The sequence below is a fragment of the Streptomyces sp. CS113 genome, from assembly GCF_002188365.1.
In the GTDB taxonomy this organism is placed as follows: Bacteria; Actinomycetota; Actinomycetes; order Streptomycetales; family Streptomycetaceae; genus Streptomyces; species Streptomyces tendae.
This window is the reverse complement of sequence record NZ_KZ195574.1, coordinates 4868743-4924954: the sequence shown is the minus strand read 5'-3', so window position 1 is coordinate 4924954 and position 56212 is coordinate 4868743. Positions and strand designations below refer to the sequence as shown.

51 protein-coding genes (2 of these 51 running past the window's edge) are annotated in these 56212 nt (G+C 74.1%); 19 read left to right on the top strand and 32 right to left on the bottom strand.

Going from position 1 to position 56212, the window contains the following annotated elements; translation table 11 throughout:
• Together B9W62_RS22025 and B9W62_RS39680 are read left to right on the top strand one after the other, a co-directional pair.
• On the top strand, window positions 1-943 hold the 3' portion of the coding sequence (locus B9W62_RS22025; RefSeq protein ID WP_087808782.1) for an SARP-family global regulator AfsR. It extends 2030 nt beyond the left edge of the window; the window shows 943 of its 2973 coding nt (coding positions 2031-2973); its start codon lies beyond the left edge, outside the window; its stop codon occupies window positions 941-943.
• Window positions 944-1147: 204 nt separating this feature from the next.
• On the top strand, window positions 1148-1372 hold the full coding sequence (locus B9W62_RS39680) for a sigma-like protein (RefSeq protein WP_107424206.1): 225 nt from the start codon (window positions 1148-1150) through the stop codon (window positions 1370-1372).
• 70 nt (window positions 1373-1442) lie between these two features.
• Here B9W62_RS39680 and B9W62_RS22015 read toward each other — a convergent pair whose 3' ends face one another.
• From B9W62_RS22015 to B9W62_RS22000, 4 genes are all read right to left on the bottom strand, one after another.
• Complete coding sequence (locus B9W62_RS22015) at window positions 1443-2324, bottom strand: aminoglycoside phosphotransferase family protein (RefSeq protein ID WP_087808781.1); 882 nt, start codon at window positions 2322-2324, stop codon at window positions 1443-1445.
• Window positions 2321-2860 (bottom strand): hypothetical protein, encoded by a 540-nt coding sequence (locus tag B9W62_RS22010; RefSeq protein ID WP_087812023.1) that lies wholly within the window; start codon window positions 2858-2860, stop codon window positions 2321-2323. Before B9W62_RS22010 ends, B9W62_RS22015 begins: the two co-directional genes overlap by 4 nt.
• A gap of 92 nt (window positions 2861-2952) precedes the next feature.
• On the bottom strand, window positions 2953-5349 hold the full coding sequence (locus B9W62_RS22005; RefSeq protein WP_087808780.1) for a protein serine/threonine kinase AfsK: 2397 nt from the start codon (window positions 5347-5349) through the stop codon (window positions 2953-2955).
• Between the two features lie 197 nt (window positions 5350-5546).
• Window positions 5547-6344, bottom strand: coding sequence for an AfsK-binding protein KbpA (locus tag B9W62_RS22000; RefSeq protein ID WP_087808779.1), 798 nt, complete (start codon window positions 6342-6344; stop codon window positions 5547-5549).
• A 122-nt stretch (window positions 6345-6466) separates the two neighbouring features.
• Here B9W62_RS22000 and B9W62_RS21995 point away from each other — a divergent pair, with 122 nt between their 5' ends.
• From B9W62_RS21995 to B9W62_RS21980, 3 genes are all read left to right on the top strand, one after another.
• Entirely contained in the window at window positions 6467-7114 is a 648-nt protein-coding gene (locus B9W62_RS21995) for a TetR family transcriptional regulator (RefSeq protein WP_179235604.1), read from the top strand.
• Window positions 7115-7414: 300 nt separating this feature from the next.
• Window positions 7415-7840, top strand: coding sequence for a pyridoxamine 5'-phosphate oxidase family protein (locus B9W62_RS21985; RefSeq protein WP_087808777.1), 426 nt, complete (start codon window positions 7415-7417; stop codon window positions 7838-7840).
• 12 nt (window positions 7841-7852) lie between these two features.
• Complete coding sequence (locus B9W62_RS21980) at window positions 7853-8521, top strand: pyridoxine/pyridoxamine 5'-phosphate oxidase (RefSeq protein WP_087808776.1); 669 nt, start codon at window positions 7853-7855, stop codon at window positions 8519-8521.
• Between the two features lie 7 nt (window positions 8522-8528).
• Here the strand turns inward: B9W62_RS21980 and B9W62_RS21975 are convergent, their stop codons facing one another.
• The gene (locus B9W62_RS21975; protein ID WP_087808775.1) at window positions 8529-9155 is read right to left on the bottom strand and encodes a GNAT family N-acetyltransferase; all 627 of its coding nucleotides are present in this window, start codon (window positions 9153-9155) and stop codon (window positions 8529-8531) included.
• A 99-nt stretch (window positions 9156-9254) separates the two neighbouring features.
• On the opposite strand from B9W62_RS21975, the gene B9W62_RS21970 reads away from it, so the two are divergent.
• Entirely contained in the window at window positions 9255-10460 is a 1206-nt protein-coding gene (locus B9W62_RS21970; RefSeq protein WP_087808774.1) for a flavin-containing monooxygenase, read from the top strand.
• Here B9W62_RS21970 and B9W62_RS21965 read toward each other — a convergent pair.
• A complete protein-coding gene (locus tag B9W62_RS21965; protein ID WP_087808773.1) occupies window positions 10457-11332 on the bottom strand; it encodes a hypothetical protein in 876 nt (291 codons plus the stop codon). The two genes, B9W62_RS21970 and B9W62_RS21965, sit on opposite strands and share 4 nt — an antisense overlap.
• Before the next feature lie 22 nt (window positions 11333-11354).
• Window positions 11355-12662, bottom strand: a complete 1308-nt coding sequence (locus B9W62_RS21960) for an MFS transporter (protein ID WP_087808772.1) — start codon at window positions 12660-12662, stop codon at window positions 11355-11357.
• A 71-nt stretch (window positions 12663-12733) separates the two neighbouring features.
• Here B9W62_RS21960 and B9W62_RS21955 point away from each other — a divergent pair, with 71 nt between their 5' ends.
• On the top strand, window positions 12734-13747 hold the full coding sequence (locus tag B9W62_RS21955) for a GlxA family transcriptional regulator (protein WP_087808771.1): 1014 nt from the start codon (window positions 12734-12736) through the stop codon (window positions 13745-13747).
• A gap of 306 nt (window positions 13748-14053) precedes the next feature.
• Here B9W62_RS21955 and B9W62_RS21950 read toward each other — a convergent pair whose 3' ends face one another.
• From B9W62_RS21950 to B9W62_RS21935, 3 genes are all read right to left on the bottom strand, one after another.
• Entirely contained in the window at window positions 14054-14530 is a 477-nt protein-coding gene (locus B9W62_RS21950) for an ATP-binding protein (RefSeq protein WP_179236074.1), read from the bottom strand.
• A 568-nt stretch (window positions 14531-15098) separates the two neighbouring features.
• The gene (calD, locus tag B9W62_RS21940) at window positions 15099-15611 is read right to left on the bottom strand and encodes a calcium binding protein CalD (protein ID WP_087808768.1); all 513 of its coding nucleotides are present in this window, start codon (window positions 15609-15611) and stop codon (window positions 15099-15101) included.
• Window positions 15612-15700: 89 nt separating this feature from the next.
• Window positions 15701-16081, bottom strand: a complete 381-nt coding sequence (locus tag B9W62_RS21935; protein ID WP_003974572.1) for an STAS domain-containing protein — start codon at window positions 16079-16081, stop codon at window positions 15701-15703.
• 328 nt (window positions 16082-16409) lie between these two features.
• Between B9W62_RS21935 and B9W62_RS21930 the strand changes: the two genes are divergently transcribed.
• Window positions 16410-17003, top strand: coding sequence for a sigma-70 family RNA polymerase sigma factor (locus B9W62_RS21930; RefSeq protein ID WP_087808767.1), 594 nt, complete (start codon window positions 16410-16412; stop codon window positions 17001-17003).
• Window positions 17000-18280, top strand: coding sequence for a zf-HC2 domain-containing protein (locus B9W62_RS21925; RefSeq protein WP_087808766.1), 1281 nt, complete (start codon window positions 17000-17002; stop codon window positions 18278-18280). Before B9W62_RS21930 ends, B9W62_RS21925 begins: the two co-directional genes overlap by 4 nt.
• Before the next feature lie 100 nt (window positions 18281-18380).
• Here the strand turns inward: B9W62_RS21925 and purU are convergent, their stop codons facing one another.
• Window positions 18381-19274: a formyltetrahydrofolate deformylase gene (gene purU / locus B9W62_RS21920; protein ID WP_076975586.1), complete on the bottom strand. Its 894-nt coding sequence runs from the start codon at window positions 19272-19274 to the stop codon at window positions 18381-18383.
• A 47-nt stretch (window positions 19275-19321) separates the two neighbouring features.
• Complete coding sequence (locus B9W62_RS21915; protein WP_087808765.1) at window positions 19322-19768, bottom strand: SCO4402 family protein; 447 nt, start codon at window positions 19766-19768, stop codon at window positions 19322-19324.
• Between the two features lie 170 nt (window positions 19769-19938).
• On the opposite strand from B9W62_RS21915, the gene B9W62_RS21910 reads away from it, so the two are divergent.
• Window positions 19939-21258, top strand: coding sequence for an ABC transporter substrate-binding protein (locus tag B9W62_RS21910; protein ID WP_087808764.1), 1320 nt, complete (start codon window positions 19939-19941; stop codon window positions 21256-21258).
• A gap of 70 nt (window positions 21259-21328) precedes the next feature.
• On the opposite strand, the gene B9W62_RS21905 is transcribed toward B9W62_RS21910, so the two are convergent.
• Window positions 21329-23062, bottom strand: a complete 1734-nt coding sequence (locus B9W62_RS21905; RefSeq protein ID WP_256976543.1) for a hypothetical protein — start codon at window positions 23060-23062, stop codon at window positions 21329-21331.
• 201 nt (window positions 23063-23263) lie between these two features.
• Window positions 23264-24649: an NsdA family TPR-like regulatory protein gene (locus tag B9W62_RS21900; protein WP_087808762.1), complete on the bottom strand. Its 1386-nt coding sequence runs from the start codon at window positions 24647-24649 to the stop codon at window positions 23264-23266.
• Window positions 24650-24966: 317 nt separating this feature from the next.
• Here B9W62_RS21900 and B9W62_RS21895 point away from each other — a divergent pair, with 317 nt between their 5' ends.
• From B9W62_RS21895 to B9W62_RS21885, 3 genes are all read left to right on the top strand, one after another.
• Complete coding sequence (locus B9W62_RS21895) at window positions 24967-25620, top strand: bifunctional DNA primase/polymerase (RefSeq protein ID WP_087808761.1); 654 nt, start codon at window positions 24967-24969, stop codon at window positions 25618-25620.
• A 127-nt stretch (window positions 25621-25747) separates the two neighbouring features.
• Window positions 25748-26524 (top strand): ABC transporter ATP-binding protein, encoded by a 777-nt coding sequence (locus B9W62_RS21890; RefSeq protein WP_087808760.1) that lies wholly within the window; start codon window positions 25748-25750, stop codon window positions 26522-26524.
• Window positions 26521-28173 carry a transporter gene (locus tag B9W62_RS21885; protein WP_087808759.1) on the top strand — a complete coding sequence of 551 codons (1653 nt, stop codon included), beginning with the start codon at window positions 26521-26523 and terminating at the stop codon, window positions 28171-28173. The genes B9W62_RS21890 and B9W62_RS21885 overlap by 4 nt, the downstream gene beginning before the upstream one ends.
• 487 nt (window positions 28174-28660) lie before the next feature.
• Here B9W62_RS21885 and B9W62_RS21880 read toward each other — a convergent pair whose 3' ends face one another.
• Together B9W62_RS21880 and B9W62_RS21875 are read right to left on the bottom strand one after the other, a co-directional pair.
• On the bottom strand, window positions 28661-29581 hold the full coding sequence (locus tag B9W62_RS21880) for an alpha/beta fold hydrolase (protein ID WP_087808758.1): 921 nt from the start codon (window positions 29579-29581) through the stop codon (window positions 28661-28663).
• 502 nt (window positions 29582-30083) lie between these two features.
• Window positions 30084-30776 (bottom strand): iron-dependent transcriptional repressor DtxR, encoded by a 693-nt coding sequence (locus B9W62_RS21875; RefSeq protein ID WP_087808757.1) that lies wholly within the window; start codon window positions 30774-30776, stop codon window positions 30084-30086.
• Between the two features lie 221 nt (window positions 30777-30997).
• Here B9W62_RS21875 and B9W62_RS21870 point away from each other — a divergent pair, with 221 nt between their 5' ends.
• Window positions 30998-31753, top strand: coding sequence for an SIS domain-containing protein (locus B9W62_RS21870; RefSeq protein ID WP_087808756.1), 756 nt, complete (start codon window positions 30998-31000; stop codon window positions 31751-31753).
• A 28-nt stretch (window positions 31754-31781) separates the two neighbouring features.
• Here B9W62_RS21870 and B9W62_RS21865 read toward each other — a convergent pair whose 3' ends face one another.
• From B9W62_RS21865 to B9W62_RS21855, 3 genes are all read right to left on the bottom strand, one after another.
• Window positions 31782-33245, bottom strand: coding sequence for a PAS domain-containing protein (locus tag B9W62_RS21865; protein WP_179235603.1), 1464 nt, complete (start codon window positions 33243-33245; stop codon window positions 31782-31784).
• 105 nt (window positions 33246-33350) lie between these two features.
• Window positions 33351-34223, bottom strand: coding sequence for a GNAT family N-acetyltransferase (locus B9W62_RS21860; protein WP_087808755.1), 873 nt, complete (start codon window positions 34221-34223; stop codon window positions 33351-33353).
• 332 nt (window positions 34224-34555) lie between these two features.
• Entirely contained in the window at window positions 34556-35656 is a 1101-nt protein-coding gene (locus B9W62_RS21855; protein WP_030399319.1) for a citrate synthase 2, read from the bottom strand.
• 241 nt (window positions 35657-35897) lie between these two features.
• On the opposite strand from B9W62_RS21855, the gene pdxH reads away from it, so the two are divergent.
• Window positions 35898-36602, top strand: coding sequence for a pyridoxamine 5'-phosphate oxidase (gene pdxH / locus B9W62_RS21850; RefSeq protein ID WP_087808754.1), 705 nt, complete (start codon window positions 35898-35900; stop codon window positions 36600-36602).
• Between the two features lie 18 nt (window positions 36603-36620).
• Here the strand turns inward: pdxH and B9W62_RS21845 are convergent, their stop codons facing one another.
• The 11 genes from B9W62_RS21845 to B9W62_RS21795 form a co-directional block, all read right to left on the bottom strand.
• Window positions 36621-37208: a hypothetical protein gene (locus B9W62_RS21845; protein ID WP_179235602.1), complete on the bottom strand. Its 588-nt coding sequence runs from the start codon at window positions 37206-37208 to the stop codon at window positions 36621-36623.
• A gap of 51 nt (window positions 37209-37259) precedes the next feature.
• On the bottom strand, window positions 37260-37889 hold the full coding sequence (locus B9W62_RS21840) for a TetR/AcrR family transcriptional regulator (RefSeq protein ID WP_179235601.1): 630 nt from the start codon (window positions 37887-37889) through the stop codon (window positions 37260-37262).
• On the bottom strand, window positions 37877-38620 hold the full coding sequence (locus B9W62_RS21835) for an enoyl-CoA hydratase family protein (protein ID WP_087808752.1): 744 nt from the start codon (window positions 38618-38620) through the stop codon (window positions 37877-37879). Before B9W62_RS21835 ends, B9W62_RS21840 begins: the two co-directional genes overlap by 13 nt.
• Complete coding sequence (locus tag B9W62_RS21830) at window positions 38617-40185, bottom strand: 4-coumarate--CoA ligase family protein (RefSeq protein ID WP_087808751.1); 1569 nt, start codon at window positions 40183-40185, stop codon at window positions 38617-38619. The genes B9W62_RS21835 and B9W62_RS21830 overlap by 4 nt, the downstream gene beginning before the upstream one ends.
• A 51-nt stretch (window positions 40186-40236) precedes the next feature.
• Window positions 40237-41385 (bottom strand): acyl-CoA dehydrogenase family protein, encoded by a 1149-nt coding sequence (locus B9W62_RS21825; protein WP_087808750.1) that lies wholly within the window; start codon window positions 41383-41385, stop codon window positions 40237-40239.
• Window positions 41386-41450: 65 nt separating this feature from the next.
• A complete protein-coding gene (locus B9W62_RS21820) occupies window positions 41451-43319 on the bottom strand; it encodes an ATP-binding protein (protein ID WP_087808749.1) in 1869 nt (622 codons plus the stop codon).
• Between the two features lie 8 nt (window positions 43320-43327).
• A complete protein-coding gene (locus B9W62_RS21815; RefSeq protein WP_087808748.1) occupies window positions 43328-44935 on the bottom strand; it encodes an acyl-CoA carboxylase subunit beta in 1608 nt (535 codons plus the stop codon).
• A 37-nt stretch (window positions 44936-44972) separates the two neighbouring features.
• Window positions 44973-46655: an acyclic terpene utilization AtuA family protein gene (locus tag B9W62_RS21810; protein ID WP_087808747.1), complete on the bottom strand. Its 1683-nt coding sequence runs from the start codon at window positions 46653-46655 to the stop codon at window positions 44973-44975.
• Window positions 46652-47500, bottom strand: coding sequence for a TIGR03084 family metal-binding protein (locus B9W62_RS21805; protein ID WP_087808746.1), 849 nt, complete (start codon window positions 47498-47500; stop codon window positions 46652-46654). Before B9W62_RS21805 ends, B9W62_RS21810 begins: the two co-directional genes overlap by 4 nt.
• Before the next feature lie 154 nt (window positions 47501-47654).
• Window positions 47655-49388, bottom strand: coding sequence for a serine/threonine-protein kinase (locus B9W62_RS21800; protein WP_087808745.1), 1734 nt, complete (start codon window positions 49386-49388; stop codon window positions 47655-47657).
• A 93-nt stretch (window positions 49389-49481) separates the two neighbouring features.
• The gene (locus B9W62_RS21795; protein ID WP_179235600.1) at window positions 49482-50471 is read right to left on the bottom strand and encodes an EamA family transporter; all 990 of its coding nucleotides are present in this window, start codon (window positions 50469-50471) and stop codon (window positions 49482-49484) included.
• Window positions 50472-50667: 196 nt separating this feature from the next.
• Between B9W62_RS21795 and B9W62_RS21790 the strand changes: the two genes are divergently transcribed.
• Entirely contained in the window at window positions 50668-51120 is a 453-nt protein-coding gene (locus B9W62_RS21790; RefSeq protein WP_087808744.1) for an NUDIX hydrolase, read from the top strand.
• A gap of 105 nt (window positions 51121-51225) precedes the next feature.
• The gene (locus B9W62_RS21785) at window positions 51226-51846 is read left to right on the top strand and encodes a dihydrofolate reductase family protein (RefSeq protein ID WP_087808743.1); all 621 of its coding nucleotides are present in this window, start codon (window positions 51226-51228) and stop codon (window positions 51844-51846) included.
• A gap of 4 nt (window positions 51847-51850) precedes the next feature.
• Here the strand turns inward: B9W62_RS21785 and B9W62_RS21780 are convergent, their stop codons facing one another.
• Complete coding sequence (locus tag B9W62_RS21780) at window positions 51851-52405, bottom strand: DinB family protein (protein WP_087808742.1); 555 nt, start codon at window positions 52403-52405, stop codon at window positions 51851-51853.
• Between the two features lie 75 nt (window positions 52406-52480).
• Between B9W62_RS21780 and B9W62_RS21775 the strand changes: the two genes are divergently transcribed.
• Window positions 52481-53125, top strand: coding sequence for a dihydrofolate reductase family protein (locus B9W62_RS21775; RefSeq protein WP_087808741.1), 645 nt, complete (start codon window positions 52481-52483; stop codon window positions 53123-53125).
• 91 nt (window positions 53126-53216) lie between these two features.
• Here the strand turns inward: B9W62_RS21775 and B9W62_RS21770 are convergent, their stop codons facing one another.
• Window positions 53217-54785 carry an FG-GAP and VCBS repeat-containing protein gene (locus tag B9W62_RS21770; RefSeq protein ID WP_256976542.1) on the bottom strand — a complete coding sequence of 523 codons (1569 nt, stop codon included), beginning with the start codon at window positions 54783-54785 and terminating at the stop codon, window positions 53217-53219.
• 214 nt (window positions 54786-54999) lie between these two features.
• Between B9W62_RS21770 and B9W62_RS21765 the strand changes: the two genes are divergently transcribed.
• Window positions 55000-56212, top strand: the 5' portion of a protein-coding gene (locus B9W62_RS21765) for a hypothetical protein (protein WP_256976541.1). It continues 209 nt past the right edge of the window; only the first 1213 of its 1422 coding nucleotides appear in the window; its start codon is at window positions 55000-55002; its stop codon lies off the right edge, out of view.

The window sequence follows — 56212 nt, the reverse complement described above, 5'->3', positions numbered from 1 at the left end:
CACCGAGGCGGCGCCGCTGCTGGCGTGCGTGCGGCAGGCGGCCGAGTCGTCGCGGCTGCGGCGCGCCGTCGACCTGCTGTGGGCCGCCAAGGACCTCACCGAGTCCGGTGCCAACTCCCACCAGTACGAGACCACGGCCAGGGGGATGTGCGAGGCCACGCGCGCGGCCGGCGACACCCTGGCCGAGGGCCGGGCCCGGACGGTGCTCACCGACGTCCTGCTGGTGAGCGGCCGCATCCCGCAGGCGGAGGAGGAGTCGCGGCTGGCCATGCGGCTCGCGGAGTCGGTCGACGACGCCGTCGCGGTGAGCTGGGTCGCCAACAGCCTCGGGCTCATCTGCCTGCACCAGGGGCGGCACACCGACAGCAAGCCGTTCTTCGAGCGGGCCATCGAGGGATACCGGGCCCTGGCCAACCGCCCTCCGGAGGCGACGGCCCTGTGCAACCTCTCGCGGGCCCACCTGGGGGCCGGGGACGTCGCGCAGGCCGTCGACTTCGCGAGGCGGGGACTGGACGCGCACGCCGAGTTCGGCAGGACCGTGCGCCTCGCCAACAGCCACTACGCGCTGGGCATCGCCCTCAACCGGGCCGACCGGCACACGGAGGCCCTCGGGCACTTCTCCGAGGCCCTGACGATCTTCACCGCGCACCGGCAGCGGCTGTGGGAGGGCACCACCAACTACCGCATCGCCGAGGTCCACCTCGCGGCGCAGCGTCCCGCACAGGCCGCCCAGCACGCCGAACAGGCCCTCGCGCTCGGCTGCATCGGCGGCGACCGCATGCAGGGCAACGTCCTGACCCTGTTGGGCCGTGCCCTGTCCGGCCTGGAGCAGACGGACCGGGCCAAGGCCTGCTGGAGCAAGGCCCTGCGGCTGTACGAGCAGGAGGGCGCCGAGGAGGCGAGCGAGGCGAGAGCCCTGCTCAGGCCCGCCTCGGCCGCCTGAACCGGCCGCGTACGACGGGCGTTCAGCATTCGTTTATCGCCCCCCGGCATCGTCGTACCCGTCACACCGTCGCGTCGGGGGGCAGACGGTCTGACGCGGAGCGCGACCAGTTATGGTGCGGCTCCGAACGCCCGTCCGGCGGCCCACGGGGGAGCCCCCGGGCGGGCGTTCGCCACATGTCGTTACAGCGGAGGGACCAAGCCCATGAGCGAGAACCAGAAGGACACGAAGGCCACGGCCACGGGCGAGGCGGCCACCGACGAGAACATCACGACTCTCGAGAACCCCATGCCCGCGCCGCCGAAGGACGGGGCCGTCACCACGCTGGAGAACCCCATGCCCAGCGGACCGGCCAAGCCCGACGTCCGGACGATGGAGAACCCCATGCCGGCCCCGCCCGCCCTGGACCTGGACGGCGACGGCAAGTAGACCTTCCTCCACACGGGGATCGGCCGCGGCGGCGCGGAGGGGAGCCGCCGCGGCCGCCGTGTGTCCGGCGTCAGCCGAGAAGGGCCTGGGTGATCTGCCGGGTGGTCTGCGCGGCGACCCGGGGACTGGCGGCGGCGTGGGCGACGTACGCGTTCAGGCCGGTGGCCAGGGCCCAGCCGCGCCCCCGGGTCCAGGTGGCGTCGTCCACGCCGAGCGCGTCGCGGAAGACGGCGCGGCTCGCGGGCGACATCAGGGTGAAGGCGATCATCAGGTCGCGGGCCGGGTCGCCCCTGCCGAGCCCCTCGAAGTCGATGACGGCGCTGAGCCGGCCGTCCACGGTCAGCAGGTTCCCGGTGTGGAAGTCGCCGTGGAACCAGACCGGCGGACGGTCCCAGCCGGGGGCGTGCGACGCCTCGTCCCACAGGGCCGTGAGGTCCGCCGCGTCGAACTCGCCCGCGGTGCGCGCGATCGCCTCCCGCGTCGCGCGGTCCCGCTCGGACAGCGGGCGGCCGGCGAGGTCGTCCCCCGCCTCGCCGCCGGGAGCCTCGAACCGCTGCAAGGCGGTCAGGAAGCCGGCCAGCCGGACGGCGGCCTCGGCGGAGTCGGCCAGCGCCTCCACGGTCGCCACCTCGCCGTCCAGCCAGCGGGACACCGCCCACGGCCACGGATACCCGAAGCCGGGCTCGCCCACCGCCACGGGTCGCGGAACGGCCAGGGGAAGGTGCGGGGCGAGCCTGGGGAGCCACCGGAACTCCTTCGCCGCCTGCCCGACGGCACCCGCGTGGCGGGGCAGCCGGACCGTCAGCGCGTCGCCGAGCCGGTGGATCACGTGGTCGGAACCGGCCGGCTCCAGCCGCGTCAGCGGAAGTCCCGACCACTGCGGGAACTGCGTGTCGACCAGCCGCCGGACCAGCGTCGCGTCGATGTGCGGGCCGCCGTTCGCCGGGGTCACAGCGGCGCCGTCACGGTGTGGTCCAGTTCGCAGTGGTCCGGGGCCGTGGCGCCGTCGAAGGGGACGCGGACCGCGGCCACACCGTCCGCGGGGACGGTGACCTCCTCGCTGCCTTCGGTGAGCGTCGTGCCGTCCGCGTCCTTGAAGAGGACCGTGACGGGGAACGTGTACTCGGCGGCGTTCGGGTTGGTGACCTCGACGGTGGCCCACGACTGGGACGCACTGGCGCAGGTCACCAGCATCAGGGTGGCGGCCTCGGCGCCGTCGGAGCCGCCGCCGCCCGTGTCGTCGCCGTAGGTGTCGTCGTCGTAGTCGTGGTGGCCGCTGCCGCCGCTGCCGTAGGTGTCGTCGTCCTTGTGCGCGTCGCCGCCGCCCGACGTGGACGACGAGCTGTCGTGGTCCTGGCCGGAGCTGCTGCAACCGCCGCCCGAGCCGTCGCCTCCGTGGCCGTGGCGGCCGGTCGAGAAGCCGGTCAGGCCGAGGACCACCAGTGCCGAGACCGCCGTGTATCTGAGTGCACGCCCCCGTGTCGTCATGAAGATCACGCTAGTGCGCGGATGTCACGGACACGTCACCACCCGGGCACGGCCCCTCACGCGCCGTACGGGGCCCGGCGCCACCCGGACCCTCACGTCGTGCGCGCCGTCCCCGTGCCCTTCTCCGCGTCCAGCGCGTACACGCAGCGGTCCTTGCTGCACGCGTACACGATGCCGTCGCGGACGACCGGCGAGCCGGTGATCTCGCCGCCGGTGGCGAGCTTCCAGCGCAGGCGGCCGTCGTCGGCCTTCAGCGTGTACAGCAGGTGGTCGGACGAGCCGAAGTGGATGCGGCCCTCGGCGACCGCGGGCGCGCCCACGATGTCGCCGCCCGCCTGGAAGCGCCACTTGGGGGTGCCGGTGACCGCGTCCAGCGTGTACAGGCCCTTGCCGCTGCCCACGTGGACGTGACCGGCGGCGACCAGGACCGGGTCGGTCGAGGAGCGGGCCTCGGTGGCGATGCGCCAGCGGTCGCGGCCGTCGGTGGCGTCGAGGGCGTAGACGGTGCCGAGGTAGTCGGCCAGGTAGACGCCGCCGCCGGTCACGGCCGGGCCCGGCACGAAGGTGGGCGGGGCGAGGAAGACCGCGGGGGCCTCGAAGTGCCAGCGGACGTGGCCGGAGGCGACCTCCAGGGCGAGCACCCGGGTGCCGGCCGCGACGTACACGTAGCCGTCGGGGGCCTGGCCGATGCGGACCGGGACGCCGCCGCAGGAGGCCGCGTCGCCGATCGGGTACGACCATCTCTCGTCGCCGCTGCGGGCGTCCAGGGCGCGCAGCCGGGCGTCCTGCCAGACGTACGCCGTGCCGTCGTGCAGCGCGGCGCCCGCCTCCGGGGACTCGAAGTCGGTCTGGGCGCCGGTGACCTCCCACAGCTTCTGGCCGGTCGACGCCTCCCAGGCCTGGACGCCGCCGCCGCGGGTGGCCGTGAGGACGGTGCCGCGGTCGGCCTGGAGCGAGTACACCCAGGCGTCCGTCTGGACGCGCCAGAGGTCGGCGCCCTCGCGGGCGTCCAGGGCGAAGAGGGTCGGTCCGTCGGAGGCGTGGATGCGGCCGTCGGCGACCGCCATCGACCAGGCGACGTCCCGGGTCTTGAAGCGGCGCCGTCCGGTGGCCACGTCCAGGGCGTGCACCTCGAAGGAGGTGACGTAGACCAGGTCCTCGGCGACCCGCGGCGTGCCCCAGACGTCGTTGGACATCCGGAACCGCCAGGGGCGCCACCCGGCCGGCGAGGCCTCCGGGGGCGCGGGCGACGACGGGGCCGGTACGGCGGGGTCGGCGCCGTTGACGCCGGTGCGCGGGCGGGACCAGGACGCGGCGAGGGCGGACTCCGGCGGCGGCGCGGCGACGGCGGCGGCGCGCATGTCGGCGACGCGCGGGCCGGGGCCGATGGGCACCGCGGCGCCGGGCAGCCGGACCGGCCCGCCGTCGGGGGCGCCGACGGGTGCGGGTACCGCCGGGACGTGCGCGGGCGGCGCCGGTACGACGGGGTCGTGCGCGGGCGGGGGCGGCAGCGGAGGCGCGTGGGCGGGCCCGCGGGCGCCGGAGTGGCCCGGTCCGCGGCCGCCGGCCGTGGTGGCCGGCTTGGCGGCGGGGCGGCCGTTGCGGCGCCCCTCGATCAGGCCCACGGCCCGCTCGGGCAGCCACGCCGACGCCGTACCGCTGTCGTCGGAGCCGGAGCCGAAGAGGTGCGGGGCGAGCTGGGACTGGAGGTCGGCCGGGTTGGGGCGGCCGGTGGCCTCCATCTGCATGCAGGACTCGATGAGCGGGCGCAGCTCGTCGGGCAGGCCTTCCAGGTCGGGGCCCTCGCGCAGCAGCATGAAGACCGTCTCGACCGGGTTGGCGCCGTGGAAGGGCGGGTGCCCGGTGGCGGCGAAGACCAGCATCGAGCCGAGCGAGAACACGTCGCTGGCGCCGGTGACGCTGCGGGAGTCCTTCGCCTGCTCCGGGGACATGTAGGCGGGGGTTCCGACGGCGACGTTCGTCATGGTCAGCCGGGTGTTCGAGACGCCGGACGCGATGCCGAAGTCGATCACGCGGGGGCCGTCCTCGACGACGAGGACGTTGGAGGGCTTCAGGTCGCGGTGGACCAGCCCCGCGCCGTGGATCGACTGGAGCGCCTCCGCGACGCCCGCGGCCAGCCAGCGCACCGCCTGGGCCGGCAGCGGCCCGCACTCGTTCACTATCTCCTCGAGGGAGGGGGCGGGGACGTAGGCGGTGGCCAGCCACGGCACCGCGGCGCGCGGGTCGGCGTCGACCACGGCCGCCGTGTAGAAGCCCGAGACCGCGCGGGCCGCCTCCACCTCGCGGGTGAAGCGGACGCGGAACAGCTGGTCCTCCGCCAGTTCCGTGCGCACCGTCTTGATCGCCACGCGCCGCCCGGACGCCGAGCGCGCGAGATAGACCAGCCCCATGCCGCCGGCGCCGAGCCGGCCCAGCACCTCGAACGGCCCGATCCGCCGCGGATCGTGCTGCGTCAGCTGATCCACCACTTGCCTGCCACCTCCCCGTACGGGCCGCGCCACCCACATATGTACGCGACCGAAGTGCAGCGTCTCACCACCGCACCTCCGTGGCGCCACGCACCCCGATTCTTCCTGTCCGAGGCGCTGGTGGCGAACCTGGCGACAATCGGGGTGTCTTGCCTGATTCCGGGCAAAGGGCCCTCGGGAGGCCCTTCCGGGTCCGTTCAGCGGCGCAGCAGCGCGAACGACGCTCCCTGACCGTCCGAGACCACGGCCACCCGCCCGTACGACGTCCCGAAGGGCGGCACCCGCACCCGGCCGCCGAGCCGGGCGACCGCGGCGAGGGCCTCGTCCACGTCCTCGACCAGGAAGTGGACGAGGAAGTGCGGCGGCATCTCGGCGGGGAAGACGTCCGAGACCCGGGCGCGGCCGAAGTCGGGGGCCGCGTCCGGCCCGAAGAGCGCCTCGGGGAACAGGTCGCCGTAGAAGGTGTTGGCGGCGTCCGTGTCCCGGGTGTACAGCTCGGCCCAGGCGAAGGTGCCCGGCTCGTGCCGGCGCCCGAAGCCGCCGCGGCGGCCCGGCTGCCAGAGCCCGAAGACCGCGCCGTCGGGGTCGGCGGCGAGCGCGGCGGTGCCCAGGTCGCCGACCGGGTGGGGCGGGGTGACGATCTGGCCGCCGCCCGCCCGGATCCGCGCGGCCAGGGCGGTGGCGTCGGGGGTGTGGAAGTACACGGACCACACGGTGGGCATCCGGCCGTCGGTCTTGCGGACCAGCGCGGCGACGGGCTCACCGTCCAGGCACGCCCGTACGGACTCCGCCGGCGCCCGGTAGAGGCTCCCCCCGGGCTCCTCCTCCGCCGCCTCCTCCTGGAAGGTCCAGCCGAACAGCTCGCCGTAGAAGCGCCTGCCCGCCTCCACGTCGGAGAGCTGTGCGTCCACCCAGCAGGGGATTCCCTCGCGGCGGGCGGACGGACGGGCCGGCGACTTCGACGGCCTCTTCTCGAATGCCCCGTTTTCGGCCATGCCCTCAAAAGTAGCCGCGTCACCCGCACCGCGCAGACCAGGCACACGGTCCTTCCGCGCTTCCGCACCCCATTTGCAGTCGGCCGAATCGCGCTCGGATCACCCGTCGGTAAGCTGACGGCATGACAGGACAAGTGCGTACCGTCGACGGCCGCGTGGCCGGTCGACGTGGGCAGGCGACCCGGCAGAAACTGCTCGACTGCCTCAGCGAAATGCTCAACTCCTCCCCCTATCGCGATGTCAAAGTCATCGATGTCGCCCGCAAGGCGGGCACGTCGCCCGCGACCTTCTACCAGTACTTCCCGGACGTCGAGGGCGCGGTGCTGGAGATCGCCGACCGTATGGCCGCCGAGAGTTCCTCGCTGGCCGAACTGGCGGCGGACCGCTCGTGGGTCGGCAAGGCCGGCTGGCAGACGGCACAGGAACTCGTCGACGGATTCCTGGAGTTCTGGCGCAAGAACGACGCGATTCTCCGTGTGATCGATCTCGGCGCGGCGGAGGGCGACAAGCGTTTCGCCAGAATCCGCATGAAGATCCTGAACTCGGTGAATTCCCCCCTGACGGATTCCGTCGCCGATCTCCAGGCAAAGGGCAAGGTCGACAAGGACGTGAACCCCGCGGCGATCGCCGGGTCACTGGTCGTCATGCTCGCGGCCGCCGCCTCGCACCAGAAAGGTTTCTCTTCCTGGGGTGTGAAACAGGCGGAACTCAAGCCGCACCTCGCCCTGTTGACGTATCTCGGCATCACCGGAAAGAAGCCCGCGAAGTAAGTACGCCGCGCGGCAGCCTGTCATCTCCGCGCCGCGGAGCCCCAGACCTCCAGCCCCTTCGCCGCCCCGTCGGCCGCCCGCTCGAACTCGGCGACCGTGCCCCGGCCCCCGGCCGTACCGGCACGATGTCCAGCGCCTCGAAGTTCAGCCCCGCGACGGCCCCGCACGGGGAACAACCGCCCTCCCGGCCGACGTTGTGCTCCGTACCGGCACCGGCACCTGTATCAGCACCCGCATCTGTACCTGTACCTGTGCCCGCACCGCATCCGCATCATCCGCATCCGCTGGAGGAGACCCCCCGTGGCCCTGACCCGCGAAGAGCGTGAGACGTTCCTGGCCGAGCCGCACATCGCCGCGCTCGCGGTCGACGCGGAGGCGGGCCGCGCCCCGCTGACCGTGCCGATCTGGTACCAGTACGAGCCCGGCGGCGAGGTGTGGATCATGACGGGCCTCGACAGCCGGAAGAACCGGCTGATCAGCAAGGCGGGCCGGTTCTCGCTGATGGTCGACCGGCTGGAGCCCACCATCCGCTACGTGTCGGTGGAGGGGCCGGTCGTCGAGACGGTCACCGCGACCGAGGAGGACCTGCGGGAGATCTCCGCGCGCTACCTCCCGGCCGACAAGGTCGACGGGTACGTCGCCTTCGCCTCGGCGAACCACGGCGAGCAGGTCATCGTCCGGATGCGCCCCGAACGCTGGGTCTCCTCCGACCTCGGCTCGGTCTGAGCCCGGGCAGGCATGGGAACCGATCTCCACGAGTTGCTGCGGACGCTGCGGGTGTGGGACCCCGCGGTCACCGAGCTGCCGCCCCTCGACCCGGCGGACGCGCCCGGCGACCCGCTGGAGCTGTTCACCCGGTGGTTCGCCGAGGCGGTCGCGGCCGGTGAGCGCGAGCCGCACACGGTGTCGCTGGCGACGGCGGACGCCGAGGGCCTGCCGGACGCGCGCATCGTGATGCTGCACGGCGCGGACGCGGACGGCTGGGCCTTCGCCACCCACGCCGACAGCCGCAAGGGCCGCCACCTCGCCGCCCGCCCGTACGCCGCCCTCGTCTTCTACTGGCCGGTGCTGGGCCGCCAGGTGCGGCTGCGCGGGCCGGTCGCCGTCGCCCCGGCCGAACAGGCACGGGCCGACCTGCACGCCCGGTCGAGGGGCGCACTGGCCGCCGCGCTCACCGGGCGGCAGAGCGCCGAGCTGGACTCGCCGGCGGAACTGGCCCGTGCCTCGCAGGCGGCCTGGGAGCGGGCCGAGCGGGAGCCGGACGCCCCGGTCGCGTCCTGGACGCTGTACCGGCTGCGCCCCGCCGAGGTGGAGTTCTTCCAGGGCGAGGCCCGCCGGCGCCATGTACGGCTGGCCTATCGGCGGGCGGCGGACGGCGGTTGGGACCGGCGGCTGCTGTGGCCGTGAACGGCGCTCACCGCACGCCGGGCGGGGCGGGCGGGGTGGGCTCCTCGTCCGTCGCCAGCCGCGCGTGCAGGTGTACGTCCCGGAACGCGTCGTGGCGGCCGGCCTCGAACATCGCCTCGCGCAGGGTCCCCTCGGCGCGGTAGCCGCTGCGCTCGGCGACCCGGCAGGAGGCGTCGTGGCCGACGGCGTGGCCCAGTTCCAGGCGGTGCAGGCCGAGTTCGGCGTAGGACCAGCGGGAGGCGAGGAGCAGGGCGCGGGTGGCGACGCCCCGGCCCCGGGCCTCGGGGAGCACCCAGTAGCCGACCCGGGCCACCTTCATCTGCCGGCTGATCTCGTTGAGCCCGATGTGCCCCAGCGTCGTACCGCTCTCCTCGTCCGTGATCCGGAACGACGCCGACCTGCCGTCCGCCGCGTCCCGCGCCCGCCCGCGCAGCGACTCGCGGGCTCCGGCGAGGTCGGTCCACAGCTTGAGCGGGGTGTTCCAGCGCTGGAACTCGGGGTCCGTGCAGCCCCGCAGCCACGTGTGGGCGTCGTCGTCCGAGCCCGCGTCCCAGGCGCGCAGGCGCAGACCGTGTCCGCGCGGTTCGGTGCGGGAGAGGGAGGGGTCGAGGGTGTACATGCGTGTGTGGGCCATCGGGCCATTCAAGCCGACCGGGACCAGTCGTGACCGATCCGCAACCGATTCCGGTCTTGACCGAGACCCATCAAGCGAGGGCGCGATTACGCTCGCCGCATGGCCGACTCCACAGCGTCCGCTGCACCGCAGCGGCCCGCCCACCCCGCGGGCCGACCCGTGTACGTCATAGGCGCCGGTCCCGGCGGTCTCGCCGTCGCCCACGCGCTGCGCGCCCGCGGACTGCGGGCCGTCGTCCTGGAACGGGCCGACCGCGTCGGCTCCTCCTGGCGGCGCCACTACGACCGGCTGCGGCTGCACACCACCCGCCGCCTGTCGGCGCTGCCCGGCCTGCCGATCCCGCGCCGCTTCGGACGGTGGGTGGCCCGGGACGACGTGGTGCGGTACCTGGAGAAGTACGCCGAGTACCACCAGCTGGAGATCGTCACCGGCGTCGAGGTCTTCCGCGTCGAGCGCGCGCCCGACGGCGCCGGGTGGCTGCTGCACGCCTCCGGCGGCCGGGAGCTGACCGGCGCCGCGGTGGTGGTCGCCACCGGCTACAACCACACCCCGCGCGTGCCGGACTGGCCCGGCCGGGACACCTACACCGGCGAGTTCCGGCACGCCGCCGAGTACCGCGCCCCGGCCCCGTACGCCGGCCGGGACGTCCTGGTGGTCGGGGTGGGCAACACCGGCGCCGAGATCGCCGTGGACCTGGCGGAGGGCGGGGCCGCCCGGGTCCGGCTCGCGGTGCGCACGGCGCCGCACATCGTCCGCCGCTCGACCGCCGGGTGGGCCGCCCAGTACACCGGCATCCTGTGCCGGCGGCTGCCGGTCGCGCTGGTGGACCGGCTGGCCCGGCCGCTCGCCCGGATCAGCGTGCCCGACCTGGCGGCGCAGGGGCTGCCGCGTCCCGGCACCGGGCTCTACAGCCGGGTGGCCGAGGGTGCCATCCCGGTGCAGGACGTGGGCCTGATCGACGCGGTGCGCTCCGGCCGGGTGGAGGTCGTCGCCGCGATGGACGGCTTCGAGGACGGCAAGGTCCTGCTGGCCGACGGCACCTGCATCGCCCCGGACGCGGTGATCGCGGCCACGGGGTACCGGCGCGGCCTGGAGGGGCTGGTCGGACACCTCGGCGTCCTCGACGGCACGGGGCGGCCGCTCGCGCACGGCGGCCGCACGCCGTCCGGCGCCGCCGGTCTGTACTTCACGGGGTTCACCAACCCGATCAGCGGCATGCTGCGGGAGCTGGCGATCGACGCGGAGCGAATCGCCCGGGCGGTGGCGAAGAGGCAGGCGGGCCGGGTGTCGCGCCTGCCGGGCTAATTTCGGGTGAGGATCAGCAGGTCACCGGCGTCCGGGTCGCCGAACAGCACGAACAGCTCGGGCACCCGACCGGTGCCGCCGATCGTCCAGTGCGTCTCCTCGCCGCACGCTCCGTCGAGGCGCACCAGGACGCCCTCGCGGTCGCCGTGCCGCTCGCGGGTCCAGGTGCCCGTGCCGTCGCACCTGGTGTAGTCCCGGTCCGCTTCGAAGTCGGGTTGGGCCGGGACCCGGGTCAGCTCGGCCCGGCCGCCCGGGGCCAGCCGCAGGACCGCCCCGTGGTCTCCGCGCCAGTCCCCGGCGAGCTGCCCGGCGGAGAGCGCGGGGGGCTCGTAGTCGTCGGCCAGGGCCGCCACGCCCAGCCCGCCGACGGCGAAGAGGACGACGCAGACACCGGCCATGCGGAACCAGAGCCTCCACCCGCCCCACGCCCGTCGGCACAGTGGGGCGAGGAACAGCACGGGCAGGACCCCGGCACCCGCGAACCACGGCAGCGTGTCGCGGAGCGACCAGTCCCACACCCCGTGCCCCAACCCGGCCCAGCCCACTCCGACCAGCACGGACATCCCCACGTGCCACGCCCATGCGGGACCGCGCAGGCGGCGCGTGAGGAGACGGGCCAGCGTCGCCGCGGGCATGACCTGCACGCTGGAGTGCACGACTCCGAGGAGCGGCAGGATCAGCGGGACGCAGAGGACACCGAAGGCGCCCCCGCCGCGCCCGTAGTCGTCCTGCCCCGCCCCCACGAAGAACAACCACGCCAGCCACACCAGCGGCAGTTGCGTCGCGCACAGCGCCGCCGCCACGTTCCACTCGTCGTTCGACCACGTCGGGCGCCCGCGTCCGGCCACCGCCGGCCCTGTTCCCCACCCCATGCCCCGGGAGCCTACGACTCGCTCAGGACAGGACGGCCACCGGAGCAGGCCGCCGTCGGATCACCAGGGCCATCAGGGCCGCCGCCGCGCACAGGGCGCCGGAGGCGATCCACACCACGTCGTAGGAGCCGAAGTGGTCGCGGGCGACGCCGCCGAGGAAGGCGACGAGGGCGGCGCCCACCTGGTGGGAGGCCAGCACCCAGCCGAAAACGATCGCGCTGTCGTCGCCGTAGTGCTCGCGGCACAGGGCGAGGGTGGGCGGGACGGTGGCGACCCAGTCGAGGCCGTAGAAGACGATGAAGAAGACCATCGGCGGGTGGACGCTCGGCGCGAGCAGCATGGGGAGGAAGAGGAGGGAGACGCCGCGCAGGGCGTAGTAGACGGCGAGCAGGCGGCGCGGTTCGAAGCGGTCGGTGAACCAGCCGGAGGCGATCGTGCCGACCACGTCGAACACGCCGATGACGGCGAGCAGCGAGGCGGCGGCGGTGATCGGCATGCCGTGGTCGTGGGCGGCGGGCACGAAGTGGGTCTGGATCAGGCCGTTGGTGGAGGCGCCGCAGATCGCGAAGGTGCCGGCCAGCAGCCAGAACGGGCCGGTGCGGACGGCGGAGAACAGCACCGTGAGGGCGCGGCGGGCGGCGCCGGGGACGGGCGCGGGCTTGGGCACGAACTCCCGTGCGCCGTACGGCTTTTGACCGACGTCGGCCGGGTGGTCGCGCAGGAGGAGCCAGACGAAGGGGACGACGGCCAGGGCGGCCAGCGCGACGGTGACGGCCGCCGGGCGCCAGTCGTACGTCTCGACGATCCAGGACAGCAGCGGCAGGAAGATCAGCTGTCCGGAGGCGGAGGCGGCGGTGAGGACGCCGGTGACCAGGCCGCGCCGCTCGGTGAACCAGCGGTTGGTGACGGTGGCGGCGAAGGCCAGGGCCATCGAGCCGGAGCCGAGGCCGACCAGCAGGCCCCAGCACAGGATGAGCTGCCAGGCGGAGTCCATCCACACGGTCAGGCCCGAGCCGAGCGCGATCACCAGCAGGGCGACGGCCACCACCCGCCGGATGCCGAAGCGGTCCATCAGCGCGGCGGCGAACGGCGCGGTCAGCCCGTACAGCGCGAGGTTGACCGAGACGGCGGCGCCGATCGTGCCGCGCGACCAGCCGAACTCCTGGTGGAGCGGGTCGATGAGGATGCCGGGCAGCGAGCGGAAGGCGGCGGCTCCGATGATCGTCACGAAGGTGACGGCGGCGACCCACCAGGCGCGGTGCACGCGCCGGCGGCGGGCCGGCTCCCGCATGTCCTCGGGTCCTGCGGTGGTGTCGGTTGTCTGGGTCACGTCGGAGAGTCTCCGCAACGGCTTCCGTCCGAGCGAGTGGCCCGAAGGACAGCGTTCGCTAGGATCGGGCCATGGCCTCCGACACCCCCGCCCCCGCGGACCGCCCGCACCGGGTCGCCGTCCTCGCCCTCGACGGCGTGCTCCCCTTCGAGCTGGGCATCGCGCAGCGCATCTTCGGCCTCGCCCGCGACGAGCACAAGCGCCCGCTGTACGAGGTCGTGACCTGCTCGGTCCGCCCGCCGGGCCCGGTCGCCACGGACGCCGACTTCGAGATCCTGGTCGGCAACGGCCCCGAGGCCCTGGCCACCGCCGACACCGTTGTGATCCCCGCCTCCTACGAGCTGGGCCCCGTCTACGAACAGGGCGTGCTGACCGGGGAGCTGGCCGCCGCGCTGGCCCTCGTGCGGCCCGGCACCCGGCTGGTGGCGATCTGCACGGGCGGGTTCGTGCTGGCCGCCGCCGGGTGTCTGGACGGCCGCCCGGCGACCACGCACTGGGCCTCCGCCGAGCACTTCCAGCGACTGTTCCCGAAGGTGCGGGTGGACGCCGACGTGCTGTTCGTCGACGACGGCGACGTCCTCACCTCGGCCGGGGTCGCGGCCGGGATCGACCTGTGCGTGCACATCGTGCGCCGGGACCACGGCACCGCCGTCGCCAACGAGGTGGCCCGGCGCACCGTCGTACCGCCGCACCGGGACGGCGGGCAGGCGCAGTACATCGAGCGGCCGGTGCCCGATCCGCAGCAGTCGTCCACGACGGCCGCCCGCGCCTGGGCGCTCGGCCGCCTGCACGAGCCGATCCAGCTGCGGGACATGGCCGCCCAGGAGTCGATGTCGGTCCGCACCTTCACCCGGCGTTTCCGCGAGGAGGTCGGCGTCAGTCCGGGCCAGTGGCTCACCCGGCAGCGGGTCGAACGGGCCCGGCACCTGCTGGAATCCACCGCGCTCTCGGTCGACCAGGTCGCCCAGGAGGCCGGGTTCGGCACCGCCCAGTCGATGCGGCAGCACTTGCAGGCCGCGCTCGGGGTCACACCGACCGGATACCGGCGGACCTTCCGCGCGGAGTTGTCCACAGCCTGTGGATGACGGGCGGGACCGGTCCCGCAGTCGTCGGCCGGCGGCGCGGCGTTGTCCGCCCCGAGCACGGCATCGCGCGCCGCCACCCGACTCCGGCGCTCCCGCCCGGCTCCCGTCGCCCCCGAGGGAACCGCCGCCGACACGACCCACGCTCGCCGAGGGCTCCGTCACCGAGCCCTCGTCGTCCCCTCGCGGCGAATCGTTGCCTACAAGCGTGAGGAAGCGGTCACGATCCGTCAACCGGCGGGGAGGTTTCAGCACTTGTGTCCCGTTTCACCGGGGACGCGCACGGAAGCACACCCCGGCGCACGGCCGTTACACCACTTCGTACGCGAATCCCTCGTACGCCACCGCGCCGCCGCCGCTCCCGCAGGCCGGCGGGGTCTCCTCGCCCGCGGCGCACCGGTCCAGTTCGCACCAGATGCGCTTGCCGGTGCCCTCCCGGCTCCAGCCCCAGCGGTCGGCGAGGCCGTCCACGAGGGCGAGGCCCCGGCCGCCCGTCGCCTCACCGCCCGCGCAACGGGGCACGGGGGCCCGGTCGCTGGCGTCGTCCACTTCGAGGCGGACGGTGGCCTCCTCGGTCTCCTCGGTCACCGCACCCGGCAGCACCAGCCGCAGCACCGCCGAACGCCCGGTGTGCACCACGGCGTTGGTGACGAGTTCGGAGACGAGCAGGACCAGCGTCTCGGCGAGTGGTTCATCGGCCCGTATCCCCGATCCGGCGAGCCGGGAACGCGCCCACCGCCGGGCACGCCCCACTTCCGAGGGGTCTGGACGGACCTCCAGCTGCACTTGAAGCACCTGCACCGCTCACACCATCCGAACCGGCGGACACAAAGGCTCGCGCCTCATGAGGGCCACGATCGTAGCCATTTCCAGCATGGCCAGAACAACGGCCGGGGCAGGGATCACGGAACGTGCATCCCTTGTGGGCCAGCATGGTTGACGTACAGTCACGCCAACAAGCGCTTCGGGCATATTCCAGCGCGAAGGAGTACGCGTGCGGCATACTGTGCGACGCACATTCCGGGGAGTCGAACAGGCGGCGGCCGACGGCCCGCGCACCCTGCGGGGCAGGGCGCACACCGCCGGTTCCGGAGCCGCCCCAGGGGCAACTCCGGCACGGCTGGCGCTCGGGAGCACTCGCATCCCACACAAGGTACCGGAGTGTGGCACCGACTCCGGGCCGTAACGGCCGACTCGGCGGACACGACCGGGTATCAACGCTGCGTGACGCCGTTCTGCCACGATCCGCGACACCGGGGCGCACGGTGCTGCGGGACGCGTCACCCCGGCACGCGTCACCCGGGCACGCGTCACTCGGGCACGCCTTACCAGCGCACGCCTTACCCGGCTCGCGTCACTCGGGCACGGTGAAGTAGCGGGCGAAGGCCGGGACGATCTCCGCCTCCCCCACCTTGCCGTCGCCGTCCGTGTCGAGCGCGGCGGCGGCCGACCGGGCGAGGTCCTCCGGCACGCCGAACGCGGTCAGCGCCCGCGCGGTGTCCGCGACGGTGGCCGCCCCGTCACCGTCGGTGTCGGCGACGTCGAGGGCGGCGTGCAGGAAGGGGCGGGCGATCTCGGCGAAGCGGTCCGGCTTGTCCCGCAGCCGCTTGACCGCTCCGGTGACGAATTCCGCACGGGTGATGCGCTGGTCGCCGTCCCGGTCGGCGATGCCGGCCAGACCCTGCCAGAGCGCCTCGGCACCGCCGTACAGGGACTGGCCCTTGTCGGAGCGGGCGGCGACGCCGAACTCGGCGAGCAGGGCCTTGGCCGCCCCGCTGAAGTCGGAACGGTCGATGTGGCCGTTGCCGTCCTGGTCGAAGGTGGTGAACCGCGCGGCGATCCTGCGCTCGTACTCGCTGTTGACCATGGTTCTCTCCGGCCGCCTCACGTCGGTGTTCGGGGGTACGTCCCGCCGGGAGCGTACGCCGTCGGGCGGCCTGCGCGGACCCGGGCGGTCTACGCGGACAGGGGCCGCGGCTCGTCGCCGGTCGCCGAGGCCAGGTCGGGGTGGCAGTCGAAGAGCCGGCGCACCCCGAGCGCGCCGAGGACCCGGTTGACGTGGGAGCCGTCGACGGCGCCCTGGGCGGGCAGTATCAGGCGCAGCCTGCCCTGGCAGGAGCGGATGAGCCGCCGGGACGCGATGAGGACGCCGACCCCGCTGGAATCGCAGAACAGCACGTCGGAGAGGTCCAGGACGAGGCTGTGCCGCCCCTCGGCCACCTCGTCGTGCACGCGCTGCCGCAGCACCGGTGACGTCACCAGGTCCAGTTCGCCCGACACCTGGAGCACGGCCCACTGGCCCCGCTCGCCGCCGGTCACGTTGAACGTCACCACCATGCCCTTCATTCGCCGGAACGTCTGGAACCTTCGGATTCACCCGAAACGGAAGCCATGCCTACGCTTCTTGGCGGCGCGCCTGCCCACCGGCCGTTCCCGCAAACGCCGCGGCGGAAACGGGGACCGGTCGGAAGTGGCTTGTTTCAGACGGTTTCGATCCTGTTCGATCGAATTCGGTCGCACGATAGAGGGTAGTGGAGGCACATATCACCTCCGGCCGGCCGGGGGCGCGCATTGGAACAAAGGGGCGTGCGCTGTCGGACGTGCCGACTACATTCGGGGAGAGGGCGGCCGCAGGCTGGGACCGAGGAGGGGGTGGAGGGACCGCATGGCGAAGAGGGACGCACCACTGCGCTGGGACCGCAAGATGCAGCAGCGGCTCGCACGCGGCGAGGCCGCCGCCCTGGGCGAGCTGTACGACCGGTTCGCCTCGCTGGTGCACGGTCTGGCGCACCGCGTGCTCGACGACGAGCGGGCCGCCGACCACCTCACGCGCGACGTCTTCGCGCACGTCTGGGAGCACCCCGACGCCTACGATCCCCGGCAGGGCCCGCTGCGCACCTGGATCGCCACGCTCACCCACCGTTTCGCCGTCCAGCGGCTGCGCGCCACCGAGACCGCGGCCCTCGTCCGGGGCGGTCCGGGCACCGCGGAGGAGCTGGAGACCAAGGTGCGGCACGCCTCGGTCGCCGCCCGCGCCGACTACATCGTCCAGTCCATGCCGGCTCCGCTGCGCGCCGCACTGGAGCTGGCCTATTTCCAGCGCCGTGACTACCGCCAGACCGCCGCCGACCTCGGCGTCACGGAGGACGAGGCCCGCCGCCGCCTCCGCCTGGGCCTCCAGTTGCTGTCCACGGCCCGCGACGCCGGCACCGCCCCGCACCCGCCCGGGGCTCCGCCCGAGTACGGGGGTGCGGCATGAAGGAGTACGACGAGGACGACGGGCACGGCACACACGACGGGCACGGCGGACGCGGCGGACACGACCGGTACGGGGACGACGCGGCGGGCCCCGGCACCGGGGCGCGGATTCCGCCGCCCCGTGCCTCCGTCGAGGACGGCGGGCGCGCGCTGCCCGAGGCGGCGCCGGTCGTGTTGGATCACCAGGTGCTGACGTCGCTGCTGGGCGCGTGGGCGCTGGCCGCCTGCTCGGCGCAGGAGGCGGCGGCCGTCGAGGACCATCTCGGGCAGTGCGAGGCCTGCGCCGAGGAGGCGCTGCGGCTGCGCGAGGCCGTCACGCTGCTCCAGCGCCCGGAGAGCCTCGATCTGGACCCCGCCCTGCGCACCCGGGTCCTGGAGGGGTGCCTGGAGCGGCGCCCGCCCCGCATCCCGGTGCCCGAGTGGGCCGCGCCCTACGACGCCGAGACGGCCCGCCTCGACGCGCTGCTCCAGGACTTCGGGGACGCCGAGTGGCACGCCCCGGTCCGGCTGCGCTGGTTCGACGGCGACGACACCGCGAGCCGCCGTACCACCGTCGCCGGGGTCATCGCCCACCTGCTCACGGTCGACGGCACGGTCGCCGTCCCCCTGGGCCTCGACGACCCGCTGGGGGACATCACCGCGCCCACCCGGACACCGGCCGCCCGCACCGAGGCGTACTGGCGGGCCTCGCACTACCCGCCGACCCGGGCGGTGCGGGCGCCCTGGCGGGCGCAGAGCCACAGCATCGTCCGGACGGTGGCGTTCACCGGCGACGCGGGCGGGATGCCGGTCTCGTACGGCGACTTCGAGCTGCCGTTGCGGGACGCGATGCTGGACCGGGCGTTCGAGTGCTGGGTGCACGCGGAGGACATCGCCGAGGCGGTGGACTATCCGTACGAGCCGCCGTCCGCGCGCCATCTCAACGGCATGATCGACCTCGCGGCCCGGATGCTGCCGGGTGTCCTCGCGGCCCGCCGCCGGGCCGGTCTGGCCGCGCCCGGCGACCGCCCGCACCTGGTCGCCGCGGGCGAGCCGGGACGGAGCCTGCGGCTGGAGATCGAGGGTTCGGGCGGCGGCGAGTGGCTCATCCCGCTGGACTCCCCGGGCGCGGTGGGCTCCGCCGACCACGAGGTGGCCCATGTCGCCCTGGACGGTGTGGAGTTCTGCCGGCTGGCGGCGGGCCATGTGCCTCCGGCGGAGGCGGCTGCGGGTCAGGTCGGGGACCGGGAGGCGATCCGGGACGTGCTGTTCGCTGCGGCGAGCTTGAGCCGGTTGTAGGGGGCGCCTGCGGAAGCGCGGGCGGCTGCGGAAACGCGGGCGGCTGCGGATGGTGGGTGGTTGCTCGCGCAGTCGCCCGCGAACCCGAACCCCCGTCCCGCTAGGCGAACACCACCGTCCGGCGGCCGTTGAGCAGAATCCTCCGCTCCGCATGCCACTTCACGGCCCGCGCCAGCGCCTGGCACTCCACGTCCCGCCCGACCGCCACCAGCTGGTCCGGCGTGACGTCGTGGCCGACGCGCTCGACCTCCTGCTCGATGATCGGCCCCTCGTCGAGGTCGGCCGTCACATAGTGCGCGGTCGCACCGATCAGCTTCACGCCCCGCGCGTGCGCCTGGTGGTACGGCTTCGCGCCCTTGAAGCTCGGCAGGAAGGAGTGGTGGATGTTGATGATCCGGCCGCTGAGCGCCTTGCACAGGTCGTCCGAGAGGACCTGCATGTAGCGGGCCAGGACGACCAGTTCGACGTTCTCCTCGCGCACGATCTCCAGGACCCGGGCCTCGGCCTCCGGCTTGGTGTCCTTCGTCACGGGGATGTGATGGAAGGGGATGTCGTAGGACCCCACCAGTTCCGCGAAGTCGGTGTGGTTGGACACCACGGCGGCGATCTCCACGGGCAGCGCGCCGATCCGGGCGCGGAAGAGCAGGTCGTTGAGGCAGTGCCCGAACCTGCTCACCATGAGCACGATGCGCATCTTCGCGTCGGCCCGGTTGATCTGCCAGTCCATGTGGAAGGCGTCGCCGATCGCGGTGAAGCTGGCGCGCAGCTTGTCCACGGTCACCGGCTCACCGGCCGAGAAGTGGACCCGCATGAAGAACAGACCCGTGTCGTGGTCCCCGAACTGCTGGCTGTCCTCGATGTTGCAGCCGGTCATGAACAGGTAGCTCGAGACGGCGTGCACGATGCCCTGCTTGTCGGGGCAGGACAGGGTGAGGACGTACTGGTCGGCCGGGGCGTCGGCCGAGGGGACGGCGGCGGAGGACTGCGCGTTCATGCAGCACAGGGTCCCATATCCGGCCCCCCGGACCGCGTGCCGTCCCGTCAGGCGGACCGGGTCAGGATGTGCAGCACCTCGAGCGTGCGCGGCTCCGCCTCCGGGTCCTCGCCGTCACTGGTGGCCAGCCGTACGTGCGCGTCGCGCGCCGCCCGCACCGCCTCCGGCCAGTCCGCGTGCTCCAGGTACGCGGTCACCGGCGCGTCCGGTCCCACCTGGTGCATGATCCGCAGGACCCGCAGCACGGCGGTGTCGACCAGCGCCGCCTCCTGCGAGTCGCGGAAGACCGTGCCCACGTACTTCTCGGCCGACCAGTGGTCCAGCCAGGTGTCCTCCACCAGGCGGTACACGGCGTCGGTGACGTCCCCGTAGCCGTCGACGCCGGCCAGCCAGACGTCCCGCTGGAAGGCGGGGGCGGAGAGCATGTGCAGCGCGGAGCGCACCTGACTGCGCCAGCGCCACCACGGCATGTCGTTGAGTGGCATGCCGCCCATGGTGGAGGAGCGACGGCCGCGACGGGAAGAGTTCTCCGAACCTTGCACGATCGTCGATCCTACGTTCCTCCGTCCCGCCTCCCCGCGGCGCCCGCAATTCACCTCGGCGTCACCACGCGTTGACCGCAGGTCACTCCCAGGTTGGCCCCGTGACGGAATCGTGCGGGTACATGACCGGCAGGCGACCCATCCGCAGCACTCTCCCCGGCGGCCTCCGCGGCCGTTCCCGGGCCACCCGCACCGGCGTCCTGTCCGCGGGCGCGCTGGTGGCGTGCGCGTCACTCGCCGCCGGCTGCGGGGTCGTCCCCGGTGCCACGGGGGGCTCCGGGGGCGACGGCCCGATCACCGTCATGACCTGGGCGCCGCAGGACACCGGCGCGACCAACAAGCCCGGCATGCCCGCCCTCGCCCAGGCCTACGCCCGCTGGGTCAACTCCCAGGGCGGCCTCGACGGCCGCAAGCTCAACGTGCTGACCTGCAACGACCACAACGACAGGGTGGCCGCCGCGAAGTGCGCCCGCCGTGCCGTCAAGGAGAACGCGGTCGCCGTCGTGGGCTCCTACAGCCAGTACGCCGACTCGTTCTTCCCCGTCCTCGAGGGCGCCCGCATCCCGTACATCGGCGGCTACGGCCTCACCAACACGGAGTTCACCAGTCCGCTGTCGTACCCGGTCAACGGGGGCCAGCCGGCGCTGCTCGCGGGGCTCGGCAGCGCGCTCGCCGATGCCTGCGGGCCGGTGACGCTGGTCCGCCCCGACACGATCGCGGGCGACCAGCTGCCCGCGCTGCTGGACTCGGGGCTGAGCTCCGGCGGGCACGAGCGGGCCCACGACCAGCGGGCGGCGGAGGACGCCACCTCGTACGACGACCAGTCCGGGCGGGCGCTGGCGCGGGAGGGCACCGGCCGGGGCGAGCCGGGCTGCGTGGTGCCCGTCCTCGGGGACCGGACCGGCACCTTCATGGACTCCTTCCGGCGCGCGAGCGAGGACCACCCCGACGTGCGGACCGCGACCGTGCTCGGCAGTGTCGACCAGACGACGATCAACGCGAGCGGCGGGGCCGCCGGGCCCTACGAGGGGGCGTACGTCACCGGCTGGTACCCGTCGGTGGGCGACCCGGCCTGGGACGGGCTGAAGAAGCTGATCAAGGAGCAGGCGTTCGGGAACAACGACGTCGACGCGGCCGACGCCGGGGTGCAGACGACCTGGATCGCGTACACCGTGCTCAAGAAGGTCGTCGAGTCGCTCGGCGACGGCGAGGTGAGCGCCGACACCGTACGCCGGGCCCTCGACGACGGACTCCAGGTGGGCACGGGCGGGCTCACCCCCGACCTGCGGTGGACGTTCGCCGACAAGCTGGCCTCGGTCGGCTTCCCGCGCCTGGTCAACGCCGACGTCACCCTCCAGGTCGTCCGGGACGGCCGCCTGGTCTCGGCCCGCCGGGGCGCGGTGGACACCACCCGCACCCTGCAGAACGCGGACGTGGCCTAGGGCCTGTCTGACGGCGGACGTGGCCCGGGGCCCGGCCGGCCGCCGGGGGGCCGGACCCCGCGGCGCAGGCTCAGAGCTGGGTCGGCTGGCGTTCGGTCAGGCCGTACTTGGCGGCGATGGCGTTCCAGAGCTTGGCGGCCTTGGCCTTCTCCTTGCTGGCCGTGCCGCTCTCCCGGTTGGCCGCCGAGGGCTGGGTGGCGGCCTTGCCCTTCTTGCAGCCCTTCTTGCCGGCCGTCCGGTCGGCCCAGGCCGCGTAGTGGTTGTCGGCCGACGCGGAGGCCTGCCACGCCTTGTTGAGCGCGGTGGTCAGCTCCGTGTGCCCGGGCAGCTTGTCCACGGACAGCTTGGCGAGGCTGTCGACCAGCCCGGTGCGCTGCTTGGCGGCCTCGCGCAGGTCCTTGGCCGCCTGGGACAGGTTGTCGCAGGTCTTCACGTCGCCCACGGCGTTGATCACCGTGGTGCGGCCGGTGCCGCTGTCGGCGAGCAGCTTGTCCAGCTCGACGGCCTGCTGCCGGGCCGGGTCGACGGACGGCGAGGCCGGGGCGGACGCGGACTCGGAGGCGGGGGCCGTGGCGGACACCGTCTGGTTGCCGCCCTTGTCCTCGTCCTCTCCCCCGCCGGCCATCATCGCGCCGGCGCCGACCCCGACGACGACGATGCCCACGCCGACGGCCGCGAGGAGCGGCAGCCGGGAGCCGGAGCGGCCGCCGCGGCCGCCGCCGTCGTCGTTCCCGCGCCGCCTGCCGCCGCCACCGCCGCCGCCCGGGCCCTGCGGGACGTACCCGGGCCGGCCGGACGGGTACGGCGCCTGCGGCTCGTCGAAGCGGGGCATCTGCTGGGTGGCCGAGGCCGGGCCGTCGGCACCGGGAGCGCCGCGGAAGAGGTTGTCGAACTCGGCGGGCGGCTGACGCCCCTCGTCGGTGCCGGGTGCGGCGCCGAACGGGGCGCCGGCGGGGCCGCCGGGCACGGGCGCGATGTACTGCGTGGCCTCGGCGTCGGGGTGCGGCGCGGGTGCGGCGGGCGGGGGCTGGTGCCCGGCCGCGGGCTGCGCGGCGTAGTGCGGAGCCTGGCCGAGGTACTGCGTCGACTCCGCGGCGTGCGGCTGCGCGGGTCTCTCCGGAGGCAGCGCGCCCGGCCCCGCGGGCGGAACCGGCGGCAGGTACTGGGTGGCCCCCTCGTCGGCGGGCGGTCCGGCCGGCGGTATGTGCGGTATGTACTGGGTCGCGCCCTCGTCGGCGGGCGGCAGCGGCGCGACACCCCCGCCGTGCTGCGGATACTGCGGGGGCTGGTGGTGCTGGGGCTGGTGATGCTGCGGTTGGTGGTGCTGGGGCTGGTGGTGCTGGGGCTGCTGGTGCCCGTACGGCGGCTGCGCGCCGTAGGACTGGTCGCCGACCGGTGCCCCGTACGACGACGGCTGCGCGCCCTCCGGCGGCAGCGGGCCGGGGCCGGCCTGCGGCGGCAGGGCGCCGGGGGCCGGTGCCGGGGTGCCCTGCGCGGGCGGCCAGGCCTGCGTCGACGGCGGAGCGGACTGCTGCGGGGTCTCCGCGGCGCCCCACGGCTCGGCGCCGGGCGGGGTGGGCCAGCCCTGGCCGGAGGACGGGCTCTGCTGCTGGTCGGGGCCCCAGGGCCGGTCCCAGGCCTGGCCGCCGGGCGGCGCCGAGGCGGGCGCCGGGCCACCGGCCTGCGGGCCGACGGGAGCACCGGCCAGACCGGGCAGCAAGGGCTCGCCGCCGTCCGAGGGCAGCACGATGCCTTCGCGCGCTTGCCGCGGCGAGGGCTCCTCGCCCTGTCCACTCTGCGTCACCGGGACTCCTACGAATGGGGGACCTTCGGAATCGTCGGCTCACGCTACCGGGTCCCCCGAGCCCACTGCCACGCCGCCCGGGGCGTCAACTCCTTCCCTGTGACAGCAGTAACAAAACCAGGCCGCGGTGCGCTGTTGATGTCCATGCCCGCTCACCGCGGCGGAGTTTCACGCGTGTTCACTCATCCGCGCCCCGTCCGTTCACGCGGCGGCCTGGAGGTCGAGCCGGGCACCGAACTCCCTGACCACGGCTTCCTCCCGGTACGGCTCGAGGCGGGCCTGGAAGTCGTCCAGGTACTCGGCGCCCCGGTTCGAGCGCAGCGTCTCCAGCAGTTCCACCGCCTTCGTCGCCGTGTGGCAGGCCTGTTCGATCTCCCGCTGCTGCACCTGCGCCGTGGCCAACAGCACATGGCCGATGGCCCGCCTGCGCGCCCGTGACGCGGGGTGCCCGTCCAGGGACTGCCGGGCGTAGCGGGCGGCCGCGTCCGCCTGGCCGAGGTCGCGGTGACAGTGCGCCAACTCGTCGGCGAGATAGGCCTCGTCGAAGTGGCTGATCCACACCGGGTCGTCGCCGGAGGCCGGATCGGCCGACTCCATCGCGCCGACCGCCCGCCCGGCCGCCTCGTGGGCGGCGCGCACGTCGCCGAGGAGCGCGTGCCCGCGGGCCTCGGCGGCGTGGAACATCGCCTCCGCGCGCGGCGTCACCCGCCCCCGTGCGCCCTCCTGCGCGGCCCGCGCCAACTGGGCGATCTCACGCGGGTTTCCGAGCTGCGCGGCGAGGTGGCTCATGGAGGCGGCCAGGACGTATCCGCCGTAGCCGCGGTCCCCGGCCGCCTGGGCGAGCCGCAGCGACTGGATGTAGTACCGCTGGGCGAGGCCCGGTTGGCCGGTGTCGACGGCCATGTATCCGGCCAGTTCGGTCAGGCGCGCGACCGTGGCGAACAGGTCCCGGCCGACCGCCTCCCGGTAGGAGCCGGCCAGCAGTCCCGAGACGACGCTGTTCAGGTAGTGCACGAGGACGGGCCGCACGTGCCCGCTGCCGTACTGGTGGTCCAGGTCCACCAGGGCCTGCGTCATCGCCCGTACGGCGGCCACGTCGGACTGGCCCACCCGCGGCCCGGCCGATCGCGACACCTGCGGGTCGGGGGCGGAAATCAGCCAGTCCCGGCTGGGCTCGACGAGTGCGGAGGCCGCGACGGAGGACCCGGACAGGAAGTCCCGGCGCCCCACGTCGCTGCGCCACAGCTCGCAGACCTGCTCGATGGCCCCCAGTACCGTCGGCGAGAACTGGAGGCCGACGCCGGACGCGAGGTTCTTGCCGTTGGCCATGCCGATCTCGTCGATCGTGACCGTGCGGCCGAGCTTGCGTCCGAGCGCCTCGGCGATGATCGCCGGTGCCCGGCCCCGCGGTTGCTGGCCGCGCAGCCAGCGGGCCACGGAGGTCTTGTCGTACCGCAGGTCGAGACCGTGCTCGACCCCGCACACGTTGACCCGGCGGGCGAGGCCCGCGTTCGAGCAGCCCGCTTCCTGAATGAGCGCTTGCAGTCGTTCGTTCGGCTGCCGCGCGACGAGAGGCCTTGCGGCCATGGCGTAACCCCCATGCGGTCTCATGCGGTCTCGATGCTGTCCCGGCGGATCGTTGGACGAGAAGCGACGGATCCGGCCGTGAAGATCAATGCCCAGTCGATGTGCCGACAATGCGAGACTTGCGAAGCTTGCGATGCTTACGAGGATTGCCGGGGTAACGGCCGGTGCCGGCCCCAGTGCTGGCTACCCAGCTCCCGCGGTGAATCCTCCTGCGCGCCCCCAGGTATGCACCCATGCGCCCCGAATGCGGCGCCGACGCACCTCCCCGGCGCGCACGGCGCCCGTAACCCCCGGTGGGCACGGGAGTTGAGATCCACGTGGAAGAGACCATCCCCGGCACCGAAGCCGCCCAGATCCCGCAGCAGCGCGGCACCTCGCTGCTGGAGACCGCCGTTCGCTACGCCGAGGAGCGTCACTGGGACGTGTTTCCCGGCACCTGGCTGGTGCCCGTCGACGGGGCGCAGCGCTGCTCCTGCGGCGACCCGGCGTGCGCCGCCCCGGGCGCGCACCCGGCGCGCGAGGACTGGGCGGCGCAGGCGACGGGCAGCGCGACCGGCGCCCGGCGGATGTGGCAGAAGCAGCAGACGGCGTCGATCCTGCTGCCCACGGGGCGGACGTTCGACGCGATCGACGTGCCCGAGACCGCCGGGTTCCTGGCGCTGGCGCGGATGCAGCGGATGGAGCTGACGCTGGGGCCGGTGACGCTGGCGCCGGACCGGCGGATGCGGTTCTTCGTTCTTCCCGGGGCCGGGGTGAAGGTGCCGGACCTGGTGCGGCGGTTGGGGTGGGCGCCCCGGGTCTTGGACCTGGGCGTGCTCGGGGAGGGCTCGTACGTGGCGGCGCCGCCGACGCGGTTCGGGTCGTGGGGTGCGGTGCAGTGGGCCTGCCGGCCGACCGCGGTGAATCGGTGGTTGCCGGATGTGGAGGAGTTGATCTCGCCGTTGGCGTATGCGTGCGGGCGGGATCGTTAGGGGCGCCTATTCACGTGCCGGGTGCTGTGATTCGGCGGGTACCGGCCGAGCGTGGCTTGTCGCGCAGTTCCCCGCGCCCCTTTACCGGCGTTGCTCCCCCGTAGGCTTCAACTCGACGGAGGGAGATGTGGTGAGTAGCAGCGCGGTGCGGGTTCAGGGGCTCTGGAAGCGGTTCGGGCAGCAGGTGGCCGTGGGTGGGATCGATCTGGAGCTGCCGGCCGGGAAGTTCATCGGGCTGGTCGGGCCCAACGGGGCCGGGAAGACCACCACGCTCTCCATGGTGACCGGGCTGCTGCGGCCGGACCAGGGGTCGGTCGAGGTCGTGGGGCACGACGTGTGGCGCGATCCGGTCGAGGTGAAGGCCAGGATCGGGGTGCTGCCCGAGGGGCTGCGGCTGTTCGAGCGGCTGTCGGGGCGGGAACTGCTCGGCTACACCGGCCGGTTGCGCGGGCTGCCCGGCGAGGAGGTCGACAAGCGGGCCACCCAGCTGCTGGACGTACTCGACCTGGCGGGGGCCCAGCACAAGCTGGTCGTCGACTACTCGACCGGCATGCGCAAGAAGATCGGGCTCGCCGCCGCGCTGCTGCACAACCCCGAAGTGCTCTTCCTGGACGAGCCGTTCGAGGGCGTCGACCCGGTCTCCGCGCAGACCATCCGGGGCGTCCTGGAGCGCTACACCGCCTCCGGCGCCACCGTCGTCTTCTCCTCCCACGTCATGGAGCTGGTGGAGTCGCTGTGCGACTGGGTGGCCGTCATGGCGGCGGGCCGCATCCGTGCCACCGGGACGCTCGCCGAGGTGCGCGGCGAGGCGGCCTCGTTGCAGGAGGCGTTCCTCGAACTCGTCGGTGCGCAGGGCCGGAACGCCGGGTCGGACCTGGACTGGCTGGGCGGCGGGTCCCGATGAGCGCGCCGACCACACCGGCCGCGCCGGTCCCGTCCGGCTCGCCGGGCTCACCGGCCCCGTCCGGCGCGTCCATCACGCCCGTCTTCGTACGGCTGAAGCTGTCGCTCCTGCGCAACGGGCTGCGGCAGTCCGGCGGGCGGCGGGCCGCCTACCTCGCCTCCCTCGTCGTCGTGCTGCTCTTCGCCGCGCTCCAGCTGATCGGCCTGATCGCCCTGCGCGGGTACGCGCACGCGGACTCGCTGGGCGTCCTGCTCGCCGCGGTGCTCGCCCTGGGCTGGGCGGTGATGCCGCTGTTCTTCCCCGGCGGCGACGAGACGCTCGACCCGACCCGGCTGGTGATGCTGCCGCTGCGGCCCGGTCCCCTGGTGCGGGCCCTGCTCACGTCCTCGCTGGTGGGCATCGGGCCGCTGTTCACGCTCTGCGTGTTCGCCGGCTCGGTGGTCGCGGTCGCGCACGGCGGGGCGGCGTACGCCGTCGGGGTCGTCGGCGCGGTCCTCGCCCTGCTGGTGTGCGTGACCCTGGCGCGGGCCGTCGCCGCCGCCAACGTACGGCTGCTGACCAGCCGCAAGGGCCGCGATCTCGCGGTGCTGAGCGGGCTGGTCGTCGCGGTCGGCGCGCAGCTGGTCAACTTCGGTGCGCAGCGGCTGGGATCGTCGGGGCTGGGCGAGCTGGACCCGGTGGCCGACGTGGTGCGCTGGGTGCCGCCCGCGTCGGCGGTCGGCGCGATGGACGCGGCGAGCGACGGGTCGTACGGCGTCGCACTGGCCCAGCTGGCGCTGACGGCCGCGGCGCTGGGGCTGCTGCTGCGGGTGTGGGCCCGCCACCTGACGCGGCTGATGACGACGCCCGACGGCTCCACGCTCCAGGGCGACGCCAAGGCGGTGCGCGAGCGCGGCCCGGCCGGGCCCGCCCGGTGGCTGCCCGCCGGCCGTACGGGCACCACCATGGAGCGGACCCTGCGCTATGTGTGGCGCGACCCGAAGACCAAGGCGGCGTGGGTGACGTCGCTGGCCATCGGTCTGATCGTGCCGGTGTTCAACGCCTGGCAGGGCACCGGCTCGGTCTACTTCGCCTGCTTCGCCGCCGGGATGCTCGGCATCCAGATGTACAACCAGTTCGGGCAGGACACGTCCGCGTTCTGGATGGTCGCGATGACGATCTCCTCGACCCGGGACGCCTACGTCGAGCTGCGGGCCCGCGCGCTGGCGCTGCTGCTGATCACGCTGCCGTACGCCACCCTCGTCACGGTGCTGACCACCGCGATGCTCGACGACTGGCGGACGCTGCCCGAGGCGCTCGGTCTGTCCTTCGCGCTGCTCGGGGCGATGCTGGCGACCGGCGCGTGGACGTCGGCGCGGTTCCCGTACTCCATCCCGCAGGAGGGGTACAAGAACGTCGCGCCCGGTCAGGTCGGGCTGGCCTGGGTGTCCATCTTCGGCGGCATGATCGGCGCGGCGCTGCTGTGCGCGCCGGTCATCGCGCTGACGATCTGGCTGAACGTGAGCGCGGGCGCCGGGGACCTGGGCTGGGTGCTGCTGCCGGTCGGCGCGGTGTACGGCGCGGCGCTGACGCTGCTGGGCCTGCGGCTGGCCGCGCCGCGCACGGCGGACCGGCTGCCGGAGATCCTCACGGCGGTCAGCAAGGGCTGACGAACCGGCCGCCCGGCGACGGGCGGCACACGGTCGGTGAGTGGACACCGCCGACGGTCGCGGCACGGTCGGCGGTCGCGGACCACGGCGGACGGGCGGCACGCCACGGGGCCCGGACGGCAGGCGGCTGCCGCGCGGACAACGGCCAGGCAGGCGGCGGCCGGGCGGGCGCGCAGGTGTCGGACAGCGGGCGGGGCCGTCTGGCGGCCCGCGGGTGTTCAGGAACGGTTCGATCCGCCGTCCGACGGCCCGGGAGCGGGCGGTGCCCGGTCGGCGGCCGGCACCGCCGACGGTCGCGGCACGGTCGGCGGTTGCGGCACGGTCGGCGGTTGCGGACCACGGCGGACGGGCGGCGCGGCGGGCGCGCGCCGCGGCGGGCGGGGGGCGCGCCACGGAGCCCTGACGGCAGGCGGCGGGCGGTCGCTCAAGCGGCGCGAGCGGGCAGGCCGGGGCAGGCCGGCCGGGGCGGGCAGGCGGGCCTCGCCGGTCAGGCGTCCCCGAGGGTGTTCAGGAACGGTTCGATGGCCGTCCGCCACGCCTCCGGCTGGTCGTAGTGGACGAGGTGGCCGGCGTCGGCGACCTCCGCGTACTGGCCGTTCGGCAGGACGCGGACCATCTCCTGGGCCTCGGCGCGGCCCAGCTCGCCGTCGAGGCCGCGCACGACCAGGGTGGGGCAGCGCACCTGGGCCAGCTCCTCCCAGTGGGCGTCGTAGACCCAGGTCTCGCGGGAGCGCAGCATCTGCTCCGGCTCGAAGACGGGGCGCCAGCCGTCCGGGGACTCGGCCATCACCTCGGCGTAGAACTCGCCGCGGGCCCGGTTCGGGCGCTCCACCCACGGGTCGTCCTCGCCGAACCACTTGCGGACGTCGGCGAGCGTGGCGAAGGGGACCGGCCAGGCGCGGAACCATTCGGTCCAGGTGTGCTGGGAGGCGGCGCCGAGGGCGGAGGCCCGCATGTCGCAGATGATCAGACCGCGGACCAGGTCGGGGCGTTTGGCGGCCAGCTGCCAGGCGGTCAGCGCGCCCATGGCGTGGCCGATGAGGACGGCCGGGCCGAGGCCGAGCTGCTCCAGGGCGGCCTCGGCGTCCTCGACGTAGGCGTCCCTGGTGTAGGAGGCCCGCGGGGGCTTGTCGCTGCGGCCGTGGCCGCGCTGGTCGAGGGCGACGGCCCGGTGCCGGGCGGAGAGCCAGCGGGCGGTGGGGGCCCAGTGCGAGGCACGTCCCATCAGGCCGTGCAATAAGAGCACGCCGGGCAGGTCTCCGCCACCGGAAGCCGAGGGGAACGAGGAGGGCGACGGGGACGGGGTCGGGGCCGGGGCGTGCGCCCGGTCGGTCTTGGGAGGGTCGCCGAACTCCCAGGCCGCGAGGCGTACGCCGCCCGCGCCGGTCACGTCGATGCGCCGCGCCATTGGTCCTGGCACCCCCAAGCTCCGCTCGGACCCGCCCGCCCTCGCGAGCCGGGGCCGGTCCTGTGAACCGTGTCCTGCCTGCCGCCGTGCAGGGTACCGATTTTATCGAATACCCATTCGAAAGAGCCGTCCCGCCGAGCAACACCCCTCATTCGAGTGACACCGCTCAGGGATTGATCGCCGCCGCCCAGGGGAGATCTTCAACGGGAGGCGGACCGCTCGGGGAAAACGGTCCGAGGGGATTGACCTTGAGAGCTCGGGGCTCCAGGTCAGCACAGGGGAGGACAGGCCCCGGCGCCACACGGCGCCGGGGCCCTCTCCGTCTCTCCGGCACGCCCCTCCCCCTCTCCGGCCCGGGTGACATCGCTGTCAGCCACGGCCAAGAGCCCCTCACGTCCTCTGCCTCACGCCACAGCCTTGCACGCGCGGCGTCCGACCGCTGCGATTCGGCCCACTGGGACCCGAATCGGACGGGACCCGCGCGTCGGCCCCCCGGGGCGGATCAGCGCTTGGCGACGAACACGTGGGAGGCGGTGTCCGACTCCAGCTCGGCGGCCTCGCCACCGCTGCCCACCAGCACGCCGCCCGCCGACTCGGTCACGCTCACCACCGAACCGGGCTGCACCCCGGCCCGGCGCAGCGTGTACATCAGCTGGGCGTCCGTCTGGATCGGCTCGCCGATACGGCGCACGACGACCGTCTTGCCCTCGATCCCCGGGTCGAGGTCGGCCAGGGACACCATGCCCTCGTCCAGGAACGGGTCGGCCCCGTCCGTCTCGCCCAGCTCCTCCAGGCCCGGGATCGGGTTCCCGTACGGCGACTCGGTCGGGTGCCGCAGCAGCTCCAGCACCCGGCGCTCGACCGCCTCGCTCATCACGTGCTCCCAGCGACACGCCTCCGCGTGCACCTGCTCCCACTCCAGGCCGATCACGTCGACGAGCAGACACTCGGCGAGCCGGTGCTTGCGCATCACGCGGGTGGCCAGCCGCCTGCCCTCCTCGGTCAGCTCCAGATGGCGGTCCGCCGCCACGGACACCAGCCCGTCGCGCTCCATCCGCGCCACCGTCTGGCTGACCGTGGGACCGCTCTGGTCGAGCCGCTCGGCGATCCGGGCGCGCATCGGGACCACACCTTCCTCCTCCAGCTCCAGGATGGTGCGGAGGTACATCTCCGTGGTGTCGATCAGTCCGGACATACATGCCCCTCGGTGAGATTGCCGGAGGCTACGGCCCACCGGCGCGTGCGCTGGCCCTGCACCAATTCTGACGCATACCACCGACAACCGTGCCTCGCCGCGAGAAGTGGGGCCCGGCGCGGTCCGCCCACGGCCTCCGCGCCGGGGTGACGCCGTATTGACACCGCGCTGGTCCAGACCGCACCGTGATCCGCGACGCAGCCACATCGAAGGGGTCCCGCATGAGCGATCACAAGCCGGCCGGCCAGTTCCTCGACGCGGCGATCGACCTTCTGCGACGCGTCCGGGACGAGGAGGCGGACAGCATCGAGGCGGCCGGCACGCTGCTCGCCGACACCGTGCGCGACGGCGGCCGGCTCTTCGCCTTCGGCGCCGGCCACTCCTCCCTCGCCGCCCAGGACGTGGTGTACCGGGCCGGCGGACTCGCCCTGATGAACCTGCTCGCCGTACCCGGCGTCGTCGGCGTCGACGTGATGCCGGCCACGCTCGGCTCCGCCCTGGAACGCGTCGACGGCCTCGCGAGCGCCGTGCTGGACTCCTCCCCGCTGCGCGCGGGCGACGCCCTGGTGATCATCTCGCTCTCCGGGCGCAACGCCCTGCCCGTGGAGATGGCCCTGAACGCCCGCGCCCTCGGGGTCCGCGTCATCGGCGTGACCTCGGTGGCCTACGCCTCCGAGACGACCTCGCGGCACGTCTCCGGGACGTTCCTCAAGGACCACTGCGACGTCGTACTGGACTCCAAGATCGCCGTCGGGGACGCGGAACTCACCCTGGACACCGTCCCGGCGCCCTTCGCGCCCGCCTCCACGGTCGTCACCAGCGCCCTCATGCAGGCCATGACGGCCACCGCGGCCGCCGCACTCGCCGACCACGGCATCGAGCCCCCGCTGCTGCGCTCGGGCAACGTGGACGGCGGCCACGAATGGAACGGCCGGGTACTGGAGCAGTACCGGGACCGCATCTTCTACCGCCGCTGAGCCCAAGGGCCCACCCCGGCCGGCGCGGCTACGACCGCCCCATCGCGTCGGCCAGGTCCAGCGCGGTCGCGATCCGGACCGCCACGTCCTCGGCGTACATCGCGTCCGGCCGCTCGAAGGCGCTGCGGCCCGCGCCCCGCAGGAACGTGACGACGCCGAGCGTGCGGCCGCGGCTGCGCAGCACCGCGCACAGGCCGTGCACCGTGTCCTCGGGCCACTGGCGGGCCGTGGCCCACCGGCGCACCTGCTCGGCCGGCACCGCGCGCACCCCGGCGCTGGCCCGCACCGAGCCCGCCCGCTCCACGCACTGCACGGCGGGGTGCCCCTCGCCGTAGCGCACCGGCATCCCGGACGTCCCGGACGGCACGCTGGGTCCCGGCGCGCCGGACGGGGTGGCCGCGACCCGCACCAGCCGCACCGGCTCCGCCTCGTCGGTGTCCGAGGCGGCCCCGCCCACCACCCGGTCGATCAGGGCGTGGTCGGCGAACCCGGCCAGCGCGAAGTCCAGGTGGACGGTCGCGGCCTCCGCCGGGTCCTCGCACTCGGCCGCGGCACGCGCCGCCCGGTGCAGCTGGTTGGCCCGGAAGCGCAGCAGCGCCGCCTCCTGCTCGCCCTGCTTCGTCTCCGTGACGTCCTGGAAGAGCCAGCCGACGCCCAGCGGCACCGGCTCCTCCGCGAGCGGCGAGGCCAGCCGCACGAACCCGCTGCGCCAGCACCGGCGGCGCTCGCCCTCCGGCGTACGCAGGCTCACCCACACCTCGGCGGGCCCGGGCGGCGCGCCCTCGGCCAGGACGTGCGTCAGTGCGTTCTCCAGCTCCTCGACGCCCTGGGCGAGCAGATCGCCGAGCGGCCGCCCCAGGACGGAGGTGCGCCCGGCGCCGAGCGCCCGTGCCGCGTGCGCGTTGACGACGGCGGGCCGCAGGTCCGCGTCGACCAGGACGACACCCCAGCTGGCGTCCTCCAGCAGGGCCTCGCTCAGCGCGATGGACCGCTCCAGGTCGATCTGCGCGTGCACCTCGCTGAACGCGCAGTACACCCCGGCGGGCCTGCCGTCGGGACCGCGCACCGACGCGGACTGGGTGCGCACCAGGACCCGGCCGCCGTCCTTGGTCAGCAGGGCGAACTCGTGCACCTGGCGTCCCGGTGCCCCCATGGCCGACAGCAGCCGGTCCTCCACCTCCCCGGCGTCCGCGCTGCGCACGGCCCACCCGGCGAAGCCGTGCCGTCCCACGGCCTCGGCCGCGCTCCAGCCCAGGATCCGCTCCGCCTCGCGGTTCCAATGGGTCACGACGCCGTCCGCGTCGAAGGCGCACAGGGCCGCGTCCATGCCGTCGAGGAGCGCGGCCAGCAGGTCCGCGCCGTCCCGCTCGGGCTGCTCCGGCTCGTCCGGACCCAGCTCGTCGGTGGTCCCACTCCGCCGCGAAGCACTCACCTGGACCCCCTGCAGGCTGCGTCCGCCGTACCGTACGTCGGTTCGCTCACTGGCCTTCATTCAACTCGAACGTGATGCAGCACACACCGGGTTCCCGCAAGTTCGCGGAAATCGTTGTACTGCGGAAACTCGGCATACGCCCCTGTCATGACGGGGCAGGACGGATCAGGCCGCGGTGGCGGCGAGCCTCAGGTCGACCCACTCGTCGCGCTCGCCGTCGAGCACGTACCGCTCCTTCTCCACGAACCCACGCGCCGCGGCGAACCGCAACCCGTCGGCGTTGGCCGCCAGCACCACGGTCTCCACCGCCCCGGCGTCCAGTTCGCGCGCGTGCGCGAGCCCCTCCTCGTAGAGCGCCGTGCCGATCCCGCGTCCCCGGTACGCCGGCAGCACCCGCGCGATCACGGTCGCCACCCGCTCCCCGCCCGCGGGCGGCCGCACGGTGGAGCAGCCGACGAGGACGTCCCCGAGGTAGGCGTTGGCCAGGCGGTTGCGGCCGGCGCGGTCCCGGGCCTCGTCGGGGGTCATGGCGGCCGGCGGCACGATCACGTTGTGCACGTGCCGCCACTCCTCCACCATGGCGTCCCCGTCCACCGACCCGATCCGCAGCGCCGAGCCGGGACCGGCCGCGACCGTGCCGCGCCGCGCGTCCACCTCGATCTCGATGCGCATCCGCTCGTCCGCGAGCCCGCACACCATCATCGTCGCGGCCGGCCGCACCGGTTCGAACGTCCGCCGCAGCACGGGCCAGCACGGCTCGAAGTCCTCCCGCGCGGGCAGCAGGTAGCGCACCCGCACCACGTCCGCGAACGTGCACCCCGCCTCGGCCAGCGCGGCGCCGATGTTCCGCAGGCACTGCTCGGCCTGCTCCACCACGTCCCCGGAGATCGTCATCGACGCGTAGTCGAACCCGGTCGTCCCCGACACGTGCACCCGGTCCCCGTCGACGACGGCCCGGGCGTACCCGATCCGCTCCTCGAAGGCCGACCCGCTGACCACCGCCCGCCTGACCGGCGGCTCCCCCACTCGTTTCGTCATGGGCGAAACCGTAGGTGAGCAGCGAAGACGCGTCCATGGAAGATCGACGACGAATCCATCCGTAAATTCGATTGATCGGCGGCCGACCGGTTCTTAGGGTGGTCCGTACACAGAAGGGAGGTGGTTCGGCAGATGTATGACATCCGGACGCGTGAGGTGGCTGCGGGCTAGCGGCCCGGCACCACACGGAGTGCGGCGCCGGACCAGCGCGTGACAGACGCGTGCAGCCGGCCCAATCCCAAGCAGTCACCCGACCCGCGAGTCGCCGGTACGTCCGGCCGGCTCCTCCACGGAGGAACCAGACTCGCGGGTCGCCTGCGTTTCAGGGACGGTCAGCCCGCGATGTCGGCGTAGCCCTCGATCTCGCGCGGGTCGCGGGTGCCCGGGCCCACGTAGCGGGCGGAGGGGCGGACCAGGCGGCCGGTGCGCTTCTGCTCCAGGATGTGCGCGGACCAGCCGGCGGTGCGGGCGCAGGTGAACATCGAGGTGAACATGGGGGCCGGGACCTCCGCGAAGTCCAGCATGATGGCGGCCCAGAACTCGACGTTGGTGGCCAGCACCCGGTCGGGGCGGCGCGCGTGCAGCTCGGCGAGGGCGGCCTTCTCCAGGGCCTCGGCGACCTCGTAGCGCGGGGCGCCCAGTTCGCGGGCGGTGCGGCGCAGGACGCGGGCGCGCGGGTCCTCGGCGCGGTAGACGCGGTGGCCGAAGCCCATGAGGCGTTCGCCCGCGTCGAGGGTCTTCTTGACGTAGGCCTCGGCGTCGCCGGTGCGCTCGATCTCCTCGATCATGTGCAGGACGCGCGAGGGGGCGCCGCCGTGCAGCGGTCCTGACATGGCGCCCACGGCCCCGGAGAGGGCGGCGGCGACGTCCGCGCCGGTGGAGGCGATGACGCGGGCGGTAAAGGTGGAGGCGTTCATGCCGTGCTCGGCCGCGGAGGTCCAGTAGGCGTCGACGGCGGCGACGTGCTTGGGGTCGGGCTCACCGCGCCAGCGGATCATGAAGCGTTCGACGACCGACTGCGCCTTGTCGATCTCGCGCTGCGGGACCATGGGCAGGCTCTGGCCGCGCGCGGACTGGGCGACGTAGGACAGGGCCATGACGGCGGCGCGGGCGAGGTCGTCGCGGGCCTGGGCGGCGTCGATGTCCAGCAGCGGTTTGAGGCCCCAGGCGGGGGCGAGCATGGCGAGGGCGGACTGGACGTCGACCCTGATGTCGCCGGAGTGCACGGGGATGGGGAAGGGCTCGGCGGGCGGCAGACCGGGGTTGAAGGCTCCGTCGACGAGCAGGCCCCAGACGTTGCCGAAGGATACGTGGCCGACCAGGTCCTCGATGTCGACGCCGCGGTAGCGAAGGGCGCCGCCCTCCTTGTCGGGTTCGGCGATCTCCGTCTCGAACGCGACGACTCCCTCTAGCCCGGGTACGAAGTCGGACATCAGGCGGCTCCTCGTGATCAGTGGTGTACGGCGACCTGGGCGGAGACGGTGCGGCGCCTCCATGGATCCACGGTCGTGTCCCCGACTCGCGGTCCCGGCGGTCACCCCTGTGATGCCCCGTACGGCCGTCGGTCATCCGGCCGGAGCGGGACCAAGAACCATATCCCCGGGTGCCACGTTTGGGGAGTGGGTGCGGCACTGGGTGCCACCCCCGGCCGGGTGGCGGAGCGGATGCGGCAGGATGGGCGGCGTGACCGATCGCGAAGCCGATTCCGCCGTCCCCGCCGCCGACCCGGTGCCCTTCGATCTCGCCTCGATGCGCAAGCAGTACCGGGCCGAGGGACTGTCCGAGACCGGGCTGGCCGCGACGCCCGTCGAGCAGTTCGCGCGCTGGTTCAAGCAGGCCGCGACCGACGGCGGGCTGTTCGAGCCGAACGCCATGGTGGTCTCCACGGCGGACGCGGAGGGGCGGCCCAGCTCCCGCACGGTGCTGCTCAAGCACTTCGACGAGCAGGGGTTCGTCTTCTACACCAACTACGACTCCCGCAAGGCGCGCGAGCTGGACGCGAACCCGTACGTCTCACTGCTGTTCCCCTGGCATCCGATGGCCCGGCAGGTCGTGGTCACGGGCGTCGCCCGCCGCACCGGGCGGGACGAGACCGCCGCGTACTTCCGGACCCGGCCGCACGGCTCCCAGCTGGGCGCCTGGGCGAGCGTCCAGTCCTCGGTGGTGGCGGACCGCCGTGCGCTGGACGCTGCGTACGCGGAGCTGGCCGCGCGCTATCCGGAGGGCGAGCAGGTGCCGGTGCCGCCGCACTGGGGCGGGTTCCGGGTGGTGCCGGAGGCGGTGGAGTTCTGGCAGGGCCGGGAGAACCGGCTGCACGACCGGCTGCGGTACGTGGCGGAGAGCGGCGGGGGCTGGCGGGTGGAGCGGCTGAGCCCGTGACGGGTTCCGGCGCCGCGCCTACAACTTGCCCCAGAGGTACGCCGTGCGGTGGCCGTCGAGGACGGCGGCCAGACGGGCCCGGAAGTCGTCGCCGAGTTCGGGCCAGTTCCAGAACTCCAGGCCGAGACGGCCGACCGCCAGCCGGTCGTCGGTCCAGAGCCACTCGCTCAGCGGGACGTCGCGGGCGCAGGCGGGACAGGTCACGTCGGCGTGCCCGGTGTCCTGCCAGTCGGTGATCGCCTCCGAGAAGCGGGGCCAGACGCCCTCCCCCTCGTCTTCCTCCTCGCCCTCGTCCGACAGGTCCGTGGTGGTCCGGCAGCGGGGGCAGGTGACGGCCTCGGGCTCGTCCTGGCCGCTGTCGAAGACGGTGGGGCCGGTGTGCACGGCGAGCCCGTCGAACGGTTCCCCGTCAGGGTCGTCGTCGGCCACCGCCCGGCTCCAGTGGGGTCCGGGCGGGTGTCCGAGGGGCTGCCCAAGGACGCAGACCTCACGGTCGGCGAGGACGATACCCTCGCTCACCAGCCACGCGACCGCGCGCTCGGCGAGTTCCGCCGCCCCCGCCTCGTCGGCGTCGAGGTCGACGATCGTCTGGAAGTAGTCACCCATGGCCGAGACGGTAGCGGCAGGCACCGACAGTGCCCCGGTGCCGGACGCCGGTCACCGCGCCAGCGCCGCGTCCAGCAGCCGCGCCCACTGCTCCACCACCCTCTCCCGCCGTGCCCCGTCGTCGGTGAGGAGGTTGGCCAGGCCCAGGCCGCGGGCCATGTCGAGGAGGCCCTGGACCGTTTCGCGGGCGCCGGGGCGGGTTTCGTCGGCGCCCAGGAGGTCGACGGCGATGCGGTGGCTCTCGCGGCCGACGCGGGCCTCCAGCTCGGTGACCCGGCCGCGCAGCTGCTCCTCGTTGGAGGCGGCCACCCACAGGTGCAGGGCGGCACGGAAGAGCGGGCCGGTGTAGAGGTCGACGAGGGCGGCGACCACCGCGCGCCGGTCGTCGGCGGCGGCCCCCTCGGGGAACAGGGCGCGCAGCGCCACGGAGCGCTCCTCGGCGACGTACTCGACGGCCGCCGTGAAGAGGTCCTCGCGGGTCGGGAAGTGGTGCTGGGCGGCGCCGCGGGAGACTCCGGCGTGCTCGGCGACGACGGAGACGGTGGACCCGGCCCAGCCGCGTTCGGCGAGGCAGGCCACGGCGGCTTCCAGGAGCCGCTGCCGGGTGGCCCGGCTGCGGTCCTGCTTGGGGACGCGCTCCGCACGCTCGGCCGCGCCCACGGCGCCGCTCACACCGCCCATTCCGGATCCCGTCGTTCGAGGAAGGCCGTCATCCCCTCGCGGGCCTGCGGGGAGGCGAACAGTCGGGCCGAGAGCGCGGTCAGGTCGGCCGCGTCCCGGTCGAAGGCCTCCAGCACCCTAGCCGTGAGCAGCCGTTTCGTCTCGGCCAGACCCTGCGGTGCGGCACGGCGCACACCGTCGAGGACGGGTTCCAGTACGGCGTCCACGTCGTCGCCTGCCGTCGTGACCAGGCCGGTCCGGGCGGCCTCGGCGGCGTCGAAGCGCTCGCCGGTGAGGTAGTAGCGGGCGAGGGCGCGGGGGTCGGCGCGGGGCAGCAGGGTCAGGGAGATCACGGCGGGTGCCACGCCGATGCGGACCTCGGTGAAGGCGAAGGTCGACTCGGTGGACGCCGCGGCGATGTCGCAGGCGGCGACCAGGCCGAGGCCGCCGGCGCGGACGTGCCCGGCGACCCGGGCGATCACCGGTTTCGGCAGCTCGATGATCCGCCGGAAGAGACCGACCAGGGCGTCCGGGTCGGGCGGGTCGCGCAGGTCGGCGCCGGCGCTGAAGGTGGTGCCGGTGTGGGTGAGGACGACCGCGCGGACGCCGGGGTCGCCGCCCGCCGCGGTGAGGGCGGCGGCCAGGCCGTCGACGAGGGCGGCGGACAGGGCGTTGCGGTTGTGCGGGGAGTCGAGGGTGAGGGTCTCGACGCCCCGCGCGCGCGTGCGGTCGACGTGGGCGGTCGGGGTCACGGCCGCTCCTTCAGCTCGCGGCGCAGGATCTTGCCGGACGCGGCGCGCGGGACGGCGTCGACGAAGGTGACCTTGCGGACGCGTTTGTAGGGGGCGACGCGTTCGGCGACGTACATCATGATCTCGCCCTCCGCGAGGCCGGGTGCGGCCGGCTGGCGTACGACGAAGGCGTGCGGCACTTCGTTGCCGTCGTCGTTGTACTCGCCGATGACGGCCGTGTCGGCGACGCCGGGGTGGGTGAGCAGGAGGGCCTCGAGTTCGGCGGGGGCCACCTGGAAGCCCTTGTACTTGATCAGTTCCTTGACCCGGTCGACGACGAACAGCCAGCCGTCGGCGTCGACGTGCCCGACGTCTCCGGTGTGCAGCCAGCCGTCGCCGTCGATCATGGCGGCGGTGGCGTCGGGCCGGCCCAGGTAGCCCTTCATGATCTGGGGGCCGCGGATGAGGATCTCCCCGGACTCGTCGGCGGGCAGGTCCTTGCCGGGGTCGGTGAGGGAGACGATGCGCATCTCGGTACCGGCGATCAGCTTGCCGACGGTGCCGGGCGGCGCGTCGGTCATGGCGTCCAGCGGGACGACGTGGGTGCCCGGGGACAGTTCCGTCATGCCGTAGGCCTGGCCGACGGGCGGCAGGCCGAGCCGCCGCGAGCAGGCGGCGGCGAGGCGCGCGTCCAGCGGGGCGGCGGCGCTGACGACGTATTTCAGCGAGGAGAGGTCGTAGTCGGCGACCAGGGGGTGCTTGGCGAGGGCCAGCACGATCGGCGGGGCGACGTACAGGCTGGTGATGCGGTGGTTCTGGATGGCGGCGAGGAACTGCTCCAGGTCGAAGCGGGGCAGGACCACGACGGTGGCGCCGAGCCGGAGCGGGGCGTTCATCAGCGCGGTCAGGCCGTAGATGTGGAAGAACGGCAGTACGGCGAGGACGCGGTCGCCGGGCGCGGACGGCATCGACGGTTCGAGCTGGGCGAGGTTGGTGGCGATCTGCCGGTGGGTGAGCATGACGCCCTTGGGGGTGCCGGTGGTGCCCGAGGAGTACGGCAGGGCGGCGACGTCCTCGGCCGGGTCGATCGCGACGGCCGGTTCGGGCGCGGTCGAGGCCAGCATGTCGACGAGTGAGCGGTGGCCGGGCGCGCTGTCGCAGACCAGGATCTCCTGGACGCCGCCCGCGAGTTCGGCGGCCCGGCGGGCGGTGGACAGCAGCGGCGAGACGGTGACGATCCAGCGGGCCGCGCTGTCCTTCAGCTGCTTGGCGAACTCCTCGGCGGTGGCGAGCGGGTGCACGGTGGTGACGGAGGCGCCCGCGCGGGTGGCGGCGTAGAAGGCCAGTGGGAAGGCGACGGTGTTGGGGCTGTGCAGGGCGAGGACGTCGCCCTTGCGTACGCCGGTCTCGGCGAGGGCGGCGGCGACGCGCCGGTGGAACCGGTCCACCTGCTCGTAGGTCAGGGTGGTGCCGTCGGTGCCGTCGATCAGCGCCGGGGTGCTCCCGAAGGCGGCGGCCCCGCCGAGCACGGCGTCGTGGATGGGCAGGTCGACGGGCTGGACGTCTGCGTACTCGCTGCGGAACACGGTTCCTCCAACGCGGGCTGGATAGCGGCCTCGTACGGGCCTAGTACTGGCCTAGTACGACTTGGGCAGGCCCAGGGTCTGGTGGGAGACGTAGTTGAGGATCATCTCCCGGCTCACGGGGGCGATCCGGGCCACGCGCGAGGCCGTTATCAGCCGGGCCAGCCCGAACTCGCGGGTGAGGCCGTTGCCGCCGAGGGTGTGCACGGCCTGGTCGACGGCCTTCACACAGGCCTCCCCGGCCGCGTACTTGGCCATGTTGGCGGCCTCGCCCGCGCCCACGTCGTCGCCCGCGTCGTAGAGGTGGGCCGCCTTCTGCATCATCAGACGGGCCAGTTCGAGGTCGATGTGCGCCTGGGCGAGGGGGTGTGCGATGGCCTGGTGGGCGCCGATGGGGGTCCTCCAGACGGTGCGTTCGCGGGCGTACTCGACCGCCTTGGCGAGGGCGTGGCGGCCCATGCCGATCGCGAAGGCGGCCGTCATCACGCGCTCGGGGTTGAGGCCGGCGAAGAGCTGGAGGAGGCCCGCGTCCTCGTCGCCGACCAGGGCGTCGGCGGGCAGCCGTACGTCGTCGAGGGTCAGCTCGAACTGCCGCTCCACGGCGTTGAGTTCCATGTCGATGGGGCGGCGCTCGAAGCCGGGGGTGTCGCGGGGGACGATGAACAGGCAGGGCTTGAGTTTGCCGGTGCGGGCGTCTTCGGTGCGGCCGACGATCAGGGTGGCGTCGGCGAGGTCGACGCCGGAGACGAAGACCTTGCGGCCGGTGAGGATCCAGTCGCCCGTGGCCGCGTCGCGGCGGGCGGTGGTGGTGATGCGGTGGCTGTTGGAGCCGGCGTCGGGTTCGGTGATGCCGAAGGCCATGAGGCGGGTGCCGTCGGCGAGGGGCGGGAGCCACTCGCACTTCTGCTCCTCGGTGCCGAAGCGGGCGATGACGGTGCCGCAGATCGCCGGAGAGACGATCATCATGAGCAGCGGGTTGCCGGCGGCGCCCAGCTCCTCGAGGACGAGGGAGAGTTCGGTGATGCCGGCACCTCCTCCGCCGTATGCCTCCGGCAGGTTGACGCCGATGTAGCCGAGCTTGGCCGCGGCTTGCCAGAGGCGGGTGTTGTCCTCGGCGTTGGTGGTGTGGGGGTGGGTGGTGGCGAAGGCCGCGACCGCTTCGCGGAGGGACTTGTGCTCTTCGGATTCGAGGAGGGGGGTCATCTCTGTGCTCCTTCGGGTGCGGACTTCGTCGTGGTTACTCGCGCTCACGCGGCGGAGCCGCATATTCAATGCAGCCCCGCCCCCTGACCGGCGTCTCCCTCCACTACGGCCAAGAGGGCGCCGACCTCCACTTGCCTGCCCGGCTCGGCGTTCAGCGCGGTGAGTGTTCCCGTGGCGGGGGCCGTGATCCGGTGTTCCATCTTCATGGCCTCCAGCCACAGCAAGGGCTGGCCCGCCTGGACGGTGGTGCCCTCGGTCAGGCCCTCCGCGACGCGGACGACCGTGCCCGGCATGGGGGCCAGGAGGGAGCCGGGGGCGTGCTGGGTGGTGGGGTCGGGGAAGCGGGGCAGGGCGGTGAGACGTGTGGCGTTGACGTGGATCTGGTCGCCGTAGCGGGCGATGTCGAAGGGGCGTTGCACGCCGTCCGTTTCGAGGACGACCCGGTCGGGGCCGGCCTGGACGACACGGACGCCCTCGGCGGTGAGGCCGGTGCGGGTGTGGTGGTAGCGGACCTCGTGTTCCTCGCCCGCCACGGCGTAGCGCCTGACCTGCGGTTGCGAGGGCAGGTTGCGCCAGCCGCCGAAGCGGCCCCCGTGGACGGCCGCGTCGGACAGGGCGGCGGCGAGCGGGGCGAGGGGGTCGGGGGCGGGCCGCGTCAGGTCGGCCAGGTGGCGGTCGTAGAAGCCCGTGTCCATGTGGCCGGAGGTGAACTCCTCGTGGCGCAGGGAGCGGACGAGCAGGTCGCGGTTGGTGGCCGGGCCGTGGACCGCCGCCCGTTCCAGGGCACCGGCGAGGCGGCGGACGGCTTCCGCGCGCGTGGGCGCGTGGGCGACCGCCTTGGCGAGCATCGCGTCGTAGTGGACGCCGATGTCGTCGCCGTCGGTGTAGCCGGTGTCCAGGCGGATGCCGTCCGGGACGGCGAGGCGGTGCAGGCGGCCGGTCTGCGGGGCCCAGCCGTGGGCCGGGTCCTCGGCGTACAGGCGGGCCTCGACGGCGTGTCCGCGCGCGCGTGGAGGGTCGCTCTCGAGGGCGTGTCCTTCGGCGACGCGGAGCTGGAGGGCGACGAGGTCGATGCCGAAGACCGCCTCCGTGACCGGGTGTTCGACCTGGAGGCGGGTGTTCATCTCCAGGAAGTGCGCGGTGCCGTCGGCGACGAGGAACTCGACGGTTCCGGCGCCGACGTAGTCGACGGCGCGGGCGGCGCGTACGGCGAGGTCGTGGAGTTCGGCGGTGAGTTCGGGGGCCAGGCCGGGCGCCGGGGCCTCCTCGATCACCTTCTGGTGGCGGCGCTGAAGGGAGCAGTCGCGGGTGCCGAGCGCCCACACCGTGCCGTGGGTGTCGGCGAGGATCTGCACCTCGACGTGGCGGCCGTTCTCCAGGTAGGGCTCGGCGAAGACCTCGCCGTCGCCGAAGGCGCTCGTGGCCTCCGCGCGGGCGGCGGTCAGTGCGGCGTCGAGGTCGGCGAGGTCCCGTACGACGCGCATGCCGCGTCCGCCGCCGCCCGCCGCCGCCTTCACCAGCACCGGCAGGTCGGCCTCGGTGACGTCGGTGAGCGGCGCGATGCCCAGCAGTTCCTTGGCGCGGGTCTTGGACGCCATCGCCTCGATGGCCTCGGGCGGCGGTCCGATCCACACCAGCCCCGCGTCCCGCACGGCGCGCGCGAAGCCGGCGTTCTCGGAGAGGAAGCCGTAGCCGGGGTGGACGGCGTCGGCTCCGGCGGCGAGGGCGGCCTTCACGATCGCCTCGCCGCGCAGATAGGTCTCGGCGGGCGTCGACCCCGGCAGGCGTACGGCGGCGTCGGCCACGCGCGTGTGGAGGGCGTTCGCGTCGGCGTCCGAGTGCACGGCGACGGTGCGGATGCCCGCCTCGCGGCAGGTATGGAAGACGCGGCAGGCGATCTCGCCCCGGTTGGCGACCAGTACGGAAGCAATCACGTGGTTCCTCACATCCGGAAGACGCCGAAGCCGCCGCGCGCGCCCTCGTAGGGGGCGGTGTGCACGGCGGACAGGCACAGGCCGAGGACGGTGCGGGTGTCGCGCGGGTCGATGACGCCGTCGTCGTAGAGCCGCCCGGACAGGAACATGGGCAGCGACTCGGACTCGATCTGCTGCTCGACCATGGCGCGCAGGGCGGCGTCGCCCTCGTCGTCGTACGGCTGCCCCTTCGCGGCGGCGGACTGGCGGGCGACGATGGACAGGACGCCGGCGAGCTGCTGGGGGCCCATGACGGCGGACTTGGCGCTGGGCCAGGCGAAGAGGAAGCGGGGGTCGTAGGCGCGGCCGCACATGCCGTAGTGCCCGGCGCCGTAGGAGGCGCCCAGGAGGACGGACAGGTGGGGGACGCGGGAGTTGGAGACCGCGTTGATCATCATGGCGCCGTGCTTGATGATGCCGCCCTGCTCGTACTCCCTGCCGACCATGTAGCCGGTGGTGTTGTGGAGGAAGAGCAGCGGGATGTCGCGCTGGTTGGCGAGCTGGATGAACTGGGCCGCCTTCTGCGACTCCTGGCTGAACAGGACCCCTTGGGCGTTGGCGAGGATGCCGACCGGGTAGCCGTGCAGGCTCGCCCAGCCGGTGGTCAGGCTCGTCCCGTACAGGGGCTTGAACTCGTCGAAGTCGGAGGCGTCGACGATCCGGGCGATCACCTCGCGCGGGTCGAAGGGCGTGCGCAGGTCGCCGGGGACGATGCCGAGGAGTTCCTCGGGGTCGTACTTGGGCGGCTCGGCGAGCGGCGGATCGGCGTAGGCCTTGCGGTGGTTCAGGCGCGCGACGACGCGGCGGGCCTGGCGCAGGGCGTCGGGCTCGTCGACGGCGAAGTGGTCGGCGAGGCCGGAGGTGCGGGCGTGCATCTCGGCGCCGCCCAGCGACTCGTCGTCGCTCTCCTCGCCGGTGGCCATCTTCACCAGCGGCGGCCCGCCGAGGAACACCTTGGCCCGCTCCTTGACCATGATCACGTGGTCGGACATGCCGGGGATGTAGGCGCCCCCGGCGGTCGAGTTGCCGAAGACGACCGCGATGGTCGGGATGCCGGCCGCCGACAGCCGGGTGAGGTCGCGGAAGATCGCTCCGCCGGGGATGAAGATCTCCTTCTGGGAGGGCAGGTCGGCGCCCCCGGACTCGACGAGGCTGATGCAGGGCAGCCGGTTGGCGAGGGCGATGTCGTTGGCGCGCAGGGCCTTCTTCAGCGACCAGGGGTTGCTGGCGCCGCCGCGCACGGTCGGGTCGTTGGCGGTGATCAGGCACTCGACGCCCTCGACGACGCCGATGCCGGTGACGAGGGAGGCGCCGACGGTGTATCCGGGGGACTCGCTGCCCCAGGCCGCGAGCGGCGACAGCTCCAGGAAGGGCGTGTCGGGGTCGAGGAGCAGTTCGATGCGCTCGCGGGCGAGGAGCTTGCCGCGCTTGCGGTGCCGGGCGACGTACTTCTCGCCGCCGCCCGCGAGGGCCTTGGCGTGTTCGGCGTCCAGGTCGGCGAGTTTGGCGAGCATGGCCGCGCGGTGCGCGCGGTGGTCGGCGTCGGTGGGGTCCAGGGCGGAGGCGAGGACGGTCACGGCAGTACCTCCGGGGCGGGGGTGTACGGCGGGGCGGTCACAGCAGGCTCTCCGGGATGTCCAGGTGCCGGGCGCGCAGCCATTCGCCGAGCGCCTTGGCCTGCGGGTCGAAGCGGGCCTGCGCGGCGACGCCCTCGCCGAGGATGCCCTCGACGACGAAGTTGAGGGCGCGCAGGTTCGGCAGCTGGTGCCGGGTGACGGGCAGGTCGCGGGCCTCGGGGATCAGCTCGCGGAACCGGTCGGCGGTCAGCTCGTGGGCGAGCCAGCGCCAGGCGTCGTCGGTCCGCGCCCACACGCCGACGTTGGCGTCGCCGCCCTTGTCGCCGCTGCGCGCACCGGCGACGAGGCCGAGGGGGGCGCGGCGGACGGGGCCGGGCGGGAGCGGCTGCGGCAGGGGTGGTTCCGGCACATGTGCGGGTACGACGCTGTCCTGGGCCGGTGGCCGTGGTGGTGGCACACTCACGCGCCGCCCGTCATGGAGGACGGCCACATGGTCCACGGCCCCATGGGGGACGTACACATCCTCGAAGACCCCGTAGGGCGCGCCCTTCCCGGGGGGTGCGAGCACATGGAACCCGGGGTAGCCGGCGAGGGCGAGTTCGATCGCCGCGCCGCTCAACGCCCTCCCCACCACCTGCTGGTCGGCGTCCCGGACGACGAGCCGCAGCAGGGCGCTGGCCGTCTCCTCGGTGGGGGCGTCGGGCCGGTCGGTGCGGACCAGGTCCCAGCGGACGTCGGCGATCTTGCCGAGGGCCGGTTCCATCTGCGCCCGGACCAGGTCGGCCTTGGCCTCGACGTCCAGGCCGGTGAGGACGAAGGCGACCTCGTTGCGGAAGCCGCCGAGGCGGTTGAGGCCGACCTTGAGGGTGGGCGGCGGTGCCTCGCCGCGCACGCCCTCGACCCGGACGCGGTCGGGGCCCTCCTGGCCGAGCCGTACGGTGTCCAGCCGGGCGGTGACGTCGGGTCCGGCGTACCGGGCGCCGCCCGTCTCGTACAGCAGCTGGGCGGTGACCGTGCCGACGTCGACGAAACCGCCGGTGCCGTCGTGCTTGGTGACGACCGAGGTGCCGTCGGCGTGCAGTTCGGCGAGCGGGAAGCCGGGGCGCCGTACGTCGCCGTCCCGGAAGAAGGCGTAGTTGCCGCCGGTCGCCTGCGCCCCGCACTCCAGCAGGTGCCCGGCGACGACCGCGCCCGCGAGCCGGTCGTACTCCGTCGGCCCCCAGCCGAAGTGCGCGGCGGCGGGCCCGGTGACCAGAGCGGCGTCGGTGACGCGGCCCGTGACGACCACGTCCGCGCCGGCCCGCAGGCACGCGGCGATGCCGAAGCCGCCGAGGTAGGCGTGCGCGGCCAGCGCTCCCGGGTGGGCGGCGCCGAGGTCGTCGCCCTCGACGTGTGCGACGCGGACGGGGAGGCCGAGGCGGTCGGCCAGTGCCCGTACGGCGTCGGCGAGTCCGGCCGGGTTGAGGCCGCCCGCGTTGGCGACGATGCGCACTCCCCGCTCGTGGGCGAGGCCGAGGCACTCCTCCAACTGCCGCAGGAAGGTGCGGGCGTACCCGCCCTCCGGGTCCTTCAGCCGGTCGCGGCCGAGGATGAGCATGGTCAGCTCGGCGAGGTAGTCACCGGTGAGGACGTCCAGCTCGCCGCCGGTGAGCATCTCGCGCATGGCGGAGAAGCGGTCGCCGTAGAAGCCGGAGGCGTTGCCGACGCGGAGCACGCTCACCGGGCCTCCCCCTTCGGCGGGCGTCCGGCTCCCGGCGGGCGTCCGGCTCCCGGCGGGCGTCCGGCTCCCGGCGGGCGTCCGGCTCCCGGCGGTCCGGCGAAGGCCTGGGCGATGTCCAGCCAGCGGTCGGCGTCCGGGCCCTCGGCGGTGAGGGCGAGGTCGGTGCGGTGGGCGCGCTGGGTGGCGAGGAGGCAGAAGTCGAACGCGGGGCCGGTCACGCGCTGGGGGGCGTCCTCGGGGCCGTACGTCCACAGGTCGCCGCCGGGGCCGGTGAGTTCGACGCGGAACTGCTCCGCGGGCGGGGTGAGCCCGTGGGCGGCGTAGGCGAAGTCCCGGGCGCGGACGCCGATGCGGGCGACATGGCGCAGGCGGTCGGTGGGCGGTCGGGACACGCCGAGGGCCGCCGCGATGTCGAGCCCGTGGGCCCACGTCTCCATCAGGCGGGCGGTGGCCATGGAGGCGGTGGCCATGGGCGGGCCGTACCAGGGGAAGCGTGCACCGGGGGCGGCGGCGCGCAGTGCCTCGTCGAGCGCGGTGCGGTCGTGCCGCCAGGCGGACAGCAGCGCGGCGGGGTCCTGCGCCGCCCCCTCCTCGGCGCCGTCGTCGACGTACCGGTCGGGTGCGGCGAGGGCCTGTTCGATCAGCCCCTTGAACCCGTCCTCGTCGGTGACGGCGACCAGGGCGGCCCGGTCGGTCCAGTTCAGGTGCGCGATCTGGTGGGCGATCGTCCAGCCGGGCGCCGGGGTGGCCAGCCGCCACTCCTCGGGAGTCAACTTGGTCACCAGCGCGTCGAGTTCCTCGCTCTCCTCGCGCAGGTCGTCGATCACGGGCGTCGGGTCGGACACGGGGCGCTCCCCTCGGGCACGGCGGTGTGCGGGGCGGTGTGGGGAGGAGCATGGCAGGGCGGGGATTAACAATCAAGCATGCTTGCATGATTTGGCGAACGAACGGATCGCCCCCGGGGGGGCTTGGCGAGCTCGGTTTCAGACCCGCGCGGTCTCAGTTCTTCTCGGCCGGCCAAACGGTTGTGTCCATGGTGATGAAGGCGGCCTCCGGCAAGGCGGTCGATTTCACCTGGACGACGAACAGGGCGATGTCTCCGTTGTCCCGCCTGACGCAGATCTCCTGGCCGGCGGAGGCTGCGGCCAGCGGGAGGCGGTGGACGGCGTCTCCACCGGTCATGTCGCGGCACTCCTCGTACGTGGCGCCCGGGTCACCGAACAGCATCGTGAAGACGCTGGTGTCGCTCTCCAGGGCACAGCTCGCATTCGCGCAGTCGAAGCGGACGTCCCCCTTGCGGTCCTTGCGCATTGTGCCTTCGGTGAGGCTGATCGAGTTGTCGGCGTTCACCAGCAAGGCGCCGTGGGCGTGGGCCCGCGGCGGCGTCCCGACGGCGGAGCCGCCGGTCGCGCCGGCGGACGAGCCGGCCCCCGGCCCGGTCGACGACGCGGCGGCCTCCCCGGCCGGGGCCGACCCCTTCGCCTGCGGGCGGGGCGTACCGGACGCGGACTCGGACGCCGCCGCCGACGCGGCCGCGTCCCGGGCCCGGTCGAAATTTCGTCCGGCCGCGTCCAGGAGTGCCGTGCCCGCCGCGATCACCAGACCGCACGCGACGACGGCGGCGGCCGTGATCAGGGCGGCACGTCTCCTGCGGCGCTTGCGCTCCTCCGGCCCGGTGGGCCGCTGCGGCACGGTCGGCCCCCACGGTCCGGCGCCGCCCGGCCAGGGCGCCGGGACGGCCCCCTGCGGGGCGGTCCACGGCGCCGTGTGCACCGCGGTGGGGCCCGGGGCCGCGACCGCGGCCGCGGCGGTCGCCGGTCCGGTGGCCGCGACCGGCGGCGGCACCGCCACCGGCGGCCCGGCGATCTCCCGCCACACGGCCGGACCGGCCTCCTCCCCGCCGTCCCGGCCCAGTTCCCGGCGGCACCACTCGACGATCTCCGTGGGGGTGGCGCGCTCCTCGGGGTCGGCGGCCAGGCACCGGCCGAGCAGGCCGCGCAGGCGCTCGGGCAGCCCGGACAGGTCGGGCTCGGAGTGGACGATCCGGTACAGCACGGTGGCGGCCGGGCCGTCGCCGTACAGGGGCTTGCCCAGCGCGGCGAAGGCGGCCGTCTGCCCGAGCGAGAAGACGTCGGTGGCCGCCGTGACGTCACTCCCGGAGGCCTGTTCCGGGGCCATGTACTGGGGTGTGCCGATGGTGGTGCCCGTGACGGTGTGCGCGGTGCTGTCGGTGGCGAGCGAGATGCCGAAGTCGATGACGCGCGGGCCGTCGGCGGCCAGCAGTACGTTGGCCGGCTTGAGGTCCCGGTGCACGATCCCCGCGTCGTGGATGGCCTGCAACGCCTCGGCGACGCCCGCCATCAGCCACAGCACCGCGGGCACCGGCAGCGGCCCGCGCCGGGCGACGGCGGCCGAGAGCGGGGGGCCGGGGACGTACAGCGTGGCCAGCCAGGGCGGGGTGCCGTCCGGGTCGGCGTCGATCAGTTCGGCGGTATAGGCGCCCTTCACCCTGCGGGCGGCCTTGATCTCCCGGCCGAAACGCCGCCGGAAGATCGGGTCGTCGGCCAGTTCCGACCGTACGACCTTGATGGCCACGGGGCGGCCGCCCCGGGTGTGCGACAGGTAGACCCGTCCCATCCCGCCCGCGCCGAGCCGGGCCGCGAGACGGTAACCGGCCACCGTGCGCGGATCGTCGTCCTGCAAGGGCTGGAAGACCTCGGCCGTGTGATTCATCGGTTCCCTCCCCGTGATCCCGATGAGCTGACCAGGTACGCAGCCTATGTGGTGCGGGTGGCGGCCCCACGCGCCGGGGCCGCCACCCGGCGGTCACGGCGACTCGGGGAGCGCCTTCCGCCGCCGGCGCCCCACCTGGGTCCGTACCGCGCCCATGCTGGCCGCGATGACCAGCGCGATGGCGGCGGACTGGGTGGCGGACAGGGCCTGGTCGAGGATGAGGAAGCCGGCCGCCGCGGCGATGGCGGGCTCCAGGCTCATGAGGATGGCGAAGGTCGGGGCGGGCAGGCGGCGCAGGGCGAGGAGTTCGAGGGTGTAGGGCAGGACGGAGGAGAGCAGGGCGACCCCGGCGCCCAGTGCGAGCGTCACCGGGTCGATCAGCTTCGTCCCCGACTCGACGACGCCGAGCGGCAGGAACAGCAGCGCGCCGACCGCCATCGCCAGGGCCAGCCCGTCGGCCTGCGGGAAGCGGCGTCCGGTGCGGGCGCTGAAGACGATGTACGCCGCCCACATGGCGCCCGCCGCCAGGGCGAAGGCGGCACCGGCCGGGTCGAGGTCGTCGAAGCCGCCGCCGCCCAGCAGGAAGACGCCGGCCAGGGCGAGCGCGGCCCAGACCAGGTTGACCGCGCGGCGGGAGGCGAACACGGACAGGGCGAGCGGGCCGAGCACCTCCAGGGTGACGGCGGGGCCGAGCGGGATGCGGTCGACGGCCTGGTAGAAGAGGCCGTTCATGCCGGCCATGGCGATGCCGAAGACGACGACCGTGCCCCAGTCGGCCCGGGAGTGGCCACGCAGCCGGGGCCGGCAGACCAGGAGCATGACGACGGCGGCCACGGCCAGCCGCAGGGTCACCACGCCGAGCGCCCCGGCCCGCGGCATCAGGCTCACCGCCAGCGCGGCACCGAACTGCACGGAGATGCCGCCGGCCAGGACCAGGCCGACCGGGCCGAGGGCGCCGAACCGCCCACCCGGAGCGTCACCCGGTCCGCCGTCCGGCCCACCGCCCGGCACGGACGCGTGACCGACGGCGGGCGCGGCGGCGGCCGGGGACGAGGTGCCGGGGGTGGCGCTTGGGGTACTCACGGGGGCTCCGGGGCGGTGTGCGGGTGGACTTCGTTCAGTATGCTGCACTGCACGGTCCAGAGTAATGGACTCTGTCAGGCACGTAGCACTTTTACGCAACTGTCAGGGCCGGGGGGTACGGCTGTCAACGCACGTCCGCCGGGTGAGCCGGGACCGCCCTGCCCCGGCCGCGCACCCAGCGGGTACCGTCCACCGGGTGAGACGTCTCCTGACCCGCCTCTGGCGCCTGCTGCGCCCCGTCCAGAGCCGCCTGATGTGGCTGGTGAACGCCAAGTTCGTGGTCGGCGTGACCGGCGTCGTGCGGGACGACGAGGGCCGGGTCCTGATGCTGAAGCACCGGATGTGGGCGCCGGGCCGCCAGTGGGGGCTGCCCAGCGGCTTCGCGCACAAGGGCGAGGACTTCCGGCAGACCGTCGTCCGGGAGGTCAGGGAGGAGACCGGCCTCGAGGTGGCGGCGGGCCGGCTGGTCATGCTGAACAGCGGCCTGCGCACCCGCCTGGAGGTGGCGTACGAGGCCCGGCTCCTGGGCGGCGAGCTGCGCCTGGACCCGTTCGAGATCCTGGAGGCCCGCTGGTGCCGCCCGGACGAGCTACCCGAGGACGTCCAGCCGGTGTGCCGCCCGCTGGTGCGGGGCGAGACGGCGCCCTGAAATCGGCTCCCCGGGGGTGTCGACATCGGCGGTGCCCGATCGACGCAGGGGTGAAGGCAGTACACCCCGCCCGAGGCAGTACACCCCGCCCGAGGAGGCACCCTCATGACCGCGACCGTCACCGCGGACCTGGCCATCACCCTGGACGGCTACGTCGCCGGTCCGAACGTCACCCTCGACAACCCGGCCGGCGACGGCGGCGAGCCGATCTTCGACTGGATCCACACCCTGGCGAGCTGGCGGGAGCGCCAGGGCATGACCGGCGGGGACGAGAACCGCGACTCGGAGCTGGTGCGGGAGTGGTTCGACGCCACCGGAGCCGTGGTCATGGGGCGGATGATGTACGACACGGGCGAGGCGTTCTGGGGCGACAACCCGCCCTTCCGCACCCCGGTCTTCGTGCTCACCCACCGCCCCCGCCCCACCCTGGTGAAGGAGGGCGGCACCACGTTCACCTTCGTCACCGACGGCATCCGCAGTGCCCTGGAGCAGGCCAGGGCCGCCGCCGGGGGCCGGAACGTGGACATCGGGGGCGGCGCGGACACGGTGCGGCAGTACCTCGCCGCCGGGCTCGTCGACGAACTCCAGCTCCACGTGGTGCCCACGCTCCTCGGCGACGGACTGCGCCTCTTCGAGGGGCTGGGGGCGGGGCGCCGCGACCTGACACAGGTCAGGGTCGTCGAGACCCCCCTGGCCACCCACCTGAAGTACCGCTTCGTGAAGTGACCGGTCACCCCATGCTCTTGGCTCCGTCCAGGGACTCCCGGACGATGTCGGCGTGGCCGGCGTGCTGAGCGGTCTCGGCGACGATGTGCATCAGCACCCGGCGCGCCGACCACTCGGTGTCGGCCTCGAACCACGGCGCCTTCGGCAGGGGGTGCGCGGCGCCCAGGTCGGGCAGGGCGGCGATCAGCTCCTCGGTCCGGCGGGCCACCTCCGCGTAGTCGTCCAGCACACCGGCCAGCGTCTCGCCGGGCAGCATCCTGAACTCGTCGGCCCGCCGGGCGAAGTCGGCCTCGGTCATGGCCGAGAAGTCGCCCATCGCGGAGGGACCGTCCACGATGAAGGCGGTCCAGTTCCGCTCGGTCGCGGTGACGTGCTTGATCAGACCGCCCAGGCACAGCTCGCTGACGGTGGTCCGCAGCCCGGCCTGCTCGTCGGTGAGGTCACGGGTGGTGAGGCGCAGGAAGTGCCGGTGCTTGGCCAGCGTCTCCAGCAGGTCGGCATGGGGTTTCCGCCTTCCGGTGTTCCTGCTCCGTCGGTCGAGGACCACGTTACGAACCATGTAGGTCGGTTTCTGTCCTGCATGGTCCTGTCCCCACATGATCAGAGAGCGCGAAGCAGAAGGAGAAGGAGACACATGACCCAGTTGCTGCGAGTCCAGAACTTCACCGTCTCGAGCGACGGTTTCGGCGCCGGCGAGGGCCAGAGCCTCGAGAGGCCCTTCGGCCACGCCGATCCCGGGAAGCTGCTCGCCTGGGCCTTCGCCACCGACCACCCGCCCGTCGGCCCCTCCGGGCGGGGCAGCCGCGGGCTGGACGACTACTTCACCCGGGACTACGCGCGCAACATCGGCGCCGAGATCATGGGCCGCAACAAGTTCGGGCCGCAGCGCGGGCCCTGGCAGGACCACACGTGGCGGGGGTGGTGGGGCGACGAGCCCCCGTTCCAGACGCCGGTGTTCGTCATGACGCACCACGAGCGCCCGTCGTTCACGCTCTCCGACACCACGTTCCACTTCGTCGGCGGCGAACCGGCCGCCGTGCTCGCCCGGGCGAAGGAGGCGGCGCAGGGCCGGGACGTCCGGCTCGGCGGCGGGGCCACGGTCATCCGGCGGTTCCTCGACGCCGGCCTCGTCGACACCCTGCATGTGGTGGTCGCGCCGACGAAGCTCGGCTCCGGGGCCCGGCTGTGGGAGTCCCCCGACGAGCTGCTCGACCGGTTCCACCAGGACGTCGTGCCCAGCCCGAGCGGCGTGACGCACCACCTGTTCTGGCGGAAGTGACGCCTCCTGGTGGGCCTTGCGGGCCTTGCGGGCCTGGCGGTCCGGTGGTCCCGGGTGGTCCCTAGTGGTCCCTGGTGGTCCCTGGTGGCTCCTAGTGGGCGATCTCGCCACCGCCCAGCAACAGGCCCAGCCCGTCGGTGTCGTCGAAGGCGTCCCCGGACAGCCGGGTGACACCGGTGCCGGACGGACCGTCCGCGGTGCCGCGCAGCAGATGGGCTACACCGTCGACCGTGTCGCTACCCGGCGCGGTCGCCACCAGGTCGGCGTGTCCGTCGCCGTCCAGGTCGGTGAGGCCCACCGCGCTGCCGAAGTCGGCGGCCCCGCCGGGCGCGGCACCGAGGTCGGCCCCGTCGAACAGCCGGGCGCCCGCACCGCTGAGCCCGTCCGGGCCGCCCGCCAGGAACAGCACCTGCTCGGGCCCCGGTTCGCCGTAGATGTCCCACCGGGGAGCCCCGGCGACCACGTCCGCGTACCCGTCGCCGTCGACGTCCCCGGTGTCCAGGCTGGTGAAGACGGCGTCCTCGTCCTGGGGTTCCTCACCGGGCACGCCGGCGGTGTCCCGGTCGACGGTGTTCGTGCGCGCCCCCGGCCCGTCCTGCGACCCGTACACCACGGTCACCGAACTGCGGCTCGCGCCGCCGCCCCGGGGGCTGAGGACCAGGTCGCCGTAGCCGTCACCGTCCACGTCACCGATCGCCCCCTCGCCCGCGTCGGGGAGGCGGGTGCCCTCAGGCTGGGTGAAGCCGGCCCGGCCGCCGCGCAGGTAGGTCACGGGCCGGTTCAGCTCGGCCCAGGGCGCCTCGGGGTCCGGGTCGGCGGCGTGGAAGCTCACCAGGTCGTCGCTGCCGTCGCCGTCCAGGTCCCCGGCGACGAGATCGCCGTAGTTCGCGTTGCCGACGTCGGGGCCGGGCCGGCGCGGGGCGGGCACGCGGCCGGTCCCGGCGGGCGTGCCGTCCCGGCCGAAGGGCCCCTTGAGCAGCCCCTTGTCGGAACCGAGCCCGAAGACGAGATCGGGATGCCCGTCCCCGTCGAAGTCCCCGGCGGCGAGCTGCTCGTCCAGGATCGGGTCGTTGTCCCAGGCGACGTGGCTGACGTCCGTGCCGGGTACCCGGGTCGCGCGCTTCAGCCCGTCCCCGGAGCCCCACACGATGATCACGCTCGGCTTCCAGTCGAAGACGGAGGCGGCGAGGTCGGTGTACCCGTCCCCGTCGAAGTCGCGGGCCACGACGTCCGTCCCGAAGTAGGCCTCGTCGCGGTTGCCGCCCGGTATCCCCGGGTCGTCCTGCGTCAGGTACTGGCACCGGGCGATCCCCGTCCCGTCCCCCGCCCCGTAGGCGACCTCGATACTCCCCCCGCCGGACCCGCCCGGCACACTCCCTCCCGACCCGAGGGCCAGGTCGGGATGCCCGTCCCCGTCGAAGTCGGCGGCGCCTTCCGCAGCGGGCCGGCCGGAGGCGGGCGCCGCGGTGCCGCGGGCGCCGCCGGTCCCGCAGCCGTACGGCGCGGCGATGCCGGCGGGCCCGTCGTCAGCGATCACCAACCCCGCGGCGACCGCCAACGCGACGACGGCCGCACCGCCCGCGATCACCCGGGGCCGCCTGCCGATCCGTCGCCGCGCGGCTTTCTCCTGATCACCCGAGCCGTCCATACGAACGATCACGCGTGGGCCGCCGCACACGGTTCCGGCGCCTAGGGCGGGCCACGCCCGACAGCCGACGGATGCGAGCCCGCCGACGGCGAGCCATCAGACGGACCGGTGCCCTGCCACGGCCCGCCCGACGGCGAGCCATCGGACCCGCACCGGCCGTAATTCACGCGCCCGGCCCGAACCCCGGCTCCTACGATCGCCTCGTACGACTGCTGGAGGGGCGGGAATGCTTGAGGACGTCGAGGCCGGGGCCGCGGCAGCGGTACGGCTCGGGGGAGGCGCGCCGCTGCGGAGCGTGCTTGATGTCGCCGACCCCGGTGACTGGCTCGCGCTGGACGCGGGAGTGCGCGAGGTGGCCTGGTACCGCCCGGAGTTCCTGCCGGAGTGGGAGCACGCCACGCCGCTGCCCGCCGCACCGGCTCGGCTCGGTGAGTCGCGGCTCGCGCTCGCCCTCTGCCACCGCGACGGGCGGATTCGCCAGGAGGCGCTGCGCGAGTCGGTCCGCCACCCCGGTCTGCTGCCGTTGGTCGTGATCCGCTGCGCCGATTGGGTCGAGCCGGTGCGCGAGCCCGCCCGGCAGTTGCTGCGCCGGACCCTCGACGCGGACTCCGCCCTCGGCCTCGCGCCGCTCATCCTCCGTGTCGGCCGCCGCGACCGAGGCGCCTTCGGCGTCGAGGTGCTCGGCCGGGTCCTGCGCCAGGCATCCCGCGGGCAGCTCGCCGCTCTCTTCACCGACCCCGACCGCGTCGTCCGGCGGTTCGCGTACCGGCTGGCGATCGAGGGCCGCCTGCTCCGTCCCGCCGAGCTGGCCCGCGCCGCCGCCCGGGACCAGGACACCGTGGTCCAGGACCTGTGTGCCACGGCGGCGCTCGCGGCTCCGGAGGGCGAGGACGCCTACGCGGGTGTGCTGCCTCCCCTGCTGTCCGCACGCAACCCGCGTACCCGTTCGGCCGGCGTCACCGCGCTGAGACGGGCGGGGCGGTCGGAGCAGGCCGAGCGGTTCCTCAGCGACCGTTCCGCGCTCGTGCGTGCCTGCGCCCGCTACGTCGTCCGGCAACGGGGAGGTGATCCGGCGGCCTGGTACCGGGAGCGGTGCACGGCGGCGGACGACCCCGCGTTGCCGCCCGGTGCGGTCATCGGGCTGGCCGAGTGCGGGGAGCGCGCGGACGCCGGGCTGCTGCGGCCCCTGCTCGTGCACCCGTCGGCCGGGGTACGGGCGCGAGCGGTGGCAGGGCTGCGGGCACTGGACTGCGCGGACACGGAGCAGTTGCGGCCCCTCCTCGACGATCCCGCCGCCGGGGTCGTCCGCGAGGCCGCCGCCGCCCTGCTGCCCTCGGCGAAGGAACTGCCCGCCGACTGGCTCCTGGAGCGCACCGGCGCCGAGCGGCCGCGGCACGTCCGCGTCGGCGCGTTCCGGCTGCTCGACGCGCGCGGCGGCG

Excerpts from the sequence above, each read along its gene's own strand:
- B9W62_RS39680 (WP_107424206.1), top strand. The coding sequence starts at position 1,148 with ATGAGCGAGAACCAGAAGGACACGAAGGCCACGGCCACGGGCGAGGCG.
- B9W62_RS22010 (WP_087812023.1), bottom strand. The coding sequence starts at position 2,860 with ATGACGACACGGGGGCGTGCACTCAGATACACGGCGGTCTCGGCACTG.
- B9W62_RS22000 (WP_087808779.1), bottom strand. The coding sequence starts at position 6,344 with ATGGCCGAAAACGGGGCATTCGAGAAGAGGCCGTCGAAGTCGCCGGCC.
- B9W62_RS21995 (WP_179235604.1), top strand. The coding sequence starts at position 6,467 with ATGACAGGACAAGTGCGTACCGTCGACGGCCGCGTGGCCGGTCGACGT.
- B9W62_RS21980 (WP_087808776.1), top strand. The coding sequence starts at position 7,853 with ATGGGAACCGATCTCCACGAGTTGCTGCGGACGCTGCGGGTGTGGGAC.
- B9W62_RS21975 (WP_087808775.1), bottom strand. The coding sequence starts at position 9,155 with ATGGCCCACACACGCATGTACACCCTCGACCCCTCCCTCTCCCGCACC.
- B9W62_RS21970 (WP_087808774.1), top strand. The coding sequence starts at position 9,255 with ATGGCCGACTCCACAGCGTCCGCTGCACCGCAGCGGCCCGCCCACCCC.
- B9W62_RS21965 (WP_087808773.1), bottom strand. The coding sequence starts at position 11,332 with ATGGGGTGGGGAACAGGGCCGGCGGTGGCCGGACGCGGGCGCCCGACG.
- B9W62_RS21955 (WP_087808771.1), top strand. The coding sequence starts at position 12,734 with ATGGCCTCCGACACCCCCGCCCCCGCGGACCGCCCGCACCGGGTCGCC.
- calD (WP_087808768.1), bottom strand. The coding sequence starts at position 15,611 with ATGGTCAACAGCGAGTACGAGCGCAGGATCGCCGCGCGGTTCACCACC.
- B9W62_RS21935 (WP_003974572.1), bottom strand. The coding sequence starts at position 16,081 with ATGGTGGTGACGTTCAACGTGACCGGCGGCGAGCGGGGCCAGTGGGCC.
- B9W62_RS21930 (WP_087808767.1), top strand. The coding sequence starts at position 16,410 with ATGGCGAAGAGGGACGCACCACTGCGCTGGGACCGCAAGATGCAGCAG.
- B9W62_RS21925 (WP_087808766.1), top strand. The coding sequence starts at position 17,000 with ATGAAGGAGTACGACGAGGACGACGGGCACGGCACACACGACGGGCAC.
- purU (WP_076975586.1), bottom strand. The coding sequence starts at position 19,274 with ATGAACGCGCAGTCCTCCGCCGCCGTCCCCTCGGCCGACGCCCCGGCC.
- B9W62_RS21915 (WP_087808765.1), bottom strand. The coding sequence starts at position 19,768 with ATGGGCGGCATGCCACTCAACGACATGCCGTGGTGGCGCTGGCGCAGT.
- B9W62_RS21910 (WP_087808764.1), top strand. The coding sequence starts at position 19,939 with ATGACCGGCAGGCGACCCATCCGCAGCACTCTCCCCGGCGGCCTCCGC.
- B9W62_RS21900 (WP_087808762.1), bottom strand. The coding sequence starts at position 24,649 with ATGGCCGCAAGGCCTCTCGTCGCGCGGCAGCCGAACGAACGACTGCAA.
- B9W62_RS21885 (WP_087808759.1), top strand. The coding sequence starts at position 26,521 with ATGAGCGCGCCGACCACACCGGCCGCGCCGGTCCCGTCCGGCTCGCCG.
- B9W62_RS21880 (WP_087808758.1), bottom strand. The coding sequence starts at position 29,581 with ATGGCGCGGCGCATCGACGTGACCGGCGCGGGCGGCGTACGCCTCGCG.
- B9W62_RS21875 (WP_087808757.1), bottom strand. The coding sequence starts at position 30,776 with ATGTCCGGACTGATCGACACCACGGAGATGTACCTCCGCACCATCCTG.
- B9W62_RS21870 (WP_087808756.1), top strand. The coding sequence starts at position 30,998 with ATGAGCGATCACAAGCCGGCCGGCCAGTTCCTCGACGCGGCGATCGAC.
- B9W62_RS21865 (WP_179235603.1), bottom strand. The coding sequence starts at position 33,245 with ATGAAGGCCAGTGAGCGAACCGACGTACGGTACGGCGGACGCAGCCTG.
- B9W62_RS21860 (WP_087808755.1), bottom strand. The coding sequence starts at position 34,223 with ATGACGAAACGAGTGGGGGAGCCGCCGGTCAGGCGGGCGGTGGTCAGC.
- B9W62_RS21855 (WP_030399319.1), bottom strand. The coding sequence starts at position 35,656 with ATGTCCGACTTCGTACCCGGGCTAGAGGGAGTCGTCGCGTTCGAGACG.
- pdxH (WP_087808754.1), top strand. The coding sequence starts at position 35,898 with ATGGGCGGCGTGACCGATCGCGAAGCCGATTCCGCCGTCCCCGCCGCC.
- B9W62_RS21845 (WP_179235602.1), bottom strand. The coding sequence starts at position 37,208 with ATGGGTGACTACTTCCAGACGATCGTCGACCTCGACGCCGACGAGGCG.
- B9W62_RS21840 (WP_179235601.1), bottom strand. The coding sequence starts at position 37,889 with ATGGGCGGTGTGAGCGGCGCCGTGGGCGCGGCCGAGCGTGCGGAGCGC.
- B9W62_RS21825 (WP_087808750.1), bottom strand. The coding sequence starts at position 41,385 with ATGACCCCCCTCCTCGAATCCGAAGAGCACAAGTCCCTCCGCGAAGCG.
- B9W62_RS21800 (WP_087808745.1), bottom strand. The coding sequence starts at position 49,388 with ATGAATCACACGGCCGAGGTCTTCCAGCCCTTGCAGGACGACGATCCG.
- B9W62_RS21785 (WP_087808743.1), top strand. The coding sequence starts at position 51,226 with ATGACCGCGACCGTCACCGCGGACCTGGCCATCACCCTGGACGGCTAC.
- B9W62_RS21780 (WP_087808742.1), bottom strand. The coding sequence starts at position 52,405 with ATGGTTCGTAACGTGGTCCTCGACCGACGGAGCAGGAACACCGGAAGG.
- B9W62_RS21775 (WP_087808741.1), top strand. The coding sequence starts at position 52,481 with ATGACCCAGTTGCTGCGAGTCCAGAACTTCACCGTCTCGAGCGACGGT.